Annotated in this window: 51 protein-coding genes and 5 pseudogenes (2 of these 56 only partly in view); 25 read left to right on the plus strand and 31 right to left on the minus strand. The window is 72.3% G+C overall.

Going from position 1 to position 54,944, the window contains the following annotated elements; genetic code table 11:
- The 3 genes in view from ACFYZB_RS29545 to ACFYZB_RS29555 are tightly spaced (at most 36 nt apart) and all read right to left on the minus strand, a layout consistent with a single transcriptional unit that may run on beyond the window.
- Positions 1-809, minus strand: the 5' portion of a protein-coding gene (locus ACFYZB_RS29545) for an ABC transporter permease (RefSeq protein WP_388763829.1). The gene continues 85 nt to the left of window position 1, outside the view; 809 of the gene's 894 nt are visible here — the first part of the coding sequence; the start codon lies at positions 807-809; its stop codon lies beyond the left edge, outside the window.
- Between the two features lie 3 nt (positions 810-812).
- Positions 813-2,009 carry an ABC transporter substrate-binding protein gene (locus tag ACFYZB_RS29550; RefSeq protein WP_388763830.1) on the minus strand — a complete coding sequence of 399 codons (1,197 nt, stop codon included), beginning with the start codon at positions 2,007-2,009 and terminating at the stop codon, positions 813-815.
- Between the two features lie 36 nt (positions 2,010-2,045).
- The gene (locus ACFYZB_RS29555) at positions 2,046-3,077 is read right to left on the minus strand and encodes an ABC transporter ATP-binding protein (protein WP_388763831.1); all 1,032 of its coding nucleotides are present in this window, start codon (positions 3,075-3,077) and stop codon (positions 2,046-2,048) included.
- A gap of 101 nt (positions 3,078-3,178) precedes the next feature.
- Between ACFYZB_RS29555 and ACFYZB_RS29560 the strand changes: the two genes are divergently transcribed.
- The 3 genes from ACFYZB_RS29560 (at position 3,179) to ACFYZB_RS29570 (ending at position 5,743) form a co-directional block, all read left to right on the plus strand.
- Complete coding sequence (locus tag ACFYZB_RS29560) at positions 3,179-3,940, plus strand: GntR family transcriptional regulator (RefSeq protein ID WP_351208313.1); 762 nt, start codon at positions 3,179-3,181, stop codon at positions 3,938-3,940.
- A gap of 37 nt (positions 3,941-3,977) precedes the next feature.
- On the plus strand, positions 3,978-4,739 hold the full coding sequence (locus ACFYZB_RS29565; RefSeq protein WP_388763833.1) for a cache domain-containing protein: 762 nt from the start codon (positions 3,978-3,980) through the stop codon (positions 4,737-4,739).
- Positions 4,740-5,008: 269 nt separating this feature from the next.
- On the plus strand, positions 5,009-5,743 hold the full coding sequence (locus tag ACFYZB_RS29570; protein ID WP_388763834.1) for a DMT family transporter: 735 nt from the start codon (positions 5,009-5,011) through the stop codon (positions 5,741-5,743).
- A 334-nt stretch (positions 5,744-6,077) separates the two neighbouring features.
- On the opposite strand, the gene ACFYZB_RS29575 is transcribed toward ACFYZB_RS29570, so the two are convergent.
- Together ACFYZB_RS29575 and ACFYZB_RS29580 are read right to left on the minus strand one after the other, a co-directional pair.
- The gene (locus ACFYZB_RS29575; RefSeq protein WP_388763909.1) at positions 6,078-6,842 is read right to left on the minus strand and encodes a thioesterase family protein; all 765 of its coding nucleotides are present in this window, start codon (positions 6,840-6,842) and stop codon (positions 6,078-6,080) included.
- A gap of 164 nt (positions 6,843-7,006) precedes the next feature.
- Positions 7,007-7,657 (minus strand): NAD(P)H-dependent oxidoreductase, encoded by a 651-nt coding sequence (locus ACFYZB_RS29580; protein ID WP_351208369.1) that lies wholly within the window; start codon positions 7,655-7,657, stop codon positions 7,007-7,009.
- Positions 7,658-7,804: 147 nt separating this feature from the next.
- Here ACFYZB_RS29580 and ACFYZB_RS29585 point away from each other — a divergent pair, with 147 nt between their 5' ends.
- On the plus strand, positions 7,805-8,197 hold the full coding sequence (locus ACFYZB_RS29585; protein WP_351208310.1) for a helix-turn-helix domain-containing protein: 393 nt from the start codon (positions 7,805-7,807) through the stop codon (positions 8,195-8,197).
- A gap of 19 nt (positions 8,198-8,216) precedes the next feature.
- Positions 8,217-8,522: pseudogene (locus ACFYZB_RS29590) on the plus strand (hypothetical protein); the annotation flags it as partial.
- On the opposite strand, the gene ACFYZB_RS29595 reads toward ACFYZB_RS29590, so the two are convergent.
- Complete coding sequence (locus ACFYZB_RS29595) at positions 8,477-9,955, minus strand: glutamate-cysteine ligase family protein (RefSeq protein WP_388763836.1); 1,479 nt, start codon at positions 9,953-9,955, stop codon at positions 8,477-8,479. The pseudogene ACFYZB_RS29590 and the gene ACFYZB_RS29595 sit on opposite strands and share 46 nt — an antisense overlap.
- 191 nt (positions 9,956-10,146) lie before the next feature.
- Between ACFYZB_RS29595 and ACFYZB_RS29600 the strand changes: the two genes are divergently transcribed.
- Complete coding sequence (locus ACFYZB_RS29600; RefSeq protein ID WP_388763838.1) at positions 10,147-11,265, plus strand: substrate-binding domain-containing protein; 1,119 nt, start codon at positions 10,147-10,149, stop codon at positions 11,263-11,265.
- A 137-nt stretch (positions 11,266-11,402) separates the two neighbouring features.
- Here ACFYZB_RS29600 and ACFYZB_RS29605 read toward each other — a convergent pair whose 3' ends face one another.
- From ACFYZB_RS29605 to ACFYZB_RS29630, 6 genes and pseudogenes are all read right to left on the minus strand, one after another.
- Positions 11,403-11,552: a hypothetical protein gene (locus tag ACFYZB_RS29605; RefSeq protein ID WP_388763840.1), complete on the minus strand. Its 150-nt coding sequence runs from the start codon at positions 11,550-11,552 to the stop codon at positions 11,403-11,405.
- Positions 11,553-11,699: 147 nt separating this feature from the next.
- Positions 11,700-12,410, minus strand: coding sequence for a sulfite exporter TauE/SafE family protein (locus tag ACFYZB_RS29610; RefSeq protein WP_388763842.1), 711 nt, complete (start codon positions 12,408-12,410; stop codon positions 11,700-11,702).
- A complete protein-coding gene (locus ACFYZB_RS29615) occupies positions 12,407-13,855 on the minus strand; it encodes an amidohydrolase family protein (RefSeq protein ID WP_388763844.1) in 1,449 nt (482 codons plus the stop codon). Before ACFYZB_RS29615 ends, ACFYZB_RS29610 begins: the two co-directional genes overlap by 4 nt.
- Before the next feature lie 36 nt (positions 13,856-13,891).
- On the minus strand, positions 13,892-15,268 hold the full coding sequence (locus ACFYZB_RS29620) for a uracil-xanthine permease family protein (protein ID WP_388763846.1): 1,377 nt from the start codon (positions 15,266-15,268) through the stop codon (positions 13,892-13,894).
- Between the two features lie 149 nt (positions 15,269-15,417).
- A complete protein-coding gene (locus tag ACFYZB_RS29625; RefSeq protein ID WP_388763848.1) occupies positions 15,418-16,218 on the minus strand; it encodes an SAM-dependent methyltransferase in 801 nt (266 codons plus the stop codon).
- Positions 16,219-16,287: 69 nt separating this feature from the next.
- A pseudogene (locus ACFYZB_RS29630) lies at positions 16,288-16,548 on the minus strand (hypothetical protein); the annotation flags it as partial.
- Between the two features lie 211 nt (positions 16,549-16,759).
- Between ACFYZB_RS29630 and ACFYZB_RS29635 the strand changes: the two are divergent.
- From ACFYZB_RS29635 to ACFYZB_RS29655, 5 genes and pseudogenes are all read left to right on the plus strand, one after another.
- A pseudogene (locus ACFYZB_RS29635) lies at positions 16,760-17,131 on the plus strand (LysR substrate-binding domain-containing protein); the annotation flags it as partial.
- A 909-nt stretch (positions 17,132-18,040) separates the two neighbouring features.
- Positions 18,041-18,745, plus strand: coding sequence for an SDR family oxidoreductase (locus ACFYZB_RS29640; RefSeq protein ID WP_388763911.1), 705 nt, complete (start codon positions 18,041-18,043; stop codon positions 18,743-18,745).
- Between the two features lie 111 nt (positions 18,746-18,856).
- Complete coding sequence (locus ACFYZB_RS29645) at positions 18,857-19,825, plus strand: threo-3-hydroxy-L-aspartate ammonia-lyase (RefSeq protein WP_388763850.1); 969 nt, start codon at positions 18,857-18,859, stop codon at positions 19,823-19,825.
- Between the two features lie 147 nt (positions 19,826-19,972).
- Positions 19,973-21,577, plus strand: a complete 1,605-nt coding sequence (locus tag ACFYZB_RS29650; protein ID WP_388763852.1) for an ABC-F family ATP-binding cassette domain-containing protein — start codon at positions 19,973-19,975, stop codon at positions 21,575-21,577.
- Between the two features lie 51 nt (positions 21,578-21,628).
- Positions 21,629-21,727 (plus strand): annotated as a pseudogene (locus ACFYZB_RS29655) (hypothetical protein); the annotation flags it as partial.
- A gap of 32 nt (positions 21,728-21,759) precedes the next feature.
- Here the strand turns inward: ACFYZB_RS29655 and ACFYZB_RS29660 are convergent.
- Positions 21,760-22,545, minus strand: a complete 786-nt coding sequence (locus tag ACFYZB_RS29660; RefSeq protein ID WP_388763854.1) for an SDR family NAD(P)-dependent oxidoreductase — start codon at positions 22,543-22,545, stop codon at positions 21,760-21,762.
- Between the two features lie 162 nt (positions 22,546-22,707).
- On the opposite strand from ACFYZB_RS29660, the gene ACFYZB_RS29665 reads away from it, so the two are divergent.
- Complete coding sequence (locus tag ACFYZB_RS29665; protein WP_388763855.1) at positions 22,708-23,358, plus strand: TetR/AcrR family transcriptional regulator; 651 nt, start codon at positions 22,708-22,710, stop codon at positions 23,356-23,358.
- Between the two features lie 118 nt (positions 23,359-23,476).
- Positions 23,477-24,928, plus strand: coding sequence for a WGR domain-containing protein (locus ACFYZB_RS29670; RefSeq protein ID WP_388763857.1), 1,452 nt, complete (start codon positions 23,477-23,479; stop codon positions 24,926-24,928).
- A 132-nt stretch (positions 24,929-25,060) separates the two neighbouring features.
- On the opposite strand, the gene ACFYZB_RS29675 is transcribed toward ACFYZB_RS29670, so the two are convergent.
- Together ACFYZB_RS29675 and ACFYZB_RS29680 are read right to left on the minus strand one after the other, a co-directional pair.
- A complete protein-coding gene (locus ACFYZB_RS29675; protein ID WP_388763859.1) occupies positions 25,061-26,644 on the minus strand; it encodes a glycerol-3-phosphate dehydrogenase/oxidase in 1,584 nt (527 codons plus the stop codon).
- On the minus strand, positions 26,641-27,240 hold the full coding sequence (locus ACFYZB_RS29680; protein WP_388763861.1) for a TetR/AcrR family transcriptional regulator: 600 nt from the start codon (positions 27,238-27,240) through the stop codon (positions 26,641-26,643). The genes ACFYZB_RS29675 and ACFYZB_RS29680 overlap by 4 nt, the downstream gene beginning before the upstream one ends.
- A 119-nt stretch (positions 27,241-27,359) precedes the next feature.
- Between ACFYZB_RS29680 and ACFYZB_RS29685 the strand changes: the two genes are divergently transcribed.
- The 3 genes from ACFYZB_RS29685 to ACFYZB_RS29695 all read left to right on the plus strand — a co-directional run bounded on the left by ACFYZB_RS29685 (position 27,360) and on the right by ACFYZB_RS29695 (position 30,349).
- Complete coding sequence (locus tag ACFYZB_RS29685; protein WP_388763862.1) at positions 27,360-28,952, plus strand: FAD-binding oxidoreductase; 1,593 nt, start codon at positions 27,360-27,362, stop codon at positions 28,950-28,952.
- 70 nt (positions 28,953-29,022) lie between these two features.
- Positions 29,023-29,904: a diacylglycerol kinase family protein gene (locus tag ACFYZB_RS29690; protein ID WP_388763864.1), complete on the plus strand. Its 882-nt coding sequence runs from the start codon at positions 29,023-29,025 to the stop codon at positions 29,902-29,904.
- 67 nt (positions 29,905-29,971) lie between these two features.
- Positions 29,972-30,349, plus strand: a complete 378-nt coding sequence (locus ACFYZB_RS29695; RefSeq protein ID WP_388763866.1) for an NUDIX domain-containing protein — start codon at positions 29,972-29,974, stop codon at positions 30,347-30,349.
- 87 nt (positions 30,350-30,436) lie between these two features.
- Here ACFYZB_RS29695 and ACFYZB_RS29700 read toward each other — a convergent pair whose 3' ends face one another.
- The gene (locus tag ACFYZB_RS29700) at positions 30,437-31,582 is read right to left on the minus strand and encodes an RNA polymerase sigma factor (protein WP_388763913.1); all 1,146 of its coding nucleotides are present in this window, start codon (positions 31,580-31,582) and stop codon (positions 30,437-30,439) included.
- Between the two features lie 8 nt (positions 31,583-31,590).
- Positions 31,591-31,998: a YciI family protein gene (locus ACFYZB_RS29705; protein WP_388763868.1), complete on the minus strand. Its 408-nt coding sequence runs from the start codon at positions 31,996-31,998 to the stop codon at positions 31,591-31,593.
- Between the two features lie 216 nt (positions 31,999-32,214).
- Between ACFYZB_RS29705 and ACFYZB_RS29710 the strand changes: the two genes are divergently transcribed.
- Entirely contained in the window at positions 32,215-34,518 is a 2,304-nt protein-coding gene (locus ACFYZB_RS29710; protein WP_388763870.1) for an FdhF/YdeP family oxidoreductase, read from the plus strand.
- Positions 34,506-35,343 (plus strand): annotated as a pseudogene (gene fdhD / locus ACFYZB_RS29715) (formate dehydrogenase accessory sulfurtransferase FdhD). Before ACFYZB_RS29710 ends, fdhD begins: the two are co-directional and overlap by 13 nt.
- A 67-nt stretch (positions 35,344-35,410) precedes the next feature.
- On the opposite strand, the gene ACFYZB_RS29720 reads toward fdhD, so the two are convergent.
- Positions 35,411-36,337 (minus strand): LysR family transcriptional regulator, encoded by a 927-nt coding sequence (locus ACFYZB_RS29720; protein ID WP_388763872.1) that lies wholly within the window; start codon positions 36,335-36,337, stop codon positions 35,411-35,413.
- Positions 36,338-36,515: 178 nt separating this feature from the next.
- On the opposite strand from ACFYZB_RS29720, the gene ACFYZB_RS29725 reads away from it, so the two are divergent.
- Positions 36,516-38,999, plus strand: coding sequence for an ATP-dependent Clp protease ATP-binding subunit (locus ACFYZB_RS29725; protein WP_388763873.1), 2,484 nt, complete (start codon positions 36,516-36,518; stop codon positions 38,997-38,999).
- Between the two features lie 11 nt (positions 39,000-39,010).
- Here the strand turns inward: ACFYZB_RS29725 and ACFYZB_RS29730 are convergent, their stop codons facing one another.
- From ACFYZB_RS29730 to ACFYZB_RS29750, 5 genes are all read right to left on the minus strand, one after another.
- Positions 39,011-39,487, minus strand: a complete 477-nt coding sequence (locus ACFYZB_RS29730) for a GreA/GreB family elongation factor (protein ID WP_388763874.1) — start codon at positions 39,485-39,487, stop codon at positions 39,011-39,013.
- A 297-nt stretch (positions 39,488-39,784) separates the two neighbouring features.
- A complete protein-coding gene (locus ACFYZB_RS29735) occupies positions 39,785-40,327 on the minus strand; it encodes an adenylate kinase (protein WP_388763876.1) in 543 nt (180 codons plus the stop codon).
- Between the two features lie 9 nt (positions 40,328-40,336).
- Complete coding sequence (locus ACFYZB_RS29740; protein ID WP_388763877.1) at positions 40,337-41,368, minus strand: aldo/keto reductase; 1,032 nt, start codon at positions 41,366-41,368, stop codon at positions 40,337-40,339.
- 8 nt (positions 41,369-41,376) lie between these two features.
- A complete protein-coding gene (locus ACFYZB_RS29745; RefSeq protein WP_388763879.1) occupies positions 41,377-41,841 on the minus strand; it encodes a MerR family transcriptional regulator in 465 nt (154 codons plus the stop codon).
- 71 nt (positions 41,842-41,912) lie between these two features.
- Positions 41,913-42,518 (minus strand): YdeI family protein, encoded by a 606-nt coding sequence (locus ACFYZB_RS29750; protein WP_388763881.1) that lies wholly within the window; start codon positions 42,516-42,518, stop codon positions 41,913-41,915.
- 273 nt (positions 42,519-42,791) lie between these two features.
- Here ACFYZB_RS29750 and ACFYZB_RS29755 point away from each other — a divergent pair, with 273 nt between their 5' ends.
- The gene (locus ACFYZB_RS29755) at positions 42,792-43,856 is read left to right on the plus strand and encodes a YihY/virulence factor BrkB family protein (RefSeq protein WP_388763883.1); all 1,065 of its coding nucleotides are present in this window, start codon (positions 42,792-42,794) and stop codon (positions 43,854-43,856) included.
- Between the two features lie 54 nt (positions 43,857-43,910).
- Here ACFYZB_RS29755 and ACFYZB_RS29760 read toward each other — a convergent pair whose 3' ends face one another.
- Positions 43,911-44,660, minus strand: a complete 750-nt coding sequence (locus ACFYZB_RS29760) for an SDR family oxidoreductase (protein WP_388763885.1) — start codon at positions 44,658-44,660, stop codon at positions 43,911-43,913.
- Between the two features lie 139 nt (positions 44,661-44,799).
- The gene (locus ACFYZB_RS29765; protein WP_388763886.1) at positions 44,800-45,396 is read right to left on the minus strand and encodes a CGNR zinc finger domain-containing protein; all 597 of its coding nucleotides are present in this window, start codon (positions 45,394-45,396) and stop codon (positions 44,800-44,802) included.
- Positions 45,397-45,452: 56 nt separating this feature from the next.
- On the opposite strand from ACFYZB_RS29765, the gene ACFYZB_RS29770 reads away from it, so the two are divergent.
- Entirely contained in the window at positions 45,453-46,637 is a 1,185-nt protein-coding gene (locus ACFYZB_RS29770) for an MFS transporter (protein ID WP_388763888.1), read from the plus strand.
- Here the strand turns inward: ACFYZB_RS29770 and ACFYZB_RS29775 are convergent, their stop codons facing one another.
- Positions 46,638-47,204 carry a GNAT family N-acetyltransferase gene (locus tag ACFYZB_RS29775; RefSeq protein WP_388763890.1) on the minus strand — a complete coding sequence of 189 codons (567 nt, stop codon included), beginning with the start codon at positions 47,202-47,204 and terminating at the stop codon, positions 46,638-46,640.
- A gap of 102 nt (positions 47,205-47,306) precedes the next feature.
- Here ACFYZB_RS29775 and ACFYZB_RS29780 point away from each other — a divergent pair, with 102 nt between their 5' ends.
- Positions 47,307-48,263: a hypothetical protein gene (locus tag ACFYZB_RS29780; RefSeq protein ID WP_388763892.1), complete on the plus strand. Its 957-nt coding sequence runs from the start codon at positions 47,307-47,309 to the stop codon at positions 48,261-48,263.
- Positions 48,264-48,400: 137 nt separating this feature from the next.
- Here ACFYZB_RS29780 and ACFYZB_RS29785 read toward each other — a convergent pair whose 3' ends face one another.
- A complete protein-coding gene (locus ACFYZB_RS29785) occupies positions 48,401-49,123 on the minus strand; it encodes a hypothetical protein (protein WP_388763894.1) in 723 nt (240 codons plus the stop codon).
- 685 nt (positions 49,124-49,808) lie between these two features.
- Between ACFYZB_RS29785 and ACFYZB_RS29790 the strand changes: the two genes are divergently transcribed.
- Positions 49,809-50,258, plus strand: coding sequence for a GNAT family N-acetyltransferase (locus tag ACFYZB_RS29790; protein ID WP_388763915.1), 450 nt, complete (start codon positions 49,809-49,811; stop codon positions 50,256-50,258).
- A gap of 100 nt (positions 50,259-50,358) precedes the next feature.
- Here the strand turns inward: ACFYZB_RS29790 and ACFYZB_RS29795 are convergent, their stop codons facing one another.
- Genes ACFYZB_RS29795 through ACFYZB_RS29805 form a run of 3 tightly spaced genes read right to left on the minus strand, consistent with a single transcriptional unit; the run spans position 50,359 to position 52,583 of the window.
- Positions 50,359-51,312, minus strand: coding sequence for a MerR family transcriptional regulator (locus tag ACFYZB_RS29795; protein ID WP_388763896.1), 954 nt, complete (start codon positions 51,310-51,312; stop codon positions 50,359-50,361).
- A 22-nt stretch (positions 51,313-51,334) separates the two neighbouring features.
- A complete protein-coding gene (locus ACFYZB_RS29800; protein WP_388763898.1) occupies positions 51,335-52,237 on the minus strand; it encodes a hypothetical protein in 903 nt (300 codons plus the stop codon).
- Positions 52,185-52,583, minus strand: coding sequence for an ACT domain-containing protein (locus ACFYZB_RS29805; protein WP_388763900.1), 399 nt, complete (start codon positions 52,581-52,583; stop codon positions 52,185-52,187). Before ACFYZB_RS29805 ends, ACFYZB_RS29800 begins: the two co-directional genes overlap by 53 nt.
- A 310-nt stretch (positions 52,584-52,893) precedes the next feature.
- Here ACFYZB_RS29805 and ACFYZB_RS29810 point away from each other — a divergent pair, with 310 nt between their 5' ends.
- Positions 52,894-53,439, plus strand: coding sequence for an AAA family ATPase (locus tag ACFYZB_RS29810; RefSeq protein WP_388763917.1), 546 nt, complete (start codon positions 52,894-52,896; stop codon positions 53,437-53,439).
- A 156-nt stretch (positions 53,440-53,595) separates the two neighbouring features.
- Here the strand turns inward: ACFYZB_RS29810 and ACFYZB_RS29815 are convergent, their stop codons facing one another.
- Positions 53,596-54,525, minus strand: coding sequence for an SDR family oxidoreductase (locus ACFYZB_RS29815; RefSeq protein ID WP_388763918.1), 930 nt, complete (start codon positions 54,523-54,525; stop codon positions 53,596-53,598).
- Between the two features lie 84 nt (positions 54,526-54,609).
- Between ACFYZB_RS29815 and ACFYZB_RS29820 the strand changes: the two genes are divergently transcribed.
- Positions 54,610-54,944, plus strand: the 5' portion of a protein-coding gene (locus ACFYZB_RS29820; protein WP_388763901.1) for a TetR/AcrR family transcriptional regulator. Its footprint extends 232 nt past the window's final position; the window shows 335 of its 567 coding nt (coding positions 1-335); its start codon is at positions 54,610-54,612; its stop codon lies beyond the right edge, outside the window.

Genomic DNA, 54,944 nt, shown 5'->3' on the forward strand with positions numbered 1-54,944 from the left:
GCCATCGGCAGGTTGAGCTCGATGTTGGAGTACACGAGGTTGCCGATCAGCTGGGTCTTGCCGCCGACGATCTGCACGGTGATGTAGTCGCCGAGGCTGAGCGAGAAGGTGAACACCGAACCGGCCGCGACCGAGGGAAGCACCATGGGCAGCACCACCGAGCGGAAGGTGCGCCCGGCCCGCGCCCCGAGATCGGCCGAGGCGTCGAGCAGGCCGGCCGGGAGCTGTTCGAGGGCCGTGTGGATCGGCAGGATCATGTACGGCAGCCACAGGTAGGTCAGGGTGAGGACCGTGGCCGGCAGGCCGAAGCCGGGGCCGCTCAGCCCGAACGGCGCCAGCATCCAGTCGGCGAGGCCGCCCTCGGACAGGATGAGCCGCCAGGCGTACACCTTGACCAGGTAGCTCGCCCACAGCGGGGTGAGGATGGCGACCACCAGCAGCGGACGCCACTTCGGCCGGGCCACCCGTGCGGTGTAGAAGGCGACCGGGAAGGCGATCAGCGCGCACAGCACGGTCACCGCGAGCGCCACGCCCACGCTGCGCAGGATCACCTGACGGAAGACGGGCGTGGTGAACAGCTCGTGGAAGTTGTCCGTCGACCAGACCTTCACCACCTGCGAGGTGAAGGAGTTCGTGGTCCAGAACGCGGAGGCGAACAGGACCGCGAGCGAGCCGAGGTACAGGACGGCGAGCCACAGTAGCGGGGCGGTGAGCAGCAGGGTCAGCCGCAGCCGGGGCCTGCGGTGCAGGCTACCGGCGAGCCGCCGGACGGTTCCCCGGCCGGCGGCGGTCGTCACGTCGGTCGTCACGGCTCAGCCCTTGATCTCGGTCCAGGCCTGCACCCACTTGGCGTACGGCACGCAACGGACGTCCTTGCGGCCGTCGAGGCACTGCTCGATGGGCGTGTTCCAGAAGGCGATCCTCTTCCAGTAGCTCTCGTCGGCCGCGTGGTAGACCGTGCAGAAGTTCTTGTCACTGGTCTCGGCGCACGCCCTGGAGTTGGCCGGCGCCTCGCCGAAGTACTCGGCGACCTCGGCGTTGACCTTGGGAGAGACGATCCAGTTCAGCCACTTGTAGGCGCAGTTGGGGTGCTTGGCCCTGCTGTACACCATCCAGGTGTCGGACCAGCCGGTCGAACCCTCCTTCGGCACCAGCGCCTTGACCTCGGCGCCCTCGGAGGAGGCCAGGTTGGCGATGACCTGCCAGGTGGTGCCCACCACCGAGTCACCGCTCTTGAAGGCGGAGACCTCCTTGAGGTAGTCGCTCCAGTACTCCCCGACGTTGTGGTTCTGCTGCTTGAGCAGGGCCACGGCCGCGTCGAACTGCTTCTGGTCGAGCGCGTACGGGTCCTCGATCTTCAACTCGGGCCTGGTGGCCTTGAGATAGAGGGCCGCGTCGGCGATGTAGATCGGCGAGTCGTACGCGGTGACGTGGCCCTTGTACCGGGAGGCGTCGTCGAAGACGGCGGACCAGGAGGTGGGCGCCGGCCTGACCTTGCGCGTGTTGTACATCAGCAGGTTGGCGCCCCGGCCGTGCGGGATGCCGTACATCTGCCCCTTGACCGAGTTCCAGGCGCCGTTCTTCAACCCGGCGAAGATGTCCTTGTAGTTGGGGACCAGGGCGGTGTTGACGGGAGCGGCGTCGCCGGAGGCGATCAGGCGCAGGGAGGCGTCGCCGGAGGCGGAGACGGCGTCGTACTCGCCGGTCTTCATCAGCTTGACCATCTCGTCCGAACTGGCGGCGACCTTGGAGTGGACCTGGCAGCCCGTCTGCTTCTCGAAGTCGCCGACCCAGTTGACCTTCGGGTCGTTGGAGCCGTCCTCGACATAGCCGGCCCAGGCGATCAGATTGACCTGGCCCTCGGTCCTGCCGAGCTTCGTCGGGGCCTTGAGGTCGGGCGGGTTGAGGCCGGTGGCGGACGAGCTGCCCGAGCCGGAGGAGTCACAGGCGGCGGCGAGCAGCAGGGCGGCGGCGCAGGCCGCGGTGCGCAGGGTACGGGTGAGGCGCACGGCGTTCTCCATGGGGACGTAGAGACGGGGGAGGGGTCAGGAGGGCAGCCGGACGGCGTGCCGCCGGTGCCACGTCAGGCGCACCCGGGTGCCGCGGTAGGCGGCGACGTCCTCGGAGGAGGCCTCCAGGTTCTGCTGGAGCGCGGTGAGCCGGCCGCCGCCGTCGAGGTCGACGAGGAAGCGGGTGGCGTCGCCGAGATAGACGACCTCGGCGACGGTTCCGGTCGCGGTGGCGTGCTCCGGCTCGTCCGCCTCGGCGGACTCCTTCAGGACGCGGATCTTCTCCGGACGGATGTTGTACGTGCCCGGGGCGCCGGCGATCCGGTGGGCCGTCTCTCCCTCGAGCAGGTTCGAGGTGCCGACGAAGGAGGCGACGAACGGGGTCGCCGGGCGCTCGTATATCTCGGCGGGCGTGCCGACCTGGGCGATGCGGCCCTGATCGAAGACGGCGATGCGGTCGCTCATCGTCAGGGCCTCCTCCTGGTCGTGGGTGACGAAGACGAAGGTGATGCCGACCTCCCGCTGGATCGCCTTCAGCTCGACCTGCATCTGCTCGCGCAGCTTCAGGTCGAGGGCGCCGAGGGGCTCGTCCAGCAGCAGCACCCGGGGCCGGCCGACGAGGGCGCGGGCGAGGGCGACGCGCTGGCGCTGCCCGCCGGAGAGCTGGGCCGGGCGCCGCTGGCCGTAGCCCTCGAGGCGGACCTCGGCGAGCGCCTTGCGGGCGCGGACGAGCCGTTCGGCCTTCGGTACCCTGCGCACCTTCAGGCCGTAGGCGACGTTCTGTTCGACCGTCATGTGCGGGAAGAGGGCGTAGTCCTGGAAGACCGTGTGCACGTCCCGCTCGAACGGGGCGAGGCCGGTGACCTCCTGACCGGCGAGTTCGATCCGGCCCTGGTCCGGTGTCTCGAACCCGGCGACCAGCCGGAGGACGGTCGTCTTGCCGGATCCGGACGGGCCGAGCATCGAGAAGAACTCGCCGTCCCGGATCTCCAGGTCGATCCCGGCCACGGCGGTCGTCTCGCCGAACGACTTCCGCAGGTCCTGCAGCCGGATCGCAATTCCCTCCATAGGGGAACCTTTCTGGCGCGCTGTACGTTGAACCGCTTGACCGCAAACATATGAAGTCATAGTTCTAAGCTCAAGGTCCCCTCAAGGTAAAGCTTGAGTCAATGCGCGAGGTGGTGACCGCCGTGAGGCAGTACGAGATCGAGGGCGGCGCCCGCAGGGCCGTCTTCAGCCCGGTGGACAACCGGGCCCGCGTGGACGCGGTCGTCCGCCGCATCGGCGACGCCATCGAACTGGGTCTCCTCGCCGACGGCGAGCAGCTGCCCGGCGAGACCGAGCTCGCCGGGCAGCTCGGCGTCTCGACGGTCACCCTGCGCGAGGCGCTCATGGCCCTGCGGCAACAGGGCCTGGTCACCACGCGTCGGGGCCGCGGGGGCGGCAGCTTCGTCTCCCTCCCCGAAGTCCCCGCCGACGACCGGCTCAAGGTCCGGCTGCGCGGCTGGAGCACCGAGGAACTGCGCGACCTGGGTGACCACTGGGCCGCCCTGTCCGGCGCCGCCGCCCGGCTCGCCGCCCAGCGCACCGAATCCGACGACCTCCACCAACTCCGCCGGACCGCAGAGGAGTTGACCCACGCCGGCGACGTGGCGGCACGCAGCAGGCTGTACGGCCGCTTCCACGTCGAACTCGCGGCGGCCGCCCAGTCCGCCCGGCTCACCCGCGAACAGGTCGCCCTGCAGAGCGAGATCGGCGCCCTGCTGTGCCTGGTCCTGGCCGACGACGTGTTTCGTGAAGAAGTTGCGGACCGTCAACGCGCCGTGATCTCCGCCGTGCAGGATGGGGCCCACGAAACGGCCGGCACGCTGGCCGAGCGGTGCGTCAGGGAGTCGACGGCGCGGCTCGTCGCCGTACGCCTGACCCTCTGACCGCGCCGCGTCAGGTTCCCGTCCGCTGGAGGACACCATGGGCCGGAGCCCCGCCCTCACCACCCTCGACACGGAAGCCGAGACATGGGTGGCCGCACAGGTCGGCGGCGCGCTGGAGGCCGTCTTCGAGACGGTCGCCGCCACGCGCGCGGAAACCGAGGCCCTGCTCGGCCGCGTGGCCGCCGAAGGCCGTCTCCCCGCCAGCGCCGACCTCGCCGCCCTCCGCCCCGGACTGCACGTCCACCTGACCCGCGAGGAACTCGTCTCCGGTGTCGGCTTCGTCGCGGCGCCCGGACTGCTGACGGACGTGCCCGCCTGGCTGGAGTGGTGGCAGTCCGGCGCCGACGGCGCCGTACGCCCGCTCCTGCTCGACCTCGATCCCGGCCAGTCCGCCTACTCCGACTACACGCACTGGGACTGGTTCGCGCTGCCCCGCGACACCGGGCGCCGCGCGGTGGCCGGACCGTACGTCGACTACCTCTGCTCCGACGAGTACAGCCTGACCCTCTCCGAACCCGTCCGGATCCAGGGCCGGTTCGCCGGAGTCGCCGCCGCCGACGTCTATCTGCGGCACTTCGAGACGGCCGTCCTTCCCCTACTGCGGCGCGTGCCCCGCCCCGCCCACCTGGTGAACGCCCGGGGCCGGGTCGCCGCCTCCGCCGACCCCGCCCACCTGGCCGGCTCCCTCACCAAGGGCCCGGACTTCGGCGAACTGCTCGGGGCGGCGCGGCCGGGCGCGTACGACGGCATGCGCCTGGTGCCGTGCCGGGGCGTGCCCCTCGTGCTGGTGCTCGCCTGAGCCCGAGGAGGGGGCCGAGCGACCCCCGTTCGTCACCGTCCCACCCCTTGATCCACAACGGTTCGTCCCCCTAGGGTGCGAGGGCCGCCGCACCCCGGAGTCCGATAACCATCACCCAGCACCTCACCCCTCGCGCACGCGCCGCCCTCGTCGTCGGCCGGGGACTCGGCACCGCACCGGCCCCGGGGCTCGTCCTCGGCGGGATCCTCGGCCTGCAGGGCGGGGCCGCGCTGACGACCCGTCTCTACCCGGCCGTGGGACCGGCCGGCGTGGTGACCCTGCGGCTGGCCATCGCCGCGGTCGCCCTCACCGCGCTGTGGCGGCCCCGGATCCGCGGCGACCGGGCCGGGCTCGGCATCGCGGCGGCCGCCGGAACCCTGCTCGCCGTGCACCACCTCGCCTACTACGAGGCGGTCGCCCGGCTGCCCCTGGGCGCCGCCACCACCCTGGAGTTCCTCGGCCCCTTCGCCATCGCCCTGTGCGGTTCGCGCCGCGCCCCCGACCTGCTGTGGGCAGGCCTCGCCGTCACCGGCGTCCTGCTGCTCAGCCGCACCGGTACGGCGCTCGACGCGACCGGCGTCGCCTGCGCCACCGTGGCCGGATGCTGCTGGGCCGGATACATCCTGCTCGGCAAGCGGCTGGCCGGACACGCCCCGGACGGGCGAGGCCTGGCGCTGGCCGTGGCCTGGGGAGCCCTGATCAGCCTTCCGTACGGCATCACACAGGCGGGCACCCGCCTCCTGGACCCGGGCACCCTCGCCGTGGCCGCGGCGGTCGCCGTGCTCTCGAGCGTCGTGCCCTACACGTTCCAACTGGAGGCCCTGCGCCGCCTGACTCCGCGCCTCTTCGGCGTCCTGACCAGCCTGGAACCGGCGATCGGCGCACTGATCGGGCTGCTGTTCCTCGGTCAGCACCTCGCGGTGGCCCAGTGGACGGGGGTCGCGGCGGTGGGGCTGGCTTCGGTGGGGGCGACGCGTACGGAGGGGGCTGCGGGCGGGACTTGAGCCCTGGACGATCCCGGGCTGCGGGGTGCGCGGCCCCGCGTACGGCCGCCTTCCAGTCACGCACACTCCACCGGGACAGCGCCTGATGATGCCCAAGCTCCCACCGGGGGTTGCGAGTCATCGGCGTGGACGGCACCCCGCGGCTGGCGCCGCGCCCGTCCGAGCACGTGGCCTGCGCGGGCGGCGAGCCGATGCTGAGCGCGGGGGCGATCCGCTGCGGCGAGGCCGCCGGCCGCCGGACGGTGTGGGAGGTGAGCAACCAGTCGACGGGCCACTGCCCGGCAGCGGCTCATGGCCCGCGGCTGTGTAGGGGGGAACGCCGAGGCCTGCGTGCTCAGGTGCCCGGAAGCGGCCGCAGCGTGAGCGTCTGCTGGGCCTGGCCGACCGGGCCGTGGATGTCGTGGAGGACACTGCTGGTGAGGCCCTGGCCGGTGGGGCCGAAGGTGACCGTCGTGTCCAGGCCGACCCAGCGGCCCGCCGGTTGCCGGTGCAGGTGGATCGTGAGGTCGACGTTGGGGAACATCCACTCGGTGGGCGGCCGGCGTACGGCGATGCCGTTGGCCGTGTCGACGAGGGCGACGTAAGCGGCGACCGGGCTGCTCTGCTCGCCGGCCACGAGGTCGAGGTCCGTGGAGATCCAGACCGTGCCGCGGCCCGGCTCCGCGGGAGTGACCGGCCGGATGTCGACGGACGCGCAGTGGCCGCCGGGCCAGACCTCGGCCAGGGAGTGGCCGGCGAGCCCGTCCGGCGGGGTGAGGCGCGCCTCGGCACCGCCGGCCACGGCACCGGTGTCCACCTCGGTCAGCAGCCAGGCGCGGGCCCGTACCACCGGCCGGTCCGCGATGCGTACGACCGCTTCGAGCAGTTCGATGGTCCGGCCGGGCCGGATCGACTCCACCTGGATCTCGCACTCGTCCAGGGCGAGGCGCCCCAGGATGTCGAAGCTGATCCTGGACAGGAGCAGTCCGCTCGGCGGGCGCTCGGCGCGGTACTGGTCGATCGCATGGACGACGAGTCCGGCCAGCGGGCTGAAGTGCTGCTCGTCGGGATCCCACGCGCCGCTCGCGTGCGGGGTGGGCTTGTAGCGATGCTGGTCCATGCGCTCGAAGTAGCTGGCGGCCAACGGGTGCCTCTCCTCCGGATGTTCGTGCACGTCGTGCGCTGAGCAGGTCGTTGCACAGTACATCCGTGACCGTGACCGGTTCAGGGGAGGCCGCTCGGCCCGGCGCCACGCGCGGGCGGTGCCGGGCCGAGCCGGCTCGGTCAGGCCGCGAGCCGCTCCGCGAGCTGCTTGGCCTTCGTGGCGGCCTCCTCGAGGGCGCGGTCGCGCGAGGCCTCGTACAGCGGGACCAGCTCGGACATCGCCGGGTTCTGCGGGGCCATGGTCAGCTCCGGGACGATGAAGTCGACGTCCAGACCGAGTGCGTCGCCGAGGACGGCCTTCAGGTAGTTCTGCACGTACTCGTACCCCTCACGCGGGGTGCCCGGCCCGTACGCGCCGCCCCGGCTGGCGACGACCGTCACCGGGGTGCCCTTCGCGGACGGGGTCTCGCCGGCGGTGCGGCCGATGAGGATCACGTTGTCCAGCCAGGCCTTGAGGGTCGAAGGGATCGAGAAGTTGTACATCGGGGCGCCGATCAGCACCGCGTCGGCCTGCTCCAGTTCCTCGATCAGCCGGACCCGCTCGGCGAAGGCAGCGGCCTGCTCCGGCGTGTGCGAGGCGGGGTCGGCGAAGCCGGCGGTGTGCGCGGCGGCGGTGATGTGCGGGACGGGCTGCGCCGCAAGGTCGCGGTGGACGACCGTGCCGTCGGGGTGCTGTTCCTGCCAGTGCGTGCGGAAGGCCTCCGCCACGGCGCGCGAGGCCGAGGCCTCGGCCGGGAACACGGACGAGTCGATGTGCAGCAGGGTGGCCATGGTGACTCCAGAAGAAGACATAGAGAAAGACAAAAGGGACAGGGGTGTCCCCCGGCTCAGCACTGGCTGAGTTTTCGTACATAACTATCTCTAGCATAGGGGCTTACTTTTTTTCACCCCCCTACGGCGAGGTAGTACCCTGATCGCATGGCAGCGGACGTGACCCACGACAGGGCGGCGTGCAAGCGGGTGGACGACGGCATCACGCGTGTGTTCCAGCTGCTCGGAAAGCGCTGGAGCGGCCCGATCGTGGCCGTCCTGGTGGAACAGCCCGCACACTTCGCCGACCTGCGCCGGGCCGTCCCCGGCATCAGCGAGCGCATGCTGTCCGACCGGCTCGCGGAACTCGGCGCGGCCGGGCTCGTGCTCCGCGAGGTCGACGAGGGCCCACCCCTGCGCGTGTCCTACCGGCTGACCGAAGCGGGGGCCGCCCTGGGTCCGGCACTCCGGGAACTGGCCGCATGGGCGAAGGCCCACCTGCCGGACGCGCCGTCGTGCCCCGGCGTGGAGCGCGAGCGGCCGGCCGGCGCCCCGGCGTAGAGCGGTCACGCGGCGGTGCCGTCCCGGGCGAACCGTGCGGATCGGGCAGCCCACCCAGTGCGTCTTCTCGGACGTGCTGGTGCGCAACCTGCCCGACGGCCTGGTCTTCGGCCTGCCGAACGAGGAGTACCCGACCCGCACCGGACGCACCTTCGACGGCACGGGCATCCCGCCGCAGCCGGCCGAACCGGTCTTCGCCGAGGAGGAGTTCGCGAAGCACCGCGACGCGTCCTTCGACCGTGCGCCGAACCTGCCGGGCGGGCGCGGCGGAGCCTGCTCTCAGTCCACCGGCCAGGTGTGGACGGGCGCGTTGAGGTGCATGTAGTCGATGTACAGCTGGGTCATCTGCCGCAGGGCCTCGTGGCGGCCGGCGCGCGTGGTCGCGTCGAGGTGGTGGAACATCTCCTTCTGCCACACGGCGCCGTTGCGCGCCACCACACAGCGCTGCTCGATGATGCCGAGCAGCGGCTCCCGCCACGCGTCGTCCATGCCGGAGTGCTCGAGTCCCCGGTGGGCGAGCGGCAGGAGCCGGCGCAGCACCAGTTCCGGCACCGGCACCTCGCCCATGCCCGGCCAGTACACCAGGGCGTCGATGCCCTGCCGGGCGGCGGTGTGCAGATTGTCCTCGGCGGCCGCGAACGACATCCGCGACCACACCGGCCGGTCCTCCTCCACCAGGGCCCGGGTGAGGCCGTAGTAGAAGGCGCCGTTGGCGAGGGTGTCGGCGACGGTCGGTCCGGCGGGCAGCACCCTGTTCTCCACCCGGATGTGCGGGACGTCGTGGGAGACGGCGTACACCGGACGGTTCCAGCGGTAGATCGTGCCGTTGTGCAGGGTCAGCTCGCCGAGTTCGGGGATGTCGCCCCGGTCCAGCGTCTCCGCCGGGTCCTGTTCGTCGCACATCGGGAGGAGGGCGGGGAAGTAGCGCAGGTTCTCCTCGAACAGGTCGAAGACGCTGTTGATCCACCGCTCCCCGAACCACACCCGGGGCCGTACGCCCTGCACCTTGATCTCCTCCGGGCGGGTGTCCGTGGCCTGTTCGAACAGCGGGACGCGGGTCTCGTGCCACAGCTCCTTGCCGAACAGGAACGGCGAGTTGGCCGCCAGCGCCACCTGGACCCCGGCGATGGCCTGCGCCGCGTTCCAGTAGCGCGCGAACTCCTCGGGAGACACCTGGAGATGGAACTGCGTGCTCGTGCACGCCGCCTCCGGGGTGATGGTGTCCGCATAGGTGCGCAGCCGGTCCACGCCGTCCACCTCGATGCGCAGGTCCTCGCCGCGGGCCGCGAAGATCTGGTCGTTGAGCAGCTGGTAGCGCGGGTTCTCCGACAGGGTCTCCTCGCCGATGTCCGCCTGCCGCAGAGTGGGCAGGATACCGATCATGATCAGCCGGGTGCCGATCGACCCGGCCCGCTCGTCCGCGTGGTTCAGCGCGGCACGGATCTCCGACTCCCACGCGTCGGGACCGCCCGCCGTCAGCCGCCGGGGCGGCACGTTGATCTCCAGGTTGAAGCGGCCCAGCTCGGTGGACCAGGCGGGGTCGGAGATCGCCTTCAGCGCATCGGTGTTGCGCATCGCCGGCTCCGCGTCGTCGCCGACCAGGTTCAGTTCGATCTCCAGACCGACCTGCGGCCGCTCGGACTCGAAGCGTGCCTCGCGCAGCATCTGCGCCAGCGTGTCCAGGCACGCGTGCATCTTGATCCGGTACCGGCGGCGGTCCTCGCGGGTGAAGACGAGCGCCGGGACGTCGCGCCCCATCGGCCCTCCAGGATGCCCCTCGTCGCAGCCCTCACCACCCAGCGTCGCACCAACACGCGAGCCCCACCAGACGCGGCCGGTACCTGCCCGGCCCTGTACAGCGCGTGGGCATGCGGTCGCCTTGGGGAGGCCGCTGCTGCAGGGGCAAGGGGCGGTGGCCCCGGAGCGGTGGAGGTTGCGAAGATGGGCCCATGACCTCCTCGCACGGCGCTCGCCGGCCCACGATCGCCGACGTCGCCGCCGCGGCGTCGGTGTCGCGGACCACGGTGTCCCACGCCCTCAACGGCATCGGCAAGGTCGACCCGCGGACCCGGGAACGCGTCAAGAAGATCGCCGCCGAGCTGGGGTACCGGCCCAACCTGCGCGCCCAGCGGCTGCGCCGGGGCCAGGCCAAGGCCATCGCGCTGGCCTCCTCGATGCCGTTCGCGGTGGCCGGCGGCCCCTCGCGGCTCGGCTTCTACATGGAGGTGGCCGCCGCCGCGGCCGAACGGGCCCTCGTCCACGGCTACGCCCTGGTGCTGATCCCGCCCGTGCAGTCCGGATCCGCGCTCTACTCCGTCGACATCGACGGCGCGATCGTGGTCGAACCCGAGGCGGACGACGCGGCCGTGGCCCAACTGCGCGAGCGCGGGCTGCCGTACGTCGCGCTGGGCCGGCCCACCGCACCCGACGACGACGCTCCCTACGTGGACCTGCACGGCGGCAGGGTGGTCGAACTTCTCCTGGACCACCTGCGCGACCAGGGCGCCCGCAGCCCGGCGCTCGTCGTCGGCGCGGGCACCCGGCACTCCGCTATCGACGCCCGCACCGCTCACGAACGGATCGCCGCCGCGTACGGCTGGGCGCCGATCGTCGCGACCGCGCCGGAGGACGGCGGCGAGCAGGCGGGGTACGACCGGTGTGCCGAACTGCTCGCGGAACACCCCGGCGTCGACGCGCTGTGCGTGCTCGTCGACGCCTTCGCGGTCGGCGCCGTACGGGCCCTGCGGGACGCCGGCCGCCGCATCCCCGACGACGTCATGGTCGTCACCCGGTACGACGGGCTGCGCGCCCGCACCTGCGAACCCCCGCTCACGGCGGTCGACTTGGGACTGGGCCGGGCCGCCGCGGACGCGGTGGAACTACTGCTCGCCCGGCTGGGCGCCCGACCGGGCACGGGCGCGGCAGCCGGACCGGAGGAGACCGGGGCGACGGAAACCGCTCCGGCGGAGTCGGGGGGCGAGGCGCCGGCCGCCGCGCCCCGGCTCGTCCTGCGCGCCTCGTCCCTGCGGCGTCCGCCGGGCCCCGGCGACCGGACCCCGCGAAGCTAGTGCCCCAACGGGCAACGTTCGCCCCGTCGCGACGCCGGCACCCCCCAGCCTTCGGCCGGGGGAGCCCTAGAGCACGCACCGGAGGCTGCCCCTTGACGGGCAAACGTTGCCTGCCGGGGCACTGGCGGCCGGCGAGATCACGTCCCGGCCATCAGCACCACCCCCGACACCAGGGCGAAGACGAGGACGAAGGCGCGCATCTTCCGCGCGTCGAGGCGCCGGTGCGCGAGGCGGCTGAGCCCGGCACCCGCCGCGAGCGCGGGCAGCAGCAGGAGCGCCCAGCCCATGTCCGCCGGACGGCCGCGCCCGGTGCCGAACAGCAGGGCCAGGGAGGCGACTTCTGGCCGAAGGCTGAGGGGAGCCCTAGAGCACGCACCGGAGGCTGCCCCATGACCGGCAAACGTTGCCTGCCGGGGCACTGGCGGCCGGCGAGATCACGTCCCGGCCATCAGCACCACCCCCGACACCAGGGCGAAGACAAGGACGAAGGCGCGCATCTTCCGCGCGTCGAGGCGCCGGTGCGCCAGGCGGCTGAGCCCGGCACCCGCCGCGAGCGCGGGCAGCAGCAGGAGCGCCCAGCCCATGTCCGCCGGACGGCCGCGCCCGGTGCCGAACAGCAGGACCAGGGAGGCGACTTCGCCCACCAGGAAGCACGCGGCGACCGTGGCCCGCAGCTCGCCGGGCGGCCGGTGCTGGTAGACGAGCGCGAGGGGCGGGCCACCCACGCCGGTCGCGGTCTCGGTCAGCCCGGTGACGACACCGGCTCCCAGGTAGGCGCCGCGCCCGGGCACGAACGACGGCACGACGAGGCTCACCACCGCCGCCAGCACCGTCGCCGCGCCGACGACGGCTCCGAGAGCGCCCGCCGGTATCGCCCACAGCAGCGCCAGCCCCGCCGGTGTCGCCGTCAGCCGAGCCGCCGTGATCCACCCGGCACCGCGCAGATCGAGGCTGTGCCGTTCGCGCCAGGCGACGTACAGGTTCAGCGGGATCATCGCGGTCAGCACGAACACGGGCAGCAGCCCCGGATCGAGCAGCCCCGCTACCGGCGCCACGATCAGCGCGAACCCCAGGCCGCTGGCCCCCTGCACGAACGCGGCCGCCGCGACGGTCAGCGCCAGCACCGCCAGCGTGCCGCCGCTCATCGCCGGGCACCGGGACAGGGCATGTCCCCGGCCGCCGGCCCGGTGTGCGCCACCGTCCGCTGCCGTGCCGCCACCGACGTCGGATGGGCCCGCGTGACCCCGGCGCGCCGTACCACGTGAGGGGCCAGCTCGGCCGCCCGGCGGACCAGTGCCGGTCCGTCCCAGTCCGGTGGCCAGCCGCGCCACAGGCGCAGGCGGCCGGCGACGAACACGGCGGTGAGCTGGTCCCGGTTGCCGCGCCGGACCAGCTCCCACGGCAGGTCCCAGGACGGCCGCATCTCCGGCCGGTCGAGGTCGGCCAGGAGGAAGTCCGCGGCGGCACCGGGCACGACCCGTCCCGTGTGCCGGCCGAGTCCGACCGCGTCCGCGCCGCCCGCGGTGGCCCGCTCCCACCACGTCCACCCGGCGCCGCAGGAGGAGTCCCCGCTGGCCAGGCCGTAGGTGAGCCGCTGAGCGAACTCCGCCGCGTCCATGAGCCGGAAGCCGTCCCCGCGGGTCCCGTCGGTGCCCAGCCCGAACCGGACGCCGCGCTCGGCGAAGGCGGTCGCCGGGGCGACGGCGTTGCCCTTCCACGCGCTGGCGACCGGGTTGTAGCTGACCGCTGCGCCGCTGTCGGCGAGCAGCGTGACCTCGTGAGGGGTGAGCAGCGTCGCGTGCGCGGCCAGCAACTGCGGGCCGAGAGCGCCCGCATGGTGCAGATGCTCCAGGGGCCGCAGCCCGTGCCGGACCAGGGAGCGCTCGACGGCGACGAGGTGCTCGTTCACATGGATCTGCACGACCGTGCCCGCGTCGGCGGCGAGGCGTGCCGTCGCGGCCAGCGTGTGCGCCGTCGCGGCCTCCGGCACGGACACGGCGAGCGCGGGACGGACCAGGTCGTCACCGCCGTAGCGCGCCAGGTGCTTCTCGGCGGCGGCGAGCACGGACTGCGGATCCGTGTCCGCTCCGGTGCCGTCCGGGACGTCGTTGCAGACGAGCCCCAGCACACAGCGGATCCCCGCGTCACGCGCGGCCGAGGCCACCACGTCCACGTCCACCGGGGCCCGGGTCCCCGACTCGGCGACCGTCGTGAAACCGCCCCGCAGGGACTCCAGCGCGGCCAGTTTCGCGGCGACGTAGGCCGACTCCTCGTCCAGGGCGCGCTCCAGCGGCACCCAGACCCTGCGGAAGATCTCCGACGGCTCCCCGAAGGCGAGGGCGCCGCCGAAGCTCTGCGTCAGATGGTGGTGGGCGTCGACGAAGCCCGGCATCAGCGCGTGCCCGGGCAGCCGGAGAGGGGTCAGCGACGGGTGGGTGCGGACGATCCGCTCGGCGGGGCCGACGTCGTGGAACACGCCGTCCCGCACCACCACCGCGTGCAGTTCCAGCGGGCCGTCGGGGGTCAGCGTCACGTCGGGGACCAGCAGCAGCGCCTCGTGGCGCAGCCGGTCGGGGGTCAGGTCGGTCATGCTTCTCCGTTGTTCGGCAGACGGCTGTACGGGACTTCAGGCACGGGCGGCCGGACTCGGTGCCTCGGCCGGCACGGCGGCACCGGTGTCCGCCGCGCGCCGCCCCAGGTGGTGGAAGACGACGTTGAGGACGGCGGCGACGAGGGCGCCCACGGCCACCCCGCTCTCCAGCAGGATCCGCACGTCGGACGGGAACCCGGCGTAGACGCCGGGCACCAGGATCGGCAGCAGCCCCAGCGCGAGCGCGACCGCGCAGGTCAACGTGGCCGTGTGGTCCTCCAGCCGGGCCCGGCCGAGCATCTGCACACCGAGTACGGTGATCACCGCGAAGACGACCATCGCGGCGCCCCCGACCACGGCCGGGGGCATCACGCTGATCGCGCGCGCGACGGGGGTCACGAAGCCGAGGACGACGAGGACCACGCCCGCGGCGGCCGTGACATACCGGCTGCGCACGCCGGTGACCCGGACGATGCCGATGTTCTCGCCGCTGGTCACCATCAGCGGCAGCCCGAAGCAGCCGCCGAGCAGCGAGGTCAGCGCGTCCCCGCGCACCGTGCGCGGCACGTCGGTGCGGACGTCGATGTCCCTGCCGACCGCCTCGGCGTTGATGACGGTCTGCCCGGTCGCCTCCGCCATGGACGCGAGGCTGTACAGCATCAGCGGCAGCGCGGCGAGCAGGTCGAAGACGGGTGTGCCGAACGGCAACGGCCTGGGAACACCGATCAGTTGGCCGGAGAGGGCGGAGCCCGGGTGGACCTGGCCGACGGCGAAGGCCAGGGCGGTGCCGGCCGCGAGGCCGAGCAGTACCGCGAGTTGCCGCAGGACCCCGCGCAGCAGCCGGGTGAAGACGACGATCAGGCCGATGGTGGCGAAGGCGAGCCCCAACCGGGCCGGATCCGCGAAGCCGGGCGTGCCGGGCTGCCCGGTGACCAGCAGCGCGCCGACCTTCACCAGATTGACCCCGACGATCACGATCATCGTGCCGATGACCAGAGGCGGGAAGAACCGCAGCAGCCGTGCGAACAGCGGCAGCACCAGGAAGGTGAAGGCTGCGGTGAGCAGCACCGCGCCGGTCGCCGTGCGCAGCCCGTGCGCTTGTGCGATCGACAAGAACAGGATCAGTGGCGCTCCGCCCGGCAGCATCACGAACGGCAGCCGTGGCCCGAACTTCCAGGGGCCGAGGGACTGCACGAGCGAGCCGATCCCGGACAGCAGCAGGGCTGCCGAGAGCAGGTCGACGGTGACACCCGGGCCGAGCCGGAGCGTGGCACTCATCAGGAAGATCGCGGAGATCGGCGTCGCCGCCATGACGAGGACGTGTTGGACGCCGAAGAGCAGGATCCGCCCGAGGGGGCGGGACTCGTCGACGGGATGTACGGGACGGGAGACGGGATGTACGGGACTGGACACGCGCGGGCTCCGTTCGGCTCGCTCGGCTCAGGCCTCGACGATCCGGCCGTGGACGGGCGGCCAAAGCGATGCGGCCAAATCGATTTGGCCGCCAGTATGGGGGTGCCTACCGGGGGCCGGTCAAGGGGTGGACCCCGAAGCTCCCGGATTCAGGCGTTCTTGCGGGCCACGCCTCCGTAGAAGCCGATCGCTTCGGAGCCCGGCGGCGGGGTGGTGTCCGGGCGCCAGAACGGAACCTGGGTCAGGCCGGGCTCGACCAGCTCGAACCCGGCGAAGAACCGCTCGACCCGGTCGCGGGACCGCAGGTTCATGGTCGCGGTCGCGCTGTTGTAGACGGCCTCGGCCTCGCTGCGGTCGTCGGCGAAGTCGCCCGTCGCGTGCGAGAGCACCAGGAAGCTGCCGGCCGGGAGCGCGTCACGCAGGGTCGCCACGATGCGCTCGGGCTCGTCCGCGTCACGGATGAAGTGGAGGATGGCGACGAGGAACAGGGCGACCGGCCGGCCGAAGTCGATGATCCGCCGGACCTCGGGATGATCGATGACGGACTGCGGATCACGCAGGTCGGCGAGCACGATGCTGGTCGTGCCGGCCCGGCTGAGCAGCGCGTCGCCGTGCGCCTTCACGATCGGATCGTTGTCGACATAGGCGACACGTGCGTCCGGAGCCAGCTCCTGGGCGACCTCGTGCACATTCGGCGAGGTGGGCAGCCCGGTGCCGATGTCGAGGATCTGGCGGACACCGCTGCCGATGACGTAACGGACCGCACGCTGCAGAAAGGCGCGGTTGGCCCGTACGGAGACCCACACCTCGGGCGCCGCCGCGGCCAGTTGGTCGCCCGCCAGCTGGTCCACCTCGTAGTTGTCCTTGCCGCCCAGGAGGTAGTCGTAGATCCGTGCGGGATGCGGCTTGCTGGTGTCGATGTGCACGGCCTGGCCGCCCTCCTGCGTCACCCTGTACTCCTCTCCACGACCGTCACGGCCTCGGTCCCGCAAACGGTTGGCCAAAGCTTGCCATATCAACTACTGGCTGCGCGCCGGGAGTTCCCGGAGCTCAGGACAGGCTGGTGCAGCGCCTGGCCGGCGGCACCCTCGTGGCCGCGCTGCGCCGTCCGGCCCCGGTACCGGATCGGGCCCCGCCACCACGGTGTTGGACACCCGGCCGATGCCCGCCGCCGTGAGGGTCACCGTGTCACCGGGCCCGAGTGGTGGCGGATCCTGCCGCCCGCGCACGCCCCACAGCTCGGCCGGACAACCGCCGTTGCCACAGGTGCCCGAGCCCAGGGGCCGCCAGTCCGGGCGGTCCTCCGCCGCGAGGGCGTGCAGGACGGGAAGGGACTCCTCCCACCGCTCCAACACCTCACGCGTCGCGGCCGGCGACCAGTGCGCGCCCTGCCCGAGGAGGCCCCAGGCATCCGGCTGAGCTTCCACCACCCGGCACCCTCGGTCGTGGAGAACACCGCCAACCGTGCTGAGAGCCGTCGACGGACTGCTCATGCCGCACGGTGTCATCGACGGCTTTCCCGCGGTCGACCTCTACAGCGACCGCTGGCTGTGCCTCGTCGCCGACGACCATCCCGACGTCGGCGACGCGCTCACCCTCGACCAGCTCGCCCGGCTGCCCTGGGCGGTGTACCAGCGTCCGTACGACGCTCCGGCCGCCCGGCAGCTCGGCATGATCGGCATCAGTCCCCGGGTGGAGGTCTCCGTGCAGACCTTCCAGCTGCTGCCGTGCATGGTCGAGGGCACCCGCCAGGTCGTGATGATCCAGGAACGGCTGGCCCGCGGCCGCGGCGCCGTCCGCTCCGCCGCGGTTCGCGTCCTGCCCTGTCCCTTCGAGGCCGTACCCGTGCAGGAGGCGATGTGGTGGCACCGGGTGCACGCTCAGGACGCCGCGCACATCTGGCTGCGCCGGAGGGCGGCGGAGGTGGGAGCGGGGCTGATGGGGCGCGAGGCGGGCCTGCGGTGCGTATCCGAACGACCAAGGAGCGCAACGAAGTCGGACACCACATCGCGTGACGCACCGTCCGGGGCGGATGCGCCTCCCCGCACCGGACCTGCCGCACGGGCCGGGACCTCGGACGCCGGGCCTGCCCCCTGTGAACCGGGCGCTCGTCACCCGGGCGGCTCGTTCCACTGGCCGGTGCGTCGGTGGTGTCGGATGGTCGGAACAAGATCGGTGAGTCGAAGCTTCGTCGGACCGGTCGCGGGTCGTCCCTCCGTGTCCGTGACGAGGCGGGCCGACGCGCCGGGGGCGGGGAACGGTGAATCCATGCGCTCGGGTCGTTCCCCGCTCTTCCCCTCCCCTCCCGTCCCGCCCTGCCCCGCCGCTCCCGCTCAGTGTGTGCCGGAGGAGTGCGCGCTCCGGCGCGCCGGAGACCGCCACCCGCCCGGGACCTCCTTGGTCGGCTTGTGCGGGAATCGGCGTTCGGCGTACCGCTGGGCCTGCCCCGCGGTCGCCGAGGTACGGGTCGAGCACGTCCTCGCCCGCGGGGCAGACGACCAGGCAGTAGCCGGACTTGTAACGTCGTCCGCTCCGGCCTCCAGGCACAGCGCACGGAGCCAGGCCGTGTCGATCACCGGGTGGTGTCCTGCTCGGTCATGCCCCCCCCTTCCAGCAGGGTTTGAATTCCAAACTCAACGGTCCCGTTCGGTTGACCCTCCCGGCGAGGGTGTCTGCGTGGGGTCGGGGCGCGCTCTGCCGGTGCGGTTGAAGTTTGAAACCGATCGGTTTACTGTGCTGGAAACCGATCGGTTTCCACATCTGGAGATGACCATGACTTCGATCAAGGACGCTGTCGCACTGGTGACCGGAGGCAGCCGTGGCCTGGGCCGGGCGCTGGTGGACGAGCTGTACGCGCGCGGCGCCGCCAAGGTGTACGCCACGGCCCGCAACCCGCGCACCGTGACCCACCCCGACGCCGTGCCCCTCGCCCTGGAGGTCACCGACCCCGCATCGGTCGAGGCCGCCGCGGCGCAGGCCCAGGACGTCACGATCCTGATCAACAACGCGGGTGTCTCGCTGGGGGCGACCTCCTTCCTCGAGGCCCCCGTCGACGACGTACGCCGCGAATTCGAGATCAACTTCTATGGGCCGCTGCTGGTCACCCGTGCCTTCGTCCCGGTCGTCGAGCGCAACGGCGGCGGACACCTGCTCAACGTCCATTCCGTGCTCTCCTGGCTCGGCGTCGCCGGCTCCTACAGCGCCACCAAGGCGGCCCTGTGGTCCCAGAGCAACTCCCTGCGCCTGGAGCTGCGTTCACGTGGCATCGGGGTCACCGGGCTGCACGTCGGCTACATCGACACCGACATGACCTCGAACATCGACGCACCCAAGTCCACTCCGGGCGACATCGCCGCCCTGGCGCTGGACGGCATCGAGGCCGGGGCGTACGAGGTGCTGGCGGACGACGTCACCCGGGGGGTGAAGGCGGGGCTCTCCGGAGATCTGGCGGCGCTGTATCCGCAGTTGGCCGGGTAGGACACTGGTGGCTGCGCCCGATGTTCCCTGGACAGGTCGTCGTCCCCCTTCGTAGAGTTCCTGTCCAAGAATGGAAAATCGGTCCAAGTGGGAAGGGGAGGGGAGACCACCATGGCCACCGCTTCGCCCGTAACGTTCGACGACGTCCGCGCGGCCGCCGCGCGCCTCGAAGGCGTCGCCCACCGCACCCCCGTCGTCACCTCGCGCACCCTGAACGCCCTCGTCGGCGCCGAGGTGTTCATCAAGTGCGAGAACTTCCAGCGCGTAGGCGCCTTCAAGTTCCGCGGCGCCTACAACGCGGCCGCCCAGCTCCCCTCGGACCAGCTCGCCAAGGGCATCGCCGCCTACTCGTCCGGCAACCACGCCCAGGCCACCGCCCTGGCCGCCCGCGAACTCGGCACCAGCGCCGTCATCCTGATGCCCGAGGACGCCCCGCGCCTCAAGCGGGAGGCGACCGCCGGATACGGTGCCGAGATCGTCACCTACGACCGCTACACCGAGGACCGCACCGCGCTCGGTACGGCGCTGGCGGCGGACCGCGGCCTGGCCCTCATCCCGCCCTACGACCACCCCCATGTCATCGCCGGACAGGGCACCGCGACCCTGGAACTCCTCGCGGAGACCGGCCCGCTCGACGCCCTGCTCGTACCTGTCGGCGGCGGCGGCCTGATCGCCGGCAGCGCCACCGCCGCCAAGGCCCTGCACCCCCGCATCCGGGTCGTCGGCGTGGAGCCGGAGGCGGGGGACGACACCAAGCGGTCCCTGGAGAGCGGTGCCCGCGTCACCCTGCCCGTGCCCCCGACCATCGCCGACGGACAGGCGCTGGACACGCCCGGCGAGCTCACCTTCGAGATCAACCGGCGCCTGGTCGACGCCATCGCCCTCGTGAGCGACGCGGAGATCGTCGCCGCCATGCGCTTCGCCTTCGAACGCCTGAAGATCGTGCTCGAACCCAGCGGTGCCACCGGCCTGGCCGCACTCCTGGCCGGCCGCGTCGACGACGTCCCGCGCCGCATCGGAATCATCGCCTCCGGTGGCAACATCGACACCGGCAGGTTCGCCGAACTCATCGGCGGATGATGCGAGTTGCGGCGCCGAGCGGAAAAACACCGGCGCCGCTCGCAGTCCGTCGGATACCGTGACCGCATGTCAACGCCCCGAATCTCCTAGCCGAGGACCCGCTTCCACGCCAGAAGTGTGTCCTCTCGCTGATTCGGAGCATTACAAATGATCACCGCTCGCGATGTCGAGCTGCGCGCCGGTGCGCGCCTGCTGCTGTCCCGCACCTCCTTCACCGTCTCCCCCGGGGACCGGATCGGCCTGGTCGGCCGCAACGGCGCCGGCAAGACCACCCTGCTGAGCGCGCTCGCCGGACGGTCCCGGCCCGCCGCCGGCACGATCACCCGCACTGGTCCGGTCGGCTTCCTGGCCCAGGACTCCCGCGCCACCCACCCCGCCACGACGGTCACCGACCGGATCCTGTCCGCCCGTGGCCTCGACACCGCCCTGCGCGACCTGCGCAGGGCCGAGGCGGCGATGGCCGACGCCACCCGCCCGTCGGCGCTGGAGCGGGCCATGAACGCCTACGCCCGCGCCGACGCCGCCTTCCAGGCCGGTGGCGGCTACGCGGCCGAGGCCGAGGCCGCCCGGACGGCGGCCGCACTCGGCCTGGCCGAACGGGTCATGGGCGAGCCGGTCGGCACCCTGTCCGGTGGGCAGAAGCGCCGCGTGGAACTCGCCCGCATCCTGTTCGCCGGAGCCGACGGCACCCTGCTCCTGGACGAGCCCACCAACCACCTCGACGCCGACTCGCTGACCTGGCTGCGCGGCTTCCTCCAGGGCCATCAGGGCGGACTCGTGCTCGTCAGCCACGACACGGCGCTGCTCGCCGAGGTCGTCAACCGCGTCTTCCATCTGGACGGCGGCCGAGCCACGATCGACGTGCACAACACCGGCTGGCACCCGTACACGACCCGTCGCGAGGCGGAGGAGCGGCGCCGCGCCCGGGAGCGCGCCGGCACCGAACGCAAGGCCGCCGCCCTGCACGCACAGGCGGACCGAATGAAGGCCCGCTCCGCCACCGCGACCATGGCCCGCAGCATGGCCCGCCGTGCCGACCGCATGCTGGCCGGGCTGGAACCCGCCCGGCGCGCCGAGAAGACCGCGCGGATCCGGCTACCCGATCCCGCCCCGTGCGGGCGGACACCGCTCGGCGCGCTCAGCCTGGCCAAGTCCTACGGTGACCACCGGGTCCTCGACGGAGTGGACCTGGCGGTGGACCGCGGCAGCCGCCTGGTCGTTCTCGGGCTCAACGGCGCCGGAAAGACCACCCTGCTGCGGATCCTCGCCGGCGCCGAACAGCCGGACACGGGACGGGTGGTGCACGGACACGGGCTGCGCCTGGGCTACTTCGCCCAGGAGCACGACACGCTCGACACCGGCCGCACCGTCCTGGAGAACCTGCAGGCAGCGGCACCGCACCTGGACACCGGCGAGGCCCGGCGGGTACTGGGCGCGTTCCTGTTCGGCGGGGACGACGCCGACAAGCCCGCTGCCGTCCTGTCCGGTGGCGAGCGGACCCGGCTGGCGCTGGCCGGCCTGGTCCACTCCGGGGCGAACGTCCTGCTGCTGGACGAGCCGACCAACAACCTCGACCCGCTCTCCCGCGACGAGGTCCTGGCCGCGGTCGGCTCGTATCCCGGCGCGATCGTCATGGTCACCCACGACGAGGGAGCCCTCGACGCTCTCCGCCCGGACCGCGTCCTGCTGCTGCCGGACGCGGCCGACGACCTGTGGAGCGAGGACTACCGCGACCTGGTCGCCCTCGCCTGAGCGAACTGCCGGGCACCGCCCCAACGACGGCCTTGTCCGTGCTGTACTCGGGTGCTGGTCTTCCGCGACCGGGACAAGAGCTACGGGCAGGCGCTCGGCGCCGGGGACCTGAACGGCGACGGCAAGGCCGACCGGCTGTCGGCCGGCTCCTCGGCGCCGCTCCCGCGGCGCCCCGACCGCGGTCAGAAGTGGGTGCCCCCGTCGATGCGGATCTCTGTGCCGGTGACGAACCTGCCGTCCTCCGAGGCGAGCATGGCGACGACCGACGCCACCGCCTCGGGGCCGGCGAAGCCCTGTCCGAGCGCGGGGGAGAGCTTGGCGAACAGGCTCGTGTCCGCGTCCTCGGGCAGCCCCGGCCCCCTGCTCTGCCCGCTGGCGCCGCTGCCGTCGGTCATCCCGGAGGAGATGGAGCCGGGCTGGACGGCGGTGAAGCGGATGCCCTGCCGGGCGTACTCGGCGGCGAGAGCGTGCGTCATCGACTGGATGCCGCCCTTGCTCGCCGCGTACGCCGCCATGTAGGGGTGCGCGAACTGGGCCGAGGTGGAGCTGAAGTTGACGACCGCCGCGGCGCGGCCTGCCAGCAGCGCCGGTATGGACTCGCGGATGACGAGGAAGGTTCCGACGAGGTTGACCTGCAGGATGCGGGTGAAGTCCTGGAGGCTCGTCTCGTGGGTGTGCGCGGAGCGCAGGATCCCGGCCGCGTTGACCAGCACGTCCAGGCCGCCGAGCGCTGCGGTCGCGGCGGCCACCCCGCCCCTGACCGAGGTCTCGTCGGCGACGTCGACGACCAGCGTGGTCAGGCGGTCCGCATGCGCCCCGGCCCGCTCCACGGTGTCCTGCAGACCGCGCTCGCTGACGTCCGCCGCGACCACGGTGCCGCCCTCGGCGAGGAGGCGCAGCACGGTGGCCTGGCCGATGCCCGAGCCGCCCCCGGTGATCATCGCGCGCCGGCCTTCGTAACGGTTCATGTCTTCTCCTCCTGCCCGCCCCGTCCGCGTGTGGCGTGGCCTTCACGACACCGGATCTCCTGCCGACCGGCGTCTCAGGCGCTTCACGTTACGCCTAGGTGGCACGTTTTGCCATTTCGTCATCGCGTGCCATGCCAGGGCGTCGGGCCGTACCCTTCTGGAGTGAGCACCAAGCCGCCGTCTTCTTTGACCGAGCGCCGCAAGGCCGCGACCCAGCTCGAGATCGCACACGCGGCGGCCGAGCTGTTCGCCACACAGGGGCCGCACGCGACCACGGCCGAGGAGATCGCCCGGCACGCGGGCGTCGCGCTGCGCACCTTCTACCGCTACTTCCGCTCCAAGCAGGACGCGGTGAGCCCGTTGCTCGCCACCGGAGCCGACCGATGGCGGGCCCTGCTGGAGGCGGCGGAACCGGGCACCGATCTGTTCCGGGCGCTGGAGACGGCGGTGCAGCGGTCCCTGTCGGCACCGGACGAGACGGCCGCCACGGCGCTGCTGCGCACCCGCGGGCTGCTGCGGGCCGCCGCCGACGACCCCGCGCTCCGCGCGGTCTGGTACCGCGTCAACCAGGAGTCCGAGGAACGACTCGTCCCGGTCGTCGCCCGCCTCGCGGACGGACGGCTCGGAGCGGTCCAGGTGCGCCTCGTCGCGGCGGCGGCCACGGACGCGATCCGGATCGCGCTGGAGACCTGGGCGGACACGGAAGCGGGAGTCACCGGCGAGGACTCACCGGCCGCGCTGGCCGTGCAGTGCCTGCGCCAACTGCTCGGCGGTATGAGCGCGTTGGCGCCGGACGGCGACGGCGGGGGTTAGCCCGCCGGTGCCTGCCCCGCCCGGGTGCGGCAGCCCGATTGTCAGTGGTCGCCCTTACGGTTCGATCAGTGAGGACCTGCGGGAAAGGCCGCGGGTCCGTGCTGGGGAGGGGTCTGCCATGACCACGGCGTCCGCGGTGTCGACGACCTATCTGGAGCTGTCGCAGGAGGGCGGCGGCGCCCACAAGTTCTATGAAGTGACCGTCGACGGCTCGGTGGTGACGGTGCGGTACGGCAGGATCGGCGCCGCCGGGCAGGTGCAGACGACGACCTTCCCGACCCCGGAGAAGGCCAGGGCGGCCGCCGCGAAGAAGGTGGGGGAGAAGGTCCGCAAGGGGTACGGCCCCGCGGTCCAGGGGCAGCGCGCCCCGCGCCCGGTGACCCGGCGACAGGTCAGCTCGGCTCCGTCCACCGCACGGGCCGTGGCTCCGGTGCTGTGGCGGTTCCGCACCGGCTCGGCCGCCTTCGGCATCCATGTCGACGACGAACACTGCTGGGTCGGCAATCAGGCGGGTGACGTCTACACCCTCGGCCACGACGGCGCCGTCCTCGCCCGGTTCGGCCTGCCCGACGGGGTGAAGTGTCTGGTCGCCGACGACTTCTGGATCTACGCGGGCTGCGACGACGGCAAGGTCTACGACCTCTCCTCCAAGCTGCCGTTCGCCGCGTACGACATCGCCGCCGACGTCGACATCTTCTGGCTGGACATCCACGAGGGCATCCTGAACGTGTCGGACCGCGACGGCCGCCTCACCGTCATCGACCATGAGGACGAGCACCAGTGGGCGCGCCGCAGCCAGGGCGAACACGCCTGGATGGTGCGCGCCGACGACCGAGCCGTCTACCACGGCCACCACCGGGGCGTCACCGCCTACGCGCCCGACGGCAGCGGCGAGTTGTGGCACACGGCCACCAGGGGCAGCGTGCTGTTCGGCTGGCAGGAGGACGCCGCCGTCTACGCGGGCACCCACCACCGCGTGGTCCAGCGGCTGTCCAAGACGACCGGCGCCATCGAGGCGACGTACGCCTGCGACAGCGCGGTCTACTCGTGCGCCAGCTCCCCGGGCGGGCGGTTCGTCTTCGCCGGGGACGCCGCGTCCTCCGTCTACTGCTTCGACCAGGACGGCACGCGCCTGTGGAAGCTCGGCACCGGTGGCGGCTCGGCGCTGTCGATGCAGTACCGCGACGGGCGCCTGTACCTGGTGACCACCGACGGCTCGCTGGTGTGCGTCGACGCGAGCGAGACGGCCATCGCCGCGGCCCAGCAGGGCACGGTTCCGGTGGCCCGGGACGTCAAGCTCGCCGCGGCCCTGCCGACCTACCAGCCCGCCACCGCCGTGGCCGCGGTGGCCACCGTCGCGCAGGCTCCGGCCGGAGCCGTCGTGGTCGAGTGCGTGCAGGAGGGCGGCCGGCTCCGGGTGCATGTGGCGTCCGAGGGCTACGACACCTCCTGGAACGTCCAGTTCCCGCGGGTCATACGCGAGCCGGGGGCCCGCTATGTCGTGGACGCCCTGCACCCGGCGGCCGGCGGCTTCTACCGCGTCCGCGGCGACATCCGCCGTCTCCTCTGAGGCTCCGCCCGCTGTGCGCCCCGCCCCGCCCGGCCGGCTCGCGCCCGACCGTACGTTCCTCGCCTCTGTCGCCAACTCCTGTTCTCTGCACGGCCGTTGAGGGCACACCCTGCGGCGCGGCCGGGCGTGACCTCAGGGTCGTACGCTCGCGGCCTCCGCCAGTACCTCCCGCGCCACCGACAGCACCTCGGCGCGGTCCGCCGGCACCAGTCCGATGCGGGTACGGCGGTCCAGGAGGTCCGATTCGTCCAGCGCACCCTCGTGCCGGACCGCCCACAGCAGTTCCGCGCGGGTGACCGGGTGGCCGGGCAGGACCGGCTCGGCCAGGGCGGGGTCCGCGGCCGCGAGGGCGTGGACGGCCTCGGCCTCGGTGCCGTAGCGGCGGACCAGGCGCCGGGGTGCGGACAGGGCGCGCAGGCGGCCGGGTGCGGCAGCACCGACCAGGGGGAGTGCGGCGGTGGGGGAGGGCGCGGCCGGAAGTCCCCGGGCGGCGGTCGCGGCGTCCACGGCGTCCTGTGCCATGCGCCGGTAGGTGGTGAGCTTGCCGCCGACGATCGTCGTGACACCGTCGGGGGACGTCAGCACCGCGTGCCGGCGGGAGATGTCGGAGGTGCGGGCGGGCGAGTCGGCGCGGCCGTCGTGCCCGGAGGTGTCGAGCAGCGGGCGCAGTCCGGCGAAGGCGCCGACGACCTCCTCCCGTGCCACCGGCGTGTCCAGGACCGAGCCGAGCACGTCCAGCAGGAAGCCGATGTCGCTCTCGGGCACGTCCGGGACGTCCGGGATGCCGCCCTCGACCGGCTCGTCGGTGAGACCGACGTACACCCGGCCGTCGCCCTGGGGCAGGACCAGGACGAAACGGTTGGTCTCGCCGGGGATGGGGATGTGCAGGCCGGCCGGCAGGGTGCCGAGCCGCTCCGAGCGCAGGACCAGGTGGGTGCCGCGGGAGGGCCGGATCCGGATGCCCTCGACGAGGCCGCCCGCCCACACCCCGGCCGCGTTGATGACCGCGCGGGCCCTGATCTCGCCCTCCTCGCCAGTGAGTTCGTCGCGGATCCGGGCGCCGGTGCCGGTCAGCTCCAGCACCCTGACCCGGGTCAGCACCCGTGCCCCCTGCGCGGCGGCCGTCCTGGCCAGGGCGGTCACCAGCCGGGCGTCGTCGGTGACCTTGCCGTCCCAGGACAGCAGTCCGCCGCGCAGCCCCGCCGAGCGCACCGACGGCGCCAGGTGCCGGGCCTCCGTCGCCGTCAGCCGGCGCGGGGCGGGCAGCACCTGGCGCGGGGTCCGGGCGGCCAGCCGCAGCATGTCACCGGCCCGGAACCCGGCCCAGGCCAGCGAGGCCTGGGCTCGGGGCACCAGCGGGGTCAGCGGCAGGACGAACGGCTGGGCGGCGACCAGGTGCGGGGCGGTCCTGGTCATCAGCACCCCGCGTTCGACCGCGCTCTCGTGCGCGACGTCGAACTGCGCGGAGGCCAGGTAGCGCAGTCCGCCGTGGATGAGCTTGGAGCTCCAGCGGGAGGTGCCGAAGGCGAGGTCGTGGGCGTCCACCGCGACGACGTCGAGACCGCGGGCCGCCGCGTCCAGCGCGGCTCCGGCGCCGGTCGCGCCGAGTCCGACGACCAGGACGTCGGCGACCCTGCCGTCGGTGGCCTCGGCCAGTTCTCGCTCGCGGCGGTGTGCGCTGAGGGACGAGCCGGCGTCGGCCCCGGTGTTGCTCATGGCGTGAGGGTCCTCTCCAGGAGGGTGCGCAACTCGCCGAGGAAGGCGGCGGAGTCGAGCTCCGGATCGTCCTCGTCGGTCATCGTGCGCAGGGACAGGGTGAAGGACTGCACGGTCAACAGCAGGGCACGGGCCTGCCGTTCGACGTGCCCGGCGCGCACGGAGCCGTCCGCGTGGCCCTCGCGCAGGCCGTCGGCGAGCAGTGCCAGCAGCGCCTCCTGGCTCGCTCCGCGGCGGTCGAGCACATAGGGGAGCAGCAGTTCCGGATCGACGTCGACGATCTTGCGGAAGAGCGGGTGCGACCGGAAGGCCTCGACGCCCGCGACCAGTCCGTCCACGATCCGGGTGCGGGTGTCCGTGCCGGAGGAGGGCTCGGGGATCGCCCGAGTGGCCACGTCGATCCACTCCCGGGTCATCAGATCACCGACCAGGGTCCGAAGATCCGGCCAGCGCCGGTACAGGGTCATCCGCGAGACACCGGCGCGGCGGGCCACGTCGGCGAGGGTGGTGCGGCGCACCCCGACGGCCAGCACACAGTCGCGCACTGCGTCGAGCACCTGATCGTTGTCCGAACCGTTGTGACGAATAGGCGTCATGTGTCACAGTGTAACGCCCCGGGCGTCGGCGCAGCAGACACCGTCGCCCCGGGCACGGCCCGCCGGCCGTCGCGCGAACCGAGCACACCGAGCACACGACCTGTGAGGACGACCGTTCAATGGACATGCTGTGGAACGGCTGGGGCGACCCGGCCAAGGCGGCACCGCTGCCCGACTCGGTGACCGGGCTGCTGCGCGACCTGCTCGGCGTCAAACCCCGCACCACCCCCGCCCTCTTCCTCGAGGACATCGACCTGCCCGCCACCACAGCCGCCCCGGCCGCGCTCAAGGCGCTCGCCGAGGCCGTAGGCGGCGAGGAGCACATCCGCACCGACAGCGAGAGCCGCATCCGGCACACCCGCGGCAAGTCCACCCCCGATCTGCTGCGCATCCGCGCCGGGGACTTCGCGGACGTCCCGCAGGCCGTGGTCCTGCCCGGTTCCCACGACGAGGTCCTCGCCGTACTGCGTGCCTGCGCCACACACGGCCTCGCCGTCGTCCCCTTCGGCGGCGGCACCTCCGTCGTCGGCGGACTCGCCCCCCAGCGCACCACCTTCCTCGCCCTGGACCTGCGCCGCATGAACGGCCTGCTGGACCTGGACCCCGTCTCACGCACCGCGGTGATCCAGCCCGGACTGCGCGCCCCCGAGGCCGAGGACCTGCTCGCCGAACACGGCTTCACCCTCGGCCACTTCCCGCAGTCCTTCGAGTGGGCCACCATCGGCGGCTTCGCGGCCGCACGCTCCAGCGGCCAGGCGTCCGCCGGATACGGCCGCTTCGACGAGATGGTCCTCGGCCTGACCCTCGCCACCCCCGAGGGCACCATCGAGACCGGCCGCGCCCCGCGCTCGGCCGCCGGACCCGATCTGCGCCAGCTCATCCTCGGCTCGGAGGGCGCCTTTGGCGTCATCACCTCCGTCACCGTACGGATCCGCCCGCTGCCGCAGGTGCGCGTCTACGAGGGCTGGCGGTTCGCCTCCTTCGAGGAGGGCGCCGCCGCGCTGCGCAGGCTCGCGCAGGACGGACCCCGGCCCACCGTGCTGCGCCTGTCCGACGAGACCGAGACCCTCATCGGCCTGGCCCAGCCCGACGCCATCGGCGGCGACCTCGCGCAGAGCGCGGCCGGCTGCCAGGTCATCACCGGCTACGAGGGCACGGCCGAGGACACGGCACAGCGGAGGGAGCAGGCGGCGGCCGTCCTCACCGCGTGCGGCGGCACCCTGCTCGGTGCGGAACCGGGCGAACGCTGGGCCCACGGCCGCTTCTCCGCGCCGTACCTGCGCGACGCACTGCTCGACATCGGCGCCTTCGCCGAAACCCTGGAGACCGCCGCCTTCTGGTCCCGCATCCCCGACCTCTACACGGCCGTGCGCACCGCGCTCACCGACACCCTCACCGAAGCCGGCACCCCGCCCCTGGTCATGTGTCACATCTCGCACGTCTACGAGAACGGCGCCTCGCTGTACTTCACGGTCGTCAGCGCCCAGGGCGAGGACCCGGTGGCCCACTGGACGCCCGCGAAGCACGCGGCCAACGAGGCCGTACTGGCGGCCGGCGGCACCATCTCCCACCACCACGGAGTCGGCACCGACCATCGTGACTGGTACGTCCGCGAGGTGGGACCGCTCGGCATCTCGGCCCTGCGTGCCGTCAAACGCCGCCTGGACCCCGAGGCCCTGCTCAACCCCGGCGTCCTGCTCCCCACCGACTGACACCATCCTGTACGACCGACCCACCAGATCCGGCCGACCCACCAGATCCGCCTGCTTCGGAGGCACACCGATGCGACAGTTCACCGCCGTCGTCAACCCCACCGCGGGCGGCTCCACCGGGGCGGCGACACTGCTGCACCTGGCCCGGCTGCTGCGCGAGGCCGGAGCCGAGCTGGAGACGGAGTACAGCCACAGCCTCGCCCACGCCCAGGACATCGCCCGGCGCGCCGGCGAGCGCGGCCGGATCGTCCTGGCCGTCGGCGGCGACGGCATCGCCGGCGGCATCGGCGGCGCACTCAGCGGCACCGGCACCGTCCTCGGCCTGGTGCCCGCAGGACGCGGCAACGACTTCGCCCGCGCGCTGAACCTGCCCGCCGACCCCGCCGCACTCGCCGGCATCCTGCTGCACGCCGAGCCCCGGCCGGTCGACACCATCGAGGTGGAGTCGGCCGTCCATGCGCGCACCGTGGTCCTGGGCAGCGTCTACGCCGGCGTGGACGCGGTGGCCAACCGGCACGCCAACCACGCCCGGCTGCTGCGCGGCTCCGCCTCCTACTACGCGGGCGGCCTGCGCGCCGTCACCACCTGGCACGCGGCCGACTACCGCGTCACCGTCGACGGCGAGGAACACACCCACCGCGGCTACACCGTCGTGGCCGCCAACTCCCCTTATTACGGCTCCGGCCGGCTCATCGCCCCCGACGCCCGTGTCGACGACGGTCTGCTGGACGTGGTGATGATCCGCGAGGCACCGCGCCGGCTGTTCTTCACCCTCATGAACGAGCTGAAGACGGGCGGTCATGTGCACCGCCCGGAAGTGCGCGTGCTGCGCGGCAGGGAACTGCGCATCGAGGCGAACCGGCCCGTCCCCTACGGTGCGGACGGCGAGGTCGACGCCACGCTGCCGGTCACGGTGCGGGTACGCCCCGGGGACCTGCCCATGCTGTACTGACCACGCGCCCGCATGGGTAGGGGGAGGACAACCCGGCCGAGCGCGCCGGGGGAGGGGTTGGTCGGTCATGACGCTGGAGCCCGCCGAGGGCGTGGTGCAGGCGGTCGTCCTGTACGACGGACGACTGCTGCTCGTGGCGGCCGGCCACGGCTGGGCACTGCCGTCCGGCACCCCCGAACCCGCCGAGCCGGCCGAGGCCACCGCGGCCCGCATCGTCTACGAACTCACCGGATATCTCGTGGACGGCACGGAGTCCCTGGCCGCACACGACGCTCCACCGGCGGACGGTACGTCGGCGGTGGTGTGCCAACTGCTGAGCGAGACCCCGTCGGACGGGGCCGCTCTCGCGCCGGCGCAGGTGCGCTGGGCGTCGATCCCCGAGACCGCCGACGTCGTACTCCCGGAAGCCGTACGCGCGTACCTTCGGGGACACACGCCCGTGTGACAGGCCTCGTGGCCCGATCCGTCGCCCGCCCGCACCACGGAGGTCGGGGGCCGTGCCGGGGCTGCGGGAAGATCTGGGCGTGATCCGTCAGCGACCCGTGCGCGCGTTGAGCCGGGCGGCCTGGCGCATCAGGTGCCGGCGCTCGGCGAGGTTGGGTGCCTTGTGGGCCGCCTCGGCGTACAGCCGTGCCGCTGTCGCCAGGTCGCCGTCCCGCTCGTGGAGGTGCGCCGCCACTGCGGCGTGGCGGGGCAGTGAGTCGCTCAGCGCCGCGAGCTCCGCCAGTCCGGCGCGCGGTCCGTCGGCCTCGCCGACGGCCACCGCGCGGTTGAGCCGGACGACCGGGCTGTCGGTCAGACGCACGAGCTCGTCGTACCACTCGACGATCTGTACCCAGTCGGTCTCCTCGGCGGTGCGCGCGTCCGCGTGGAGGGCCGCGACGGCGGCCTGGGCCTGGAACTCGCCCAGCCGGTCACGGGCGAGGGCCGCCTGCAGGATCCCGACGCCCTCGGCGATCAGGCGTGTGTCCCACAGGCTCCGGTCCTGTTCCGCGAGCGGGACCAGGCTGCCGTCGGGCGCGGTCCGGGCGGCGCGCCGGGCGTGGTGGAGCAGCATGAGGGCGAGCAGCCCCGCCACCTCGGGGTGGTCGATGGCCGCCGCGAGCTGCCGGGTGAGCCGAATGGCCTCGGCGGCGAGGTCGACGTCGCCGGAGTAACCCTCGTTGAAGACCAGGTAGAGGACGCGCAGCACGGTGGCGACGTCGCCGGGCTGGTCGAACCGCACGCCGGAGACCGTGCGCTTGGCCCGGCTGATGCGCTGTCCCATGGTCGCCTCGGGCACCAGGTAGGCCTGGGCGATCTGGCGGGTGGTGAGCCCGCCGACGGCGCGCAGCGTGAGCGCGACGGCGGACGACGGCGTCAGCGACGGGTGGGCGCACAGGAAGTAGAGCTGGAGCGTGTCGTCCACCGCGGGCGTGGGCCCGGGCGCCGGCTCCTGGTCGACGAGGTCCTCACGCCGACGGCGGGCGGTGTCCGCCCTGGCCCGGTCGAGGAACTTGCGCCAGGCCACGGTGACCAGCCAGCCCCTCGGGTCCCGCGGCGGGTCGGCGGGCCAGGCGCGGACGGCCTCGACCAGCGCGTCCTGCACGGCGTCCTCGGCCGCCGCGAAGTCGGCTCCGCGGCGGACGAGGACGGCGAGAACGCTCGGCGTGAGGCTGCGGAGCAGGGCCTCGTCCATCGATGAGGTCACTCCGTGATCGTGGGCCGGCAGCCCAGGAACGGGCGCACCTCGAGCCACTCGTGGATCGGCTTCCCGCCCGCCCCTGGGGCGGCCGACAGTTCCCCGGCCAGCTCGACGGCGCGCTCGTAGCTGTCGACGTCGATCATCATCCAGCCGGCGATGAGGTCCTTGGTCTCGGCGAACGGGCCGTCGGTGACCGGCGGGCGCCCCTCACCGTCGTACCGGACCCACGTCCCCTCCGGGGCGAGCGCCTGGCTGTCGACGAACTCGCCGGTCTTCTCGAGCCGGGCCGCGAAGTCGTTCATGTACTGCACGTGCGCCGAGATCTCCTCCGGCGTCCACTGGTCCATGGGCACGTCGTTGACCGCCGCGGGAGCGCCGCGGTAGTGCTTGAGCAGCAGGTACTTGGCCATGGTGGTTCTCCTCGGTGCTGGTGCGACCCATTGTGGTCGCGTTCACCCCGGGGACGGAGCCGGCCACGCATTCTCGACATCGCCGTGCGAGGTTTTTTCGCCACCCATCTGATAACCCGCGCTTATCACGCCATCGAAAGCACCTCTTTGACGTGACTCGGCAGAGCGGCGGATGCTGCCCCGCAGTGCCCATCGGAGAAAGAGGCGGACCGGAAGATGAGCGGTGTCGAGGACCCCGGCGACGATCTGTCGGTCACCCCGCCCAAGCGCTGGGCGACCGGTGTCCCGGCGGTGACGCACGCACTGGAGTACTCGCTGGGGCAGACGACGGTACGACGCACCGCGCTGACCCTGTGGAACATCAACCAGGTCAAGGGATTCGACTGCCCCGGATGCGCCTGGCCCGAGCCCGCACCGGGCAAGCGGCACCGCAACGAATACTGCGAGAACGGCGCCAAGCACATCAGCGACGAAGCCACCTCGCGACGGGTCACCGCGGAGTTCTTCCGCCGGCACTCGATCGCCGAACTGGACGAAAAGTCGGACTACTGGCTCAACCAGCAGGGCCGGCTGACCGAGCCCATGATCAAGCGGCCGGGTGCGGAGCACTACGAACCGATCGGCTGGGACGAGGCGCTCGACGTGCTGGCCGGAGAGCTCCGCGGGCTGGACTCACCGGACGAGGCCCTCTTCTACACCTCCGGCCGGCTGAACAACGAGGCCGCCTTCCTGCTCCAGCTCTTCGCCCGCGCCTACGGCACCAACAACCTGCCCGACTGCTCCAACATGTGCCACGAGTCCAGCGGTTCCGCGCTGATGGAGACCTTGGGCATCGGCAAGGGCAGCGTCTCCCTGGACGACATCCACACCGCGGACCTCGTCTTCGTCGTCGGACAGAACCCGGGCACCAACCATCCGCGGATGCTCACCGCGCTGGAGGAGACCAAGCGCAACGGCGGCAAGGTCATCGCGGTCAACCCACTGCCGGAGGCCGGACTCATCCGCTTCAAGCACCCGCAGAAGGCACGCGGTGTGATCGGCCGGGGCACCGCGATAGCCGACCGGTTCCTGCAGATCCGCCCCGGCGGCGACCTCGCCCTGTTCCAGGCGCTGGGCCGGCTGCTGCTGGAAGCCGAGGAAGAGCGCCCCGGCACCGTACTCGACCACGCTTTCATCAGCGCCCACACCACCGGCTTCGACGACTTCGCCGACCACGCCCGGAAGATCGCCTGGGAGGACGTCCTCGCCGCGACCGGGCTGCGCCGCGACGAGATCGAGGCCGTCCACGACCAGGTCCTGCGCAGCGGAAAGGTCATCGTCTGCTGGGCCATGGGCCTCACCCAGCACAAGCACGGTGTCCCCACCATCCGCGAAGTCGTCAACTTCCTGCTGCTGCGCGGCAACATCGGCAGGCCGGGTGCCGGCGTGTGCCCGGTGCGCGGTCACAGCAACGTCCAGGGCGACCGCACGATGGGCATCTGGGAGCGCATGCCCCAGACGTTCCTCGACGCCCTGGGCCACGAGTTCGGCTTCACCCCGCCGGCGAAGCACGGACTGGACTCGGTCGACGGCATCCGGGCCATGCGCGACGGCACGGCGAAGGTGTTCCTCGGTGTGGCCGGCAACTTCGTGCGGGCCAGCCCCGACAGCCATGTCACCGAGGAGGCGATGCGGCGGTGCCGGCTCACCGCGCACATCTCCACCAAGCTCAACCGCTCCCACACGGTCTGCGGGGACACCGCCCTCATCCTGCCCACCCTCGGCCGCAGCGACCGCGACATCCAGGCGTCCGGCGAGCAGTTCATCACCGTAGAGGACTCCATGAGCGAGGTGCACGCCTCCCGCGGTCGCCTTGAGCCGGCCTCCCCGCACCTGCTCAGCGAGGTCGCGATCATCAGCCGGCTGGCCCGCCGGACCCTCGGTGACACACCCGCCATCCCCTGGGAGGAGTTCGAGGCGGACTACGGCACCGTCCGCGACCGCATCTCCCGTGTCGTACCGGGCTTCGACGACTTCAACGCCCGGATCGCCAGGCCCGGTGGCTTCCGGCTGCCCAACCCGGTCAACCAGCGCGTCTTCCGCACCCCGAGCGGCAGGGCGGTCTTCACCGTCAACGAGTTCACGATGCCGCACATCCCCGAGGGCCATCTCCTGCTGCAGACACTGCGCTCGCACGATCAGTGGAACACCGTGCCGTACGCGATGGACGACCGCTACCGCGGCATCCACAACGCCCGCCGGGTGGTGCTCGTCAACCCCGCCGACCTGGCCGCCCTCGGGCTCGCCGACCGCGACCGGGTGGATCTGGTCGCCGTCTGGCACGACGGGCCGGAGCGCCGGGCGGAGGACTTCCGCGTCGTCGCCTACCCCACCAGCCGCGGCTCCGCCGCCTCCTACTACCCCGAGACCAACGTCCTGGTACCGCTGGACAGCGTCGCCGACATCAGCAACACCCCCACGTCCAAAGGGGTGTTGATCCGACTGGAGCCCACGCGCGGAGCAGGTCCATGGGGCGAGTGACGGTACGCAGGAGGGTGCTGCGCATCCGCGACGCAGCGAGCACCGCCCGCCCGGACACCCTGGCCGCCGAGGAGCCGATGGAGATACGGGTGGGCGGGCGCCCCCCTCACCGTGACCATGCGCACCCCGGGCGACGACTTCGACCTCGCGGCCGGCTTCCTCGCAGGCGAGGGCGTCGTCCACGGCGCCGGCGACGTGACGGGCATCCGCTACTGCGCCGGCGCCACGGCGGACGGCGGCAACAGCTACAACGTCGTGGACGTGGGCCTGGCCCCGGGCGTGGCCGTGCCGGATGCGTCGCTGGAGCGGAACTTCTACACCACCTCCTCGTGCGGCCTGTGCGGCAAGGCCAGTCTGGATGCGGTGCGCATGGCCACGAGGTGGTCCGTGGCCGAGGACCCGCTGCGTGTGAGCCCGGAGCTCCTGGCCTTGCTGCCCGGAGAACTCCGCGCGGCCCAGAAGGTGTTCGACAGCACCGGGGGCCTGCACGCGGCCGGACTGTTCACGGCGGACGGCGAGCTGCTGTGCCTGCGCGAGGACGGGGGCCGGCACAACGCCGTGGACAAGGTCGTCGGACACGCCCTGCGCTCCGGCCTGCTGCCGTTGCGCGGCACCCTGCTGATGGTCAGCGGCCGCGCCTCCTTCGAGCTGGTCCAGAAGGCCGTGCTCGCCGGGATCCCCCTGCTGGCCGCCGTCTCGGCCCCCTCCTCGCCGGCCGTGGACCTGGCGGCCGAGAGCGGGCTGACCCTGGTCGGCTTTCTGCGCGGTACGTGGATGAACGTGTACGCCGGCGCGGAGCGACTCCAGTCGCAGCCGGTGGGGTGACGTGTACTGACGCGGGCTCGCGGTGCCGCGCACACCGTTCGGCCGCATCCGAGCCCGGCGCCGTCGGCTAGCGCCCCGGATCCCCCGGCAGGCGCTCCAGGGCCGAGGCCACGTCGGTGGTGCGGGCGATGTCCGTCAGCGCCCTCGCCATCACCGACCCCGGCTCCCGGGCGGCGGTCACCAGCCCCACCGGCACCGCCGCGGCGGGCTCGACCAGCGGCACCGCCCGCATCCCGTGCGGAACACCGAACACATGGAGCCAGGCATGCGGCACGATGGCCGCCCACTGCCCCGTGCGCACATGGGCGAACAGCGCCGCCACGGAGTCGGTCTCCAGCCGGGGCGAGGGCTGGGTCCCCGCCTGCGCGAACAGCTCATCCAGCACCCGGCGGCCCTGCATCGCCGGGGTCAGCATGCACAGCGGCAGCCGTGCCGCCTCCGCCCAGGTGGCCGATGTACGCCGGGCCAGGCCGTCGGCGGCCGTGAGCAGCAGGACGTACCGCTCCTGGTACAGCGGAACCGTGTGGAAGCCTTCCGCCACGTCCTCGCGCAGATAGGTGACCCCGGCGTCGAGCTCGAAGTTCTGCAGCTGCCGCAGGATGTCCACCGACTGCATGTCCGCCGTGACCTCGACCGTGACCAGCGGGTGCGCCGCGCAGAACGGGCCGGTCAGCAGGGCGACGGCACCGGAGGCGGTCGGCACCGTACCGATCCGCATCCTGCCGCTCAACCCGGTGCGCAGGACGTCGACCTCGTCCCTGAGGGCGTCACGGTCGGCGAGGATCCGCTGCGCCCATACGACGATGCGCTCTCCCTCCGGGGTGAGGCCCTCGTACTTGCGGCCGCGCCGCACCAGCGGCACGTCGAGTTCCTCCTCCAGCTTGCGCAGCGCCTCCGACAGTGCGGGCTGGGAGACGTAGCAAGCCTGGGCCGCACGGGCGAAGTGCCGCTCCCGGGAGAGGGCGACGAGGTATTCCAGCTGACGAAAGAGCACGGCACGGGTGTACCCGACCGCACCCCGCAAAGCCAATCCCATCCGTCCCCGGGGACGCAGCGACCGGCATTTCGTGCCCTCCGTTTGCGGCGCCGGGCCCAGCGGGGTTCAGTGATTACGGACCCCCGGATCAACGACCCCCGCGGATTGCCGGCCTCCCGCACGCCCAGGAGCAGTCATGTCGATGTCGTTCGGTGCACCGTTCGGTTCGTCGGATCCCTTCAGCGAGTTGTTCAACCGGTTCTTCGGGATGTCGCCGGGGTCCTCACCTCCCGCGGTGCAGCGGGTGCCCATCGGCCGACTGCTGACGGAGTCGTCGCAGGAGCTCCTCAGCCTGGCCGCGCAGCGGGCGGTCCAGGACGGTGTGTCCGACCTGGACACCGAACATCTGCTGTGGGCCGCCACCCAGGTCGAACCGTCCCGGAGACTGCTCTCCCAGCTGGACGTCGATCCCGGCACACTGGCGGCCGAGATCGCCAAGATCCTGCCCCGGGAGTCCGGGGAGCCGTCCTCGCGACCGGGCCTCACCCCCGCGGCCAAGCGCACGCTGGGCGCCGCCTACGCCCGGTCACAGGCGACCGGTGTGTCGTACATCGGCCCGGAACACATCCTCGGCGCCCTGCTGGGCGACAGCGACACGGGCACTGCCGAGCTGCTGCGCGCCGAGGGCGTGGACACGCGGAAACTGGCCGCTCTGACCGAGCACGCCGTCGGGAACGGCGGAGTGCCGGCCGAGCGGAAGAAGACACCGGCGACGACACTGGACGAGTTCGGCCGCGATCTGACGGAGGCGGCGAAGGCGGGGAAGCTGGATCCGGTGGTGGGGCGTGCGGAGGAGATCGAGCAGACGGTCGAGATCCTCTCACGGCGGTCGAAGAACAATCCGGTGCTGATCGGTGAACCGGGTGTGGGCAAGACGGCGATCGTGGAGGGGCTGGCGCAGCGGATCGTGGCCGGTGAGGTGCCCGACACCCTCAAGGACAAGAGGGTCGTGGCCCTCGACCTGTCGGGGATGGTCGCGGGGGCGCAGTACCGGGGCCAGTTCGAGGAGCGGCTGAAGAAGGTCATCGAGGACGTCCAGGCCGCCAAGGGCCGCATCATCCTGTTCATCGACGAGCTCCACACCGTCGTGGGCGCGGGCGCCACGGGAGAGGGGTCGATGGACGCGGGCAACATGCTCAAGCCCGCCCTCGCGCGCGGTGAGCTCCACGTCGTGGGCGCCACGACGATCGACGAGTACCGCAAGTACGTGGAGAAGGACGCGGCCTTGGAGCGGCGGTTCCAGCCGGTGATGGTGCCCGAGCCCACGGTGGAGGAGACGGTGCAGATCCTCGAGGGTCTGCGGGACTCCTACGAGGCCCACCATCAGGTGCGGTTCGACGACGGTGCGCTGGTGGCCGCCGCGGAACTCTCCGACCGCTACGTCACCGACCGTTTCCTGCCCGACAAGGCGATCGACGTGATGGACCAGGCCGGCGCGCGGGTGCGGTTGCGCAGCGTGGGCCGGTCCACGGAGGTGATCGGCCGCGAGGACCGCATCGCCCAGCTCCGCCGCGAACTCGACCAGGCCGTCTCGGTGGAGGACTTCGAGAAGGCGTCGGAGCTGAAGCGGCAGATCGCCGAGGTGGAGGGCGAACTCGCCGGTATCGAAGAGCGCCGCGGGGGTGTGGTGTCGGTGACGGCCGCCGACATCGCCGACGTCGTCTCCCGCCGTACGGGGATCCCGGTGTCGCAGCTGACGGCGAGTGAGAAGGAGAAGCTGCTCAGGCTCGAGGAGGAGATGCACGGGCGGATCGTCGGCCAGGACGAGGCCGTCACCGCCGTGTCCCAGGCGGTACGGCGCAACCGGGCGGGGATGGGCGATCCGGACCGGCCGGTGGGATCCTTCCTCTTCCTCGGCCCCACAGGTGTCGGCAAGACCGAACTCGCCAAGACACTCGCGGCGTTGCTGTTCGGGGACGAGGACCGGATGATCCGGTTCGACATGAGCGAGTTCCAGGAGAAGCACACCGTCGCCCGGCTCGTGGGTGCCCCTCCTGGATATGTGGGGTACGAGGAAGCGGGGCAGCTGACCGAGAAGGTGCGCCGCCGGCCCTACAGCGTGGTGCTGTTCGACGAGGTGGAGAAGGCGCATCCGGACGTCTTCAACACCCTGCTGCAGATCCTGGACGACGGCCGGCTCACCGACGCCCAGGGGCGCACCGTCGACTTCCGGCACTGTGTGGTCATCATGACGTCCAACATCGGAGCGCACCGGATCCTGGACCACAAGGGCGATGTGTCGGAGCTGAAGGACGAGCTGATGGAGGACCTGCGGACCAGGTTCCTGCCGGAGTTCCTCAACCGGATCGACGACATCATCATCTTCCACGGGCTGACCGAGGACGATCTCGGGAAGATCGTGGACCATCTGCTGGACCGGAGCAGACGCCGCGTCCACGCCCAGGGGATGGCTCTGGAGGTGAGCGATGCGGCGAAGAGACTGCTCATCGCACACGGCCACCAGCCGGAGTTCGGTGCCCGGCCGCTGCGCCGCACGATCCAGGCGGAACTCGACAACCGCATTGCCACCCTCCTGCTCGGCGGCGAGGCCGAGCCCGGCGACACCATCGTCGCCGATGTCGATCACGACTCCCTCCACTGCACGGTCCGGAAGAACTGACCCCACACCGTTCAGCCGTGCCCGCCCTGTTCCCCGATGGACTCGACGACCACGCTCGACGGGCCGTCCGGCGTGTCGAAGCGGACCGAGTCTCCGGGGCGGTGGCCGAGCAGGGCGCGGCCGAGCGGGCTGTCGGAGGTGACCAGGTTCTGGTCGAGCGCCTCGGCGACCTCGCCGATCTGGAGCGTCTCCACCGAGCCGTCCGGGAAGCGGACGGTGACCGTGCTGCCCACGCCGGCCACGTCCGTGGGGGCGGGCCCGGCCACGTCCGCCTGTCGCAGCCGCTCGGTGATGGTCTCGATACGACGGTCCAGCCGTCCGAGCTGACTGGCGCGCTGCAACTGCTCGGCCTGGTCCGCCTGGTCGCCCACGTCCGTGCGGTCCCGCAGGATTCCGGCGACGATGCGGCGCTCGTCGCGCAGGTCGGCCAGCTCCTGCTCCAGCGCGCGGCGGGCAGTGGTGCTGATCGGCTCCGGGCCACCGGTCATGTCCGGCTCCTCTGGTCAAGGGGAGAATATTCGCGAATCGGGCATTTTATGCATCGTATCAACGAGAGTCCGAGGTCGTGCCGCTCCGCGTTCGCGGTCGGGGCGCTGGCTGCGGTGGAGGCTCCCCGTGTACCGATATACCGTGTTTACGGTGTTCTCTGCACAAGTTTCCCTCTCCCTCAAGGAGGATTCCATGTCCTCGAAGCGACGCCGGAAGAAGAAGTCGCGGCGCAACCATGCCGCCAACCACGGCAAACGACCCCAGTCCTGAAGGCGCGCGGGCAGGTGGGCCTCCGCCTATGGGCGGGGCGTCCTGTCCGCCTCCAGGGACGTCAGCCAGGCGGCGGTGTCGTCGGGGTGGTGGAAGCGGAGGGTGTCGAGAGGGGCGAAGCGCGGATCGCGGGTGCGGTGCTCGATCTCCCGACGCCTGGCGGCATGCTGGGACCAGGCCCACCAGACCGGGTGCTCACTGCTCAGCCATCCCGCCCAGGTCTCCCTGTTGCCGCCGAAGAGATCCTCGCGCATCACCGTGCGCCGCAGGGATCTGCGCAGGACGCGGGGCATGATCACGTGTCTGGGGTAGTCCAGCCATATGACGGTGTCGGCCCGGCTCCACAGCAGGTCTCGGACCGCCGGGTAGCCGACCGAGTCGACGATCCAGTGCGGCCCGGCCGCGACACGGGACACCTCTTCGGCGAAGCCGGAGTTGACGGCCCACCCGGGCCCGGTGAAATGGAGCGCGTCGATCTCGTGGTACGGAAGGTCCAGCAGACGGCTCACCCTGCGGGCCAGCGTGGATTTGCCCGCACCGCTGATCCCCGCCACCAAGATCCGCTCCATGGGCGCATGTTACGCCTGAGACTCCCGAGCCGCGGAGGTGAGGGACATGTCCGCGTAGCGCTCGCCCGCCACCCGCCCGGCGATCGGCTCCAGTACGGCCAGCTCGTCGTCGCTCAGCGTGATCCGGGTGGCCTGGGCGTTCTCGAGCAGGCGGCTGCGCTTGCGGGTCCCTGGGATCGGCACCACGGTCAGGCCGTGGACCTCGGCCCGCTGGTGCACCCAGGCCAGCGCGACCTGCGCCGTGGTGGCCCCGTGATCGGCCGCGATCCTGTGCAGCGGGGCGAGCAGAGCGGTGTTCGCCCTGGCGTTGTCGCCGGTGAAACGGGGCAGCAGCTGCCGGAAGTCGCTGCCGGACAGTTCCTTGCCCGCGTCGGAGAAGGAGCCGGTCAGAAAGCCCCGGCCGAGCGGCGAGTACGGCACGAAGGCGACACCCAGCTCGGCGGCGGTGCCCACCACGCTGCGCTCCACGTCCCGGCTGAACAGCGACCACTCCGTCTGCACCGCGGCGATGGGGTGCACGGCGTGCGCCTCGCGCAGTTCCGCACCCGTGACCTCGCTCAGGCCGAGGTGCTTGACCTTCCCCTCCCGAACCAGCTCGGCCATGGCTCCTACCGACTCGGCGAGCGGGACCCCGGGATCGCGCCGGTGCATGTAATAGAGGTCGATCGCCTCGACGTCCAGGCGGCGCAGACTCGCCTCGACGGCCTGCTTGATGTAGCCGGGATCGTTGCGGATGGCCCGGTAACCCGGGTCGTCCGCACGGTATTCGATGCCGAACTTGGTGGCCAGGGTGATCTCGTCGCGGTGCGCCGCCACGAAGGGTGCGAGGAACTCCTCGTTGGTGCCGACGCCGTACATGTCGGCCGTGTCGATCAGGGTCACCCCCGCCTCGACGGTGGCCTCCAGGGTGTCGCGGGCCGCGGCGTCGTCGGTCTGCCCGTAGGCGGCGCTGATGCCCATGGCACCGAAGCCCTGGACGCCGACGAGCGGGCCCCCGGCGCCCAGTTCGACCTTGCGGATGTGTTCGAGGGTGTTGCCCATGGTGGCGCTCAGGCCCTTTCCGACGCCCGGCGGGCGTCCGCGTAAAAGTCGATCTTGGCGTCGAGCACGGTGAGGGTGTCGTGCAACTCCGCGATCGTCGCGAGGACTTCGCGGTGGGTCCGCTCCAGCATCCGCTGCCTTTCCTCGTACGTGTCCGCTCCATGGCGGACCAGCTCGGCGTAGCGCACCATCTCGGCGACCGGCATCCCCGTCAGCCGCAGCTTGGTCACACAGGCGAGCCACTCCAGGTCCCGGTTGTCGAACCGGCGTTGACCGGCGTGCGACCGCTCCACCTGGGGCAGCAGGCCGATCTGCTCGTACCAGCGCAGCGTGTGCGGGCGAAGTCCCGTGAGCGCCGCGACCTCCTTGATCGTGTAGTGGTCCCGGCCATCGGGCCGAGGCGGCTCCGGCACCGTGGGCGCGCAGGCGTCCACGGACGAGGAGGTCACGGGGGTGCTGTCGATCACCGTCATGCCGCACACGCTAGAACGTTCAAGTGCGCTTCAAGCAAGCGCACTCGGTCCGGCGGACCCCGGATCAGGGATCAGGGATGCAGCTTCTGGCGCGCCGCGAGCATGGCGACGAACTTCTCGATCCGCGCCGCCCGGGTCTGAGGCCTCTTGGCGTCCTGGATCCGGTGGAGAATGGCGTACCGGTTGCGGCTGTCCAGGGTGGAGAAGAAGTCCCGTGCCCTCGGAGCGGCCTCCAGGGCCGCCTGCAGGTCCTCGGGCACCGTGGCCGTCCTCTGACCGGCGTACGCCGCCTCCCAGCGGCCGTCCGCCTTGGCCTGCTCCACCTCCCGCAGGCCGGCCGGCCGCATGCGGCCCTGCTCCGTGAGCTCGATGGCCTTGTCCCGGTTCAGCCTCGACCACTTGCCGCCCGGCCGACGCGGGGTGAAGCGCTGCAGCCAGTGCCGCTCGTCCAGCTTCTTCTTCTGCCCGTCGATCCAGCCGAAGCACAGCGCCGACTCCAGCGCTCCGGCGTAGTCGACGCCGTCGAGCCCGGAGTCCTTCTTCGGGATCTTCAGCCAGATGCCCCGCACATCGGCGTGATGCTCCTCCAGCCACTGCTCCCACGCCTCCTGCGTGGCGAAGGCCAGGACCGGATCGGCCCCGTTGAGTGCTCCACCCGAGTGCGCTTCACCCGGCATGCGCCCCATGAAAACCCACCCCGATGGCACGGTCAATCAGGGGGACGCCCCGACGCCGACGCAGGAAGTGCGCTCCGTCCGTCGGTTCCGTCCCGCCGAACAGGGCGGCATGGTTCGACGGGAGCCGGCCGGTGACGTGGTTCAGTTCTCCGCCGCCGACCCTGTCGGCAACCGTGGCCGGCACCGCCCCGCCACCCGGCCCGCAAGGAGTTGTACGGCCGACTCCGAGGGACACGCCTGCGTGAGACCGCGGGACCGGGTTACCCGGTCGCTATGCCGAAGCTGCATCTCCCCGGGCACGGCCATCGCCACGCCGACGACGACGGCCCGGGTGCGCATGTGCCGACGCCGGAGGAGGCCGGGCCCGACGAGCGGGTCGAGCGGGCCGCTCCCGACACGCCGGCGCAACTGCCCAAGCGGGCCTGGGGCGCCGTGCTGAAAGGCTCCCTGCGCGAGTTCCAGGACGACGAGCTGACCGACCGGGCCGCCGCCCTGACCTACTACGCGGTGCTGGCCCTGTTCCCGGCGCTGCTGGTGCTGGTGTCGCTGCTGGGCATCGCCGGCAGGTCGGTCACCGACAAGGTGCTGGCCAACCTCCGGCACCTCGCGCCCGGCTCCGCGCGGGACATCCTCACCAGGGCCGTGGAGCAGCTGCAGAACAACGCCGGCACCGGCTCGGTCATGGCCGTCGTCGGCATCGTACTGGCGGTCTGGTCGGCCTCCGGATACGTGGCCGCCTTCATCCGCGCCGCCAACGCGGTCTACGACATGCCGGAGGGCCGCCCGGTGTGGAAGATCCTGCCGGTGCGGGTCGGTGTCACCCTGGTGCTGATGCTGCTCGCCGTGGCCAGCGCCCTGATCGTCGTCTTCACCGGCAGCCTCGCCCGGCACGCGGGGCAGGCGCTGGGCATCGGCGGCACGGCGCTGACCGTGTGGTCGATCGCGAAGTGGCCGGTGCTGGTCCTGCTGGTCACGGTGATGATCGCGATCCTGTACTGGGCGACCCCGAACGCCAGGGTCAAGGGCTTCAGGTGGATCACTCCGGGCAGCGTCCTCGCCCTGGCGATCTGGCTGATCGCCTCCGCCGGGTTCGCCCTCTACGTCGCCGACTTCGCCTCCTACAACAAGACCTACGGCACCATGGCCGGCGTCATCGTCTTCCTGGTCTGGCTCTGGATCGGCAACCTGGCGATCCTGCTCGGCCTGGAGTTCGACGCGGAGACCGTGCGCCAGCGGGCCATCGCCGGCGGACATCCGCCCGGAGCCGAGCCCTACACCCGGCCGCGCGACACCAGGAAGTGGGACGAGGACGACGTACGCCGCCTGAACGAGCCGTGACCCGGCCGGGGCGCACCGTGCTCTTCGGGCCCGGGCACGGTGCGCCCCGCTCGCTCACGCCGCGTACCCGCCGTCCACGGAGAGCTCGGCTCCCGTCACGTACACCGCCTCCGGCCCCGCCAGATAGGCCACCGCGGACGCCACCTCCGCGGCCGTGCCGAAGCGGCCGAGGGCGGTCATCGCCGCCTGGCCGGACGCGAACGGGCCGTTCGCGGGATTCATGTCGGTGTCGGTCGGGCCCGGATGAACGACGTTCGCCGTGATCCCGCGCCCGCCCAGCTCGCGCGCCAGCGCCTTCGTCAGCCCGACGACCGCCGACTTGCTCATCGCGTACAGGGTGGCGCCGGGGCCCGGGGTGTGGTGGGTGATGCAGCTGCCGACGGTGATGATCCGGCCGCCGGGCGCCATGAGTGCGGCAGCGGCCTGGGCGGCCAGGAACGTCCCGCGGATGTTCACGGCGATCAGGCGGTCCACGTCGGCGAGCGACAGGGTCTCCAGCGGCTCCATCAGCCCGAGCGCCGCGTTGTTCACGAGGACGTCCAGACCCCCGAGCGCCTCGGCCGCGCGTCCCACCGCACCCGCCGCCTCCTCCGCGTCCGCGGCGTCGGCGCGCAGGGCCACCGCCCGCCGCCCCAGGGCCTCGACGGCCCGCACCACGTCCTGCGCCGCCTCCTTCCCGTGCACATAGGTCACGGCCACATCCGCACCCTGCTGCGCCAGGCGCAGGGCCGAGGCCGCGCCGATGCCCCGGCTGCCGCCGGTGACCAGAGCCTTCTTACCGTCAAGGGTTGCCTGTGAAGTCATGCCTCCATCCCACCGGCGCGACCTGCGGAAGGCTGGCGGCGAACGGACCTCGACCTGCGGTGCGAGAGAACGCCGACTCGCCCACGTACGCCGGGATGTGGGGCGGCGGTCGCCGAGCCGGGCTTGAGACTGCCCACGATCAGCCGGGTGATTCCGTGGAGCGGGCGCGCCGGTGGGCCGCGACCCGTTCGCGGGTCGCGCAGCGGCGGGAGCAGTAGCGGCGTTCGGGGCCGGGGCCCTGGGTGATGAAGACGTTCCGGCAGACGGGCGACGCACAGATCCTGCCGGGCGGGAGCTGGCGGTCCCACACGAGGACGGCCAGGGACAGGCAGGACGAGGCGAGGAGCCACTCACCCCAGGGAGCGTCGTCGTCGCGGTCGAGGTGGGGATGCCAGGGCGTGCCGCCACCGTGCGAGGTGAGGCGGAGCGGCCCGGTGTGCTCGCCGAGCAGGCGGTTGAGGACGGTGGCGGCCTCGTCGGCGTGCTCGGCGGCGAAGACCTCCCGCAGCCGGGCCGCGGCCTCGCGCATCTGCGCGACCTCCCGGGAGGTGAGGACCACGGGGCCCTTCTCGCCGTGGGCGAGGAGCACCTCCGCCACATGGTCCGGGTCGGGTTGGTCCTCGGCGAGGGCGTTGACGAGTGCGGCGGTGCGGCGGGCCATGGCCAGGACGGAGTGCCGGGTGGACCAGTCGCCGTCGGCATCGTTGCTGGGGTGCACCAGCGCACTGTAACGCATATTGCAGAGTTTTGAGTTACTTACGTAACGTCTCCCAGGTGATAAGGCGTTACACGATGGCCTGCTATTTCGCGGGAGCGGTGGTGGCCCGCGTCGGGGACGAGATGTCGGGACCGGCGCTCATGCTGACCGGATACGCGGTCACAGGCTCGGCCTCCGAAGCATCCGCGCTGCTCGCGGGCATCACGGTCGCGGCGGCGGCAGGCGGCCCCGTGCTCGGCGCGGTGCTCGACCGGCAGCGGCGGCCGGGACGGCTGCTGGCCGCAGCGCTCGTCCTGTACGCGACCGGCCTCGTGGTGATCCTCCTGGCGCTCGGAAGGCTTCCGTTCACCGTGACCGTGCCGATCGCCGTCCTGACCGGGCTGCCGGGTCCCGCCCTGTCGGGCGGCTGGACGGGGCAGCTGCCGAGGGTGGTTCCGGGGGACCGGCTGCCACGGGCCAACGCGCTCGATGCCATGACCTTCGGCATGGCGAGCCTGTCCGGTCCGGTCCTCGCCGGCGGCCTGGCCGAGGTCTCCGGGGCGTCGACGGCCGTCGTGGCGTCGGCGGCGCTCATCGGCTGCGCGGCGCCGGCGGCGTGGGCCCTGCCGGCGCGTTGCGCGCGGGTGCGGCGCGCGCAGCCCGGTTCGCTGATCGGTGACCTCGCCGCCGGAACGCGGGTCATCGTGCGCAACCCCCGGCTGGCCCGGGCCACCCTTGCCTCGGTCGTCTGCTGTGCCGCGCAGGGCATGCTGACGGCCTGCGTCCCGCTGCTGGGCGAACGTGTCCTCGGCGGTGCGGGGCGCGGCGCGCTCCTGCTGTCCTGTACGGCCGGCACGGCGCTCGTGGCCAACGCCGTACTGGCACGGTTCCCGCAGCACATCGCCCCCGAATCGATCATCCGGGCCGCCGCCCTGATCCAGGGCGGCGCGTTCGCCCTGGCGGCGACCGGCCGGCCGGCCGTGCTCGTCCTGGCCCTGCTGCTGGCCGGGATCGGTGAAGGGCCACAGCTCACCGCACTCTTCGCGGTACGCCACCGGGAGGCGCCCGACCGTCTGCGCAGCCAGATCTTCACCACCGGCGCCGGCCTGAAGGTCACCGCCTTCGCGGCGGGCGCGGCGATCGGCGGCCCGCTGGCGACCTGGTCCCTGCCCGGCACCCTGGCAGCGGCAGCGGCCCTGGCGGCCTGCGCGGTGCCGGTCCTCTTCGCCGTACCACTGCGCGCCGGTGAAGCGGCCGAGGAGTCGTCGCGGTTGGACTGATCACGTACCCGCTTGATCCTCTTCCCGCTCGGTCCGGTTCCCGCTCGGCGACCGGGCAGCCGTCGGGTCCGGCGGAGCGATGAGATCCGCAAGGCTGCGGAGATACGACAGTCCGGGGCGACCGGAGAGCCGGGTCTCGCCGACCACGGCGAACCCCGACCGGGCCAGCACGGCCCGCGACGCCGCATTGTCGAGCGTGGTCCTGGCACGGAGCGCCGTCAGCCCGTAGCGGTGGGCGGCCAGATCGCAGATCTCCCGCACGCCCCAGGTGGCGAGCCCCCGGCCCGCGGCACGCTCGGCGATGCGGTACCCGAGCTCGGCGCCGCCGTCCGCGACATCCACGAGGTTCATCCGGCCCAACACCTCGCCTCCGGCGCCCACCAGCAGGTGGAAGTAGCAGTGACCGGCCTCCTGCTCGGCGAGCAGGGCACGGTGGCGCTCGTCGAACCGGGCGAAGTAGTCGTCACCCCGGTCAGGGATCGACGCCGCGAAGTAGGCCCGGTTCTCCCGCTCGAAGGCGAACAGTGCGGGACCATGAGCCGGACGGAGCAGCTGGATCTCGGGCATGGACGGCAATATAGGCAACTTGTATGAGCAAGTTGTACGTGTAAACCATAACGATCTCGGCCCAGCCCTTGCGCGCCCACCGCTACGCCCTAGCCTCCGGACATGGCATTTCTCTCCAGTCGCCGCAGAAGGGCCCGTCTTGCTCCGGAACTCGACGACCAGGACCTGGGCAAGCTGCTGAAGTCACTCGCGGCGACCACCAGGACCGGCACCATCGCGACCAGTGAGCTGTGTGTGGCGCAGATGTCCCGCCTCCTGGAGCAGGACCCCGGTGACTGGGACCGCCGTACGCATCGTATGGAGGTCCTGGCGGGATTCCTCGCCGGATCGCACCTGTCACGGTCCTGGGTCACCCGCGAGCCCCGCAGCGTGGACGCGCTCGTCCTGCACGCCTGGACCCAGGTCGCGCAGGCCCGCGCACAGGGGCACCTGGAGGACCCCGCCGGCACCGTCGATGTCTGTCTGCGCGCCGCCCGACTCGCCCCCGAGGACCCGACGCCCTGGGTGGCCCTCCTCGCCGTGGCACGCCTGGAACGACGTGAGCAGTCGCAGATCTTCGGGCTGTGGAACGAGGTGCTCGCACGCGATCGCTGGAACCGCGAGGCCTATCTGAACATGCTGGCCTACCTCAGCCCGGGCGAGGCGGGCTCGCGCATCCAGGTCCTGGAGTTCGTGGACACCCTGCGCGCCCGCATGCCCGCGAACGCGCCGTGCGTGGCGACCGAACTCACCGCTCAGGTCCACCAGTACCACGCCATCCTCGGCCGCGGCGGGCTCGAGGCGCTGGTCGCGCGGAACCACTGGTCCCACGACATGGCCCTGCAGGCCCTCGACCGCGCGGCGCACACATGGATCCAGCCGGGGTTCCTCCGCCACGCCAAGGCGCTGGCCGACCTCAACCTCCTCGCCTATGCGCTGGTCGCCGCGGACCGGCGCGCCGACGCGCGTGCCGTCTTCGAGCAGATCGGTGGCGTCGTCACCGCGTGGCCCTGGCGGGCAGGCGGCGACCCGGTGAGCGAGTTCGACCAGACGCGGCAGAAGGCCACGGCCGGTGCGTGAGCCGTGGAACCGGCTTGTGATCCCTCGTCGTTCAGCGCATTCCAGGCGGTGACCGCAGGGAGGTCGGCTGCGCCGGTTCGCCCCGTCCGGGACGCGTCGACCGTGGTCGGTGCAGGACGGGGCGATGTGGCCACGGCTCATTCGGCAGCGTCGGCCCGGGACTCCTCCGCGTTCGCCGCCGCCGACTCGGACGCGGCGGCCAGGGTGTAGAAGACCGACGAGCCCTGCTTGGAGCGCTGGGCGGTGTTGCGGGCCACGAGGTTCTCCAGGGTGGTGCGGATGACCTTGGTCTGGATCTCCCGGTCGGCATGTGCCTTGCCGAGCGCCTCGGCGACCTCCGCCGCGGAGCGGGGCTCCTGCTGTTCGGCGAGGTGGCGGCGGACCAGCTCGACGAGGGTGGGCTGAGCGGACTGGCCGGTCGCCTTCGATGTCGAGGACTTCGATGACGAGGACTTGGCCGCCGAGGACTTCGTCGCCGCGGGCTTGGCCGCCGGGGGCTTGGTCGAGGGCTTGGTCGCCGCGGGCTTCCTGGCGGCCTGCTTCCTGCGCCCGGACTGCTCCGGGACCGCCTTCTTCGGCGCCCGGTGCGCGCCGGACGCGGTGGCGGCCTTCTTGCGCGGGGCGGGCACCACGGCACCCTCGGCCGAGGCGGGTGCGCCCACCGAGGAGGCGACACCGAGCGCCTGCCGCATGTTCACCAGGATCGTCTGGTCGTGCTGCAGGGCGGCCAACTGCTCCTGAAGCGCTGCGATTTCGGCGGTGATGCGCTCCTGTTCCTTGACGTTGTGCTCGAGGTCGTTGGTCACCTGGCTGACGTACTGCGAGGTCAACTCGGTGACGGGGGCGGTGGGCTCAGGCATCTGTGGCTCCTATCGTGACGCTGGTGCGCTCCGTCGCCTGCGCGTGCGGCAGACGGGGAGCGGGAGTTGTCCTGCGGGTCCCCCGACACATGGATGATACGGATGGGCCGGCGGGTTTCCACCGAGTGAACCCTGTGCATTGCCCAGAGGTGTGCCGTTCTCTCCTCTGTCATCCCTCCGTGTCATCTCTCCGATGTGTCCTGCGGAGCCGGGAGTCGGCACCCGAGCGCGTCGGCCGGCTCGTGCTCATCACACCGGGCGTGCGGGCCGTCGGCCTGACCATCACCGATCGGCTCCGGCGGGAGACCGTACGGCCACGCCGGGACGAGCCGTTTCCCGGAGGCGCGCGCTGCCCTGGAGGCGATCGGGGCGGGCGTGGCGACGGCGGAGAACTTCCGGGCCATCGCGCCGTTCTCCTACGGCCGTTGGGACGAGGTGGCCCAGGCCCGCAAGGCAGCCGAGGACGAACAGCTGAGCCGGGACGTCGTGGCCGCCTTCGGCGCCGAGGGCGCCTTCGACCCCGGAGCCACCCGGGCCACTTCCCATGGCTCGACGACGCCGACCGGTTCGTGGCAACCATCGCCGGCTTCCTGCGGGAAGCGACCCCCCACACCCCCTGACGCCCTCGGTCCCCGGGGCCGGGGAAATCCCCCCGGCTAGTATCACGATCGTGGCGGACTGGGAGATGCGTCCCGCGTCGGCGGCGGACGTCGAGGCGGTGGCCGAGCTGAAGGCCGTGGTGCTCCGAGCGGACCTGGAGCGTCTCGGGCGCTACGACGAGCACCGGGTGCGGCAGCGGCTGCGGGACGAGTTCACACCGGAGCACACCTGGGTGATCGAGGCGGGCGGTGCCCTGGCCGGATGCGTGGCGCTGCGGCCGTCGAACGACGCCCACTGGCTGGAGCACTTCTACCTGGACTCGAGCCTGCAGGGCAGGGGCATAGGGTCGGCCGTGCTGCGGCTGCTGCTGGAGCGGTGCGACCGCGACGGCATCCGGGTCCGGCTGAACGCGCTCTCGGGCAGCCGGGCCCAACGGCTCTACGAACGCCATGGCTTCGCCGTCGAGACCGAGGAACCGGTCGATGTGTTCATGGTCCGCGAGCCGGCGTCGGCCCAGGTGCCCGCACGCCGGTAGCCGCCGCAGGCGAACGACATGTCATCCGGCGCTCAGGCGCCCACCGGTGTCCGCCGGAAGGGCCCGCCCGTGCGCCCGGCCGGGTCCTGCGGCCCGATGCCTAGAGGGGGTTCTCGCGCAGCCAGGTCAGCACCTGCCGGGCGTGCTCGTTCGGTGGGAAGACCGGGTAGAAGACATGCTCGATCACACCGGCGCGGAGGACGAGTGTCAGGCGCCTGAACAGCCGCATCCCCTCGACCTCGAACGTGGGCAGACCAAGTGTGCCGGCCAGGTCGAGGGCAGGGTCGGAGAGCATGTCGAAGGGCAGTCCCAGACGCTCCACGACCTCGCGTTGGTAGTCGGTGTCCTGGCTGGACAGCCCGTAGACGCGGCCGGCGCCGGCTTCGAGCAGGTCGTGGAAGTGGTCGCGGAAGCCGCACGACTCGGGTGTGCAGCCACGTGCTCCGGGAATCGAGTTCCAGCCCTCCGGCAGGTCGGTGCCGGGGCGGCCGGTGAGGGGGTAGACGTAGATGACCGTGCGCCGGGATCCGAGCGTGTCCAGGCGGATCGTTCGGCCGGCCGTGTCGAGCAGCGCGAGGCTCGGCACCTTCATGCCGGCGAGGTGGGCCGCAGCGCCGTCGTCCTCGGGGACGGGCAGGTCCGCGGGCAGCGTCAGATAGTCCATGTGTCCAGCGCCTCCTTCTTCTGGTACGACGCCGCTGCCGCGGTGGGCGGCGGCGTTCAGGTTGGCGATCAGCGTCGCGCGGCGGGCGGTCAGGGACTCGATGCGCTCGGTGAGCTCGTCGATGGCCTCGCGGTAGCTCGCGAGGGAGGCGGGACAGTCGTCCGCGTGTGCGCGTCCGGCCGCCAGGCACTCGAGGAACGGCCGGGTGCGCTCGACGGGGATTCCGAGCCGGTGGAGTGTCCTGATCTCCCGTACGAGGCGTACGTCGTCCTCGCCGTAGTCCCGGTAGCCATTGGGCAGGCGCTCGGCTGTGATCAGCCCCAGCGACTCGTAGTACCGCACCGCTTTCGTCGTGACATCCGCCCGACGCGCCAGCTCACCGATCCTCATTGCCGTTCACCTCGCTCACACGCTAAACCCTGCCCTCAGTGGCAAGGTCAAGGCGTCCCGTGCGGTGCGGCGGCTGCGCCCGGACTGCGTTGTCGCCCTGCGGCCGGGGCACCGCCCACAGTGCGGCTTCGGCGAGCCGGTGACCCAGGCGCGCCTCGAACGGCGTGCCGGAGAAGCGCCGTCCCGCGGCCGCGTCCCACCATGCCCGCAGATCGACACGGGCACTGCCCTGCGCTCGCCGCAGGGACGCCCAGCGGCGGCCAAGGGTCCTCACGGACCCGTGCAGTTCGGCGCCCACACGGCGCGCGACGGCGTGGAGCACGCCTTCCACGACCGTGACCGTACCTTCGTCTCCGGGGGCGTATTCCCGTCGCGCCGCCGGGTCGCTTCCGGTCCGCCGATCGACGATCCGCAGCCGCTCCGGTTCCTGGCTCGGTCCCTCGCCGGCCTCGACCTCGTACACCGCGCCCGCTGCCAGGTGTTCGCCCTCCACCAGCCGCACACCGGGCACCGCCCGCCCGTCGGGGAGCAGCACCTGCCCCTCCTCGGCACGGGTCCCGCGCACCACGTCGAAGAGCACGACGACCGCCTCCTCGAACCAGGGACGGGGCACGGACGCGACGATCACGGAATGGTTGATGCGGCTCAGCGGTACACGATGGCGCCGCACGTCGGCGACGGACAGGGGAGAGACGCGGCCGTGGCGGGGGTCGAACACCTGCCGGCCGAGGGCCTGCGGGACGGGCGCCGAGGCATCCGTGTCCGGGCGCCGCCCACCGGATCGCGCGTCCGCACGGCCTTCACCAGGCCGGCCGCACACCACGACGAGGGCTTCCGCCTCTTCGGCGGCCGCCCGGCCGAAGCCCTCGCGGTCAGGAAGAGCCGCGGGCCAGGCGCCGCAGGATGTCCAGGGCCTCCTCGGCACGGTCGTAGGGCACGAAGAGGTGGTCGTGGTGGAAGCCGGCGACGACGTTGCAGCTCAGCTCCGCGTCGGCGAGGGCGCGGGAGACGGCGGCGGTCAGCCCCACCGCGGCCAGCGCGGAGTGCACCCGCAGGGTGATCCAGCCGGCCACGTAGTCGTACGCCATCCCCGCCGCGTCCGCCTCGGCCCGAGGCACGACGAGGGTCAGGCCCTCCTGTTCGGCCACCGTCACCACGGGGGTGACACCGGACGGCACGCCGCCCTCCGCCATGGTGAAGACATAGCGGCCCGGATTCAGTTCCGGACGCATGCCGCTGAGCAGTGTCTGCAGATCAGTCTCGCCGGTCACGGCCCCACCCTACGGGCCGACCGGCCGCTCGCCGCGGAGGCAAGCGGTGCCGGTCATGGCGTCGCCACCGTCTGCCGGCCGCGGCCAGAGGGTGCCGGTGTGCCGGCGGTGAGACAGGCCAGATGCGTGACGAACGCGCTCCGCCCCTCCCCGCCGAAACGCCGGCACACCGAGACGCCGCCTTCCGGACAAGCGGTCAACCTCCCCCACATCCACGTCAGTTGACGACGGTCAGGATGCTCGGCGGGCGACGAGGACGGCCTGGCCGGATGGATCACCGCACACCGCGCCGAGACCGCCGGCCGGTACCCTGCGGCAGGTGGGAGTCGGTACCGAACAGACCCGCCTGGTGGTGCTGCGCGGCAACAGTGCCTCGGGCAAGTCGTCCGTCGCGGCGGGCATCCGCGACCGGTTCGGCCGGGGGCTGGCCCTGGTGGAACAGGACAACCTCCGCCGGATCGTGCTGCGTGAGCGGGACCGGCCGGGAGCGGCGAACATCGGCCTGATCGACACCGTGGCCCGCTATGCCCTGGACGCCGGCTACCACGTGGTCGTCGAGGGCATCCTGTACGCCGACCGCTACGGCGACATGCTCGCCCGGCTGCGTGCCGACCACCGGGGGCCGACCCACGGCTACTACCTCGACGTGCCGTTCGACGAGACCCTCGCCCGCCATGCGACCAAGCCGATCGCCGGCCAGGTGACCGAGGCCGACCTGCGGGACTGGTACCGGCAGCGCGATCTGCTGCCCGGGGGAGTGGAGACGGTCATCGCCGCCGGCAGCTCCCTGCCGGAGACGGTCGAGCGCATCATGCGCGACACCGGGCTGGCCGGCCTTGTGCCCCGCGACCTCTGACTCCGCCCGTCCGTGCGTCCGGCCGCTGCCGGAGCCGATGTGACACGCCGTCTGCATGCACGGCCGGGGCGCCGGGCCCGACGAGGTGCCGGTCGCCGTCTCCCGCCCCAGGGCACCCGGCGCGCCCTGCCCCCGGCCCCGGTCGGGCGCGTGCCGTCAGGCGCCGGTGGCAGGGGCGTGGAAGTAGTGCCCCTTGTCGAGGTCTTCGAGGAGACCCGGGTGGGCCGGTTCCCAGTCCAGGAGCTCGCGGGTCAGCGTGCTCGACGCCGAGACGTCGAGGCCGAGGAATCCGGCCAGCCAGCCGAAGTGCCCGGCCGCCTCCTCGGGTGCCACGGAGACCACCGGCACATCGAGGTGTCGGCCGATCACCTCGGCGACGTCACGGATCGCGACGCCCTCCTCCGCGACCCCGTGCAGCACCGAACCGGCCGGGGCCCGCTCGACCGCCAGGCGGAACAGATGCGCGGCGTCGAGGCGGTGGACGGCAGGCCAGCGGTTGGTGCCGCCGCCGATGTGGCCGGAGAGGCCCTTCTCGCGGGCCACGGCGACCAGTGTCGCCATGAAGCCGTTGTCTCCCTCGCCGTGACAGGTCGGCGAGAGCCGCACCACGGAGGAACGGATGCCGCGCGAGGCGAAGGCGAGCACTTCCTGCGCGGTGGCGGAGCGGATCGTCAGCGGTGAGCCGTCGGGCACGGGCATGTCCCGCTCGGTGGCCATCCGCCCGGGTGTGAGGCCGGCCAGGCCGGAGGCGAGGACGAAGGGCCGGTCGCTGCCCGCGAGCGCCGCACCGAAGACGTCGACGGCGCGGCGGTCGGCCTCGGCGGCACCCTTGAAGTCGAAGTCGCCGCCGAAGGCGATGTCGTGCTTGAAGGCGAGGTGGATGACCCCGTCCGACGCGGCGGCCGCGTCCCGCAGCAGGTCCAGGTCGTCGAGCGTGCCGCGGACGACCTCCGCGCCGGCCGCGGTGAGCGCGGCGGCGGAGGCGTCGGAGCGGGCGAGCCCGACGACGTGGTGACCCGCCTCGATGAGCTCGGGTACGACGGCGGATCCGATCCAGCCGGAGGCGCCGGTGACGAAGATGCGCATGGGAGACCCCAGACAGTCGATGTCAGTGACTGTCATAGACGCTAGCACCTGATGTCAGTCTCTGTCATCACGTAGGATCTCGGCATGGGTAGATGGGAGCCGGACGCGCGCGGACGCCTGGCGAAGGCCGCACTGGAGCTCTATGCCGAGCACGGGTACGAGCAGACCACGGTGGCGGAGATCGCCAAGCGGGCCGGGCTCACGGAGCGGACCTTCTTCCGGCACTACGCCGACAAGCGCGAGGTGCTCTTCTCGGGCGCGGGCGAGCTGGAGGGGCTGATCGTGCGGACGGTCGCCGATGCCCCGGAGGCCGCGGTGCCGCTCGACGCGCTGTCCGCCGGGCTGGACGCGGCCGCCGAGCTGTTCACCGACCGGCGTGAGCACGCGCGCCGGCGTCATGCCGTGATCACCGCGAACGC

The organism is Streptomyces sp. NPDC001852, assembly GCF_042891825.1.
Lineage (GTDB): Bacteria > Actinomycetota > Actinomycetes > Streptomycetales > Streptomycetaceae > Streptomyces.

Bases quoted from the DNA above. Each gene is read 5' to 3' on its own strand.
- ACFYZB_RS29580 (WP_351208369.1), bottom strand. From the start codon at position 7,657: ATGGCCACCCTGCTGCACATCGACTCGTCCGTGTTCCCGGCCGAGGCC.
- ACFYZB_RS29790 (WP_388763915.1), top strand. From the start codon at position 49,809: ATGCGTCCCGCGTCGGCGGCGGACGTCGAGGCGGTGGCCGAGCTGAAG.
- ACFYZB_RS29775 (WP_388763890.1), bottom strand. From the start codon at position 47,204: ATGCCCGAGATCCAGCTGCTCCGTCCGGCTCATGGTCCCGCACTGTTC.
- ACFYZB_RS29560 (WP_351208313.1), top strand. From the start codon at position 3,179: ATGCGCGAGGTGGTGACCGCCGTGAGGCAGTACGAGATCGAGGGCGGC.
- ACFYZB_RS29710 (WP_388763870.1), top strand. From the start codon at position 32,215: ATGAGCGGTGTCGAGGACCCCGGCGACGATCTGTCGGTCACCCCGCCC.
- ACFYZB_RS29755 (WP_388763883.1), top strand. From the start codon at position 42,792: ATGCCGAAGCTGCATCTCCCCGGGCACGGCCATCGCCACGCCGACGAC.
- ACFYZB_RS29685 (WP_388763862.1), top strand. From the start codon at position 27,360: ATGGACATGCTGTGGAACGGCTGGGGCGACCCGGCCAAGGCGGCACCG.
- ACFYZB_RS29785 (WP_388763894.1), bottom strand. From the start codon at position 49,123: ATGCCTGAGCCCACCGCCCCCGTCACCGAGTTGACCTCGCAGTACGTC.
- ACFYZB_RS29695 (WP_388763866.1), top strand. From the start codon at position 29,972: ATGACGCTGGAGCCCGCCGAGGGCGTGGTGCAGGCGGTCGTCCTGTAC.
- ACFYZB_RS29765 (WP_388763886.1), bottom strand. From the start codon at position 45,396: ATGCGTTACAGTGCGCTGGTGCACCCCAGCAACGATGCCGACGGCGAC.
- ACFYZB_RS29780 (WP_388763892.1), top strand. From the start codon at position 47,307: ATGGCATTTCTCTCCAGTCGCCGCAGAAGGGCCCGTCTTGCTCCGGAA.
- ACFYZB_RS29700 (WP_388763913.1), bottom strand. From the start codon at position 31,582: ATGGACGAGGCCCTGCTCCGCAGCCTCACGCCGAGCGTTCTCGCCGTC.
- ACFYZB_RS29645 (WP_388763850.1), top strand. From the start codon at position 18,857: ATGGCCACCGCTTCGCCCGTAACGTTCGACGACGTCCGCGCGGCCGCC.
- ACFYZB_RS29815 (WP_388763918.1), bottom strand. From the start codon at position 54,525: ATGCGCATCTTCGTCACCGGCGCCTCCGGCTGGATCGGATCCGCCGTC.
- ACFYZB_RS29585 (WP_351208310.1), top strand. From the start codon at position 7,805: ATGGCAGCGGACGTGACCCACGACAGGGCGGCGTGCAAGCGGGTGGAC.
- ACFYZB_RS29600 (WP_388763838.1), top strand. From the start codon at position 10,147: ATGACCTCCTCGCACGGCGCTCGCCGGCCCACGATCGCCGACGTCGCC.
- ACFYZB_RS29705 (WP_388763868.1), bottom strand. From the start codon at position 31,998: ATGGCCAAGTACCTGCTGCTCAAGCACTACCGCGGCGCTCCCGCGGCG.
- ACFYZB_RS29680 (WP_388763861.1), bottom strand. From the start codon at position 27,240: ATGACGCCTATTCGTCACAACGGTTCGGACAACGATCAGGTGCTCGAC.
- ACFYZB_RS29660 (WP_388763854.1), bottom strand. From the start codon at position 22,545: ATGAACCGTTACGAAGGCCGGCGCGCGATGATCACCGGGGGCGGCTCG.
- ACFYZB_RS29615 (WP_388763844.1), bottom strand. From the start codon at position 13,855: ATGACCGACCTGACCCCCGACCGGCTGCGCCACGAGGCGCTGCTGCTG.
- ACFYZB_RS29650 (WP_388763852.1), top strand. From the start codon at position 19,973: ATGATCACCGCTCGCGATGTCGAGCTGCGCGCCGGTGCGCGCCTGCTG.
- ACFYZB_RS29640 (WP_388763911.1), top strand. From the start codon at position 18,041: ATGACTTCGATCAAGGACGCTGTCGCACTGGTGACCGGAGGCAGCCGT.
- ACFYZB_RS29595 (WP_388763836.1), bottom strand. From the start codon at position 9,955: ATGGGGCGCGACGTCCCGGCGCTCGTCTTCACCCGCGAGGACCGCCGC.
- ACFYZB_RS29690 (WP_388763864.1), top strand. From the start codon at position 29,023: ATGCGACAGTTCACCGCCGTCGTCAACCCCACCGCGGGCGGCTCCACC.
- ACFYZB_RS29740 (WP_388763877.1), bottom strand. From the start codon at position 41,368: ATGGGCAACACCCTCGAACACATCCGCAAGGTCGAACTGGGCGCCGGG.
- ACFYZB_RS29770 (WP_388763888.1), top strand. From the start codon at position 45,453: ATGGCCTGCTATTTCGCGGGAGCGGTGGTGGCCCGCGTCGGGGACGAG.
- ACFYZB_RS29565 (WP_388763833.1), top strand. From the start codon at position 3,978: ATGGGCCGGAGCCCCGCCCTCACCACCCTCGACACGGAAGCCGAGACA.
- ACFYZB_RS29675 (WP_388763859.1), bottom strand. From the start codon at position 26,644: ATGAGCAACACCGGGGCCGACGCCGGCTCGTCCCTCAGCGCACACCGC.
- ACFYZB_RS29795 (WP_388763896.1), bottom strand. From the start codon at position 51,312: ATGAGGATCGGTGAGCTGGCGCGTCGGGCGGATGTCACGACGAAAGCG.
- ACFYZB_RS29670 (WP_388763857.1), top strand. From the start codon at position 23,477: ATGACCACGGCGTCCGCGGTGTCGACGACCTATCTGGAGCTGTCGCAG.
- ACFYZB_RS29555 (WP_388763831.1), bottom strand. From the start codon at position 3,077: ATGGAGGGAATTGCGATCCGGCTGCAGGACCTGCGGAAGTCGTTCGGC.
- ACFYZB_RS29760 (WP_388763885.1), bottom strand. From the start codon at position 44,660: ATGACTTCACAGGCAACCCTTGACGGTAAGAAGGCTCTGGTCACCGGC.
- ACFYZB_RS29745 (WP_388763879.1), bottom strand. From the start codon at position 41,841: ATGACGGTGATCGACAGCACCCCCGTGACCTCCTCGTCCGTGGACGCC.
- ACFYZB_RS29725 (WP_388763873.1), top strand. From the start codon at position 36,516: ATGTCGATGTCGTTCGGTGCACCGTTCGGTTCGTCGGATCCCTTCAGC.
- ACFYZB_RS29605 (WP_388763840.1), bottom strand. From the start codon at position 11,552: ATGGGCTGGGCGCTCCTGCTGCTGCCCGCGCTCGCGGCGGGTGCCGGG.
- ACFYZB_RS29575 (WP_388763909.1), bottom strand. From the start codon at position 6,842: ATGGACCAGCATCGCTACAAGCCCACCCCGCACGCGAGCGGCGCGTGG.
- ACFYZB_RS29735 (WP_388763876.1), bottom strand. From the start codon at position 40,327: ATGGAGCGGATCTTGGTGGCGGGGATCAGCGGTGCGGGCAAATCCACG.
- ACFYZB_RS29730 (WP_388763874.1), bottom strand. From the start codon at position 39,487: ATGACCGGTGGCCCGGAGCCGATCAGCACCACTGCCCGCCGCGCGCTG.
- ACFYZB_RS29610 (WP_388763842.1), bottom strand. From the start codon at position 12,410: ATGAGCGGCGGCACGCTGGCGGTGCTGGCGCTGACCGTCGCGGCGGCC.
- ACFYZB_RS29750 (WP_388763881.1), bottom strand. From the start codon at position 42,518: ATGCCGGGTGAAGCGCACTCGGGTGGAGCACTCAACGGGGCCGATCCG.